Here is a 57,172-nt window from a genome sequence, read left to right as displayed (position 1 = left end):
GCGGACGCCACCTACATCGAACCCGTCGAATGGCAAACGGTCGCACGCATCATCGCCATGGAGCGCCCAGACGCCATCCTTCCCACCATGGGTGGTCAGACTGCGCTGAACTGTGCCCTGGACCTGCATCGGGAAGGAATACTGGAGCAGTATGGCGTCAAACTGATCGGTGCGTCGGTGGAAGCCATCCGTGAAGCCGAAGATCGCGGTTTGTTCAAAAAGGCCATGGAAGAGATCGGCCTGGAAGTAGCTCGTTCTGCCTTCGGTCATGACATGGAAGGCGCACGCCAGATCGCGGAAGACATCGGCTTTCCGGTTATCATCCGGCCCTCCTTCACGCTGGGTGGGACCGGCGGCGGCATTGCCTATAATCGCGAGGAATTTGAGGACATCGCCACACGCGGCCTGGAGGCCAGCCCCACCCACGAGATCCTCATCGAAGAATCCATCATCGGCTGGAAAGAGTTTGAGATGGAAGTAGTCCGCGACCGGGCGGATAACTGCATTATTGTCTGTTCTATCGAGAATCTTGATCCCATGGGTATTCACACCGGGGACTCCATCACTGTGGCCCCAGCCCAGACCCTTACCGACCGCGAATACCAGCGCATGCGTGATGCCTCCATTGCGGTGTTGCGCCGCATCGGGGTAGATACTGGTGGTTCCAATGTGCAGTTTGCTGTCAACCCTGAAGATGGGCGGTTAATCGTCATCGAGATGAACCCGCGGGTATCGCGCTCCTCGGCGCTGGCCTCCAAGGCCACTGGGTTTCCCATTGCCAAAATTGCCGCCAAACTGGCGCTGGGCTACACCCTGGACGAACTGCGCAATGACATCACCCAGGCGACACCGGCGAGTTTCGAGCCGACCATCGATTACGTGGTCACCAAAATCCCCCGCTTCGCCTTCGAGAAATTTCCAGAAGCCGATGCCCATCTGACCACTCAGATGAAGTCGGTTGGTGAGGTGATGGCCATTGGCCGCAGCTTCCAAGAGTCGCTGCAAAAGGCACTGCGCGGTCTGGAAACGGGCGTGGATGGTCTTGATGAGAAACTCATCGGCAACGATCCGGACACCCTGCAAAAGCTGGAGCAGGAGTTACGGGTTCCCGGTGCCGATCGCCTCTGGTATCTGGCGGACGCCATACGGCGCGGCTGGGATCAGGGCAGCCTGCAGCGTACTACCCACATTGACCCCTGGTTCCTGGAGCAGATTTTCGAGATTGTCCAAACAGAGGAGAGCTTGCGCGGGCTCGCTCTGGCGAGTCTCGATGGCACCAGGCTCCGCACGCTTAAAGGCATGGGTTTTTCGGATCGGCGTCTGGCCCGCCTGTTAGGTTGCCGCGAGCAACTATTGCGTGAGCACCGCCAGAAGCTGGGTATTCGACCGGTCTATAAGCGGGTGGATACCTGCGCTGCCGAGTTCCGCTCACCAACGCCGTATCTTTACTCCACCTATGAGATGGAATGCGAGGCGGAGCCCAGTGATAAGCCCAAGATCATGATTCTCGGCGGCGGTCCCAATCGGATCGGGCAGGGCATTGAGTTTGACTATTGCTGCGTGCATGCGGCCATGGCCCTGCACGAAGATGATTTTGAGACCATCATGGTCAACTGTAACCCGGAGACGGTGTCCACCGACTACGACACCTCCGATCGCCTGTATTTCGAGCCGCTCACGCTGGAAGATGTCCTCGAAATCGTCGCGGTCGAAAAGCCTCAGGGCGTGATTGTCCAGTTCGGTGGTCAAACGCCGCTGAAGCTCGCCAACGATCTGGAAGCCGCCGGTGTACCCATCGTCGGCACCACTCCGGATTCCATTGATCTGGCTGAAGACCGCGAGCGCTTCCAGCAACTTTTGCAGCGCCTCAACTTGCGCCAGCCGGAAAATGCCATTGCGCGGAGTGCCCCGGAAGCCTTGAGCAAAGCGCGCGCATTGGGCTATCCGCTGGTAGTCCGCCCATCTTATGTACTGGGCGGCCGCGCGATGCGTATCGTCTACGGCGAAGATGACCTCGAACGTTATATGGTGGAGGCTGTGCGTATCTCCAATGACCAGCCGATTCTCCTAGATCGTTTTCTGAATGACGCCCTGGAGGTGGACGTTGATGCCGTCGCCGATAACGAGCAACAGGTGATCGTCGCGGGGATCATGGAGCATATTGAGCAGGCGGGCGTTCACAGTGGCGACTCCGCCTGTTGCCTGCCGCCCTATTCCCTGTCCCCAGCCATTCAGGACGAAATCCGGCGACAAACCGTGGAATTGGCCCTGGCGCTCGGTGTGGTGGGTCTGATGAACTGTCAGTTCGCCGTCCAGGAAGAGCGTATCTATGTGCTGGAGGTGAACCCGCGCGCCTCCCGGACGGTGCCTTTCGTCTCCAAGGCCATCGGCTGGCCCCTGGCCAAAATTGCCTCTCGCTGCATGACCGGAAAATCTCTAGCGGCACAGGGTATTCCGCAGATTCCCAATCCTCCCCATTTCAGCGTTAAGGAAGCGGTCTTCCCCTTCATCAAATTCCCCGGCGTGGATGTACTGCTGGGGCCGGAAATGAAGTCTACCGGCGAGGTGATGGGCATCGGTGCCAGTTTCGGCGAGGCTTTTCTCAAAGCGCAGATCGGCGCCGGTGAACATTTCCCGCGCTCCGGCACCGTTTTTCTCAGCGTCCGCGATGCAGATAAAAAAGGCCTCATTTCGGTGGCGCGGACGCTGTCCGAACTCGGCTTTAAGTTGATCGCCACCAAGGGCACTGCTGCTTTTTTGCATGGGGAAGGTCTGGAAATCACCGCAGTCAACAAGGTGACTGAAGGCCGTCCCCACATCGTCGATGCGATCAAAAACGGCAAGGTGCAGATCATCATCAACACCGTGGATGAACGGCAATCGGTGCGCGACTCTTTTAGCATCCGTCGTGCAGCGCTGCAAATGGGATTGACCTACTACACCACCCTGGCGGGCGCTATCGCAGGCGCTGCTGCCATTCACGCCCTGATGACGGAGGAACGCAGCATCCTCCGGCTGCAGGATCTGAACCAGACAAACACCAGCACGAGGTAGATATGAGCGACAAAATTCCCATGACTGTTATTGGTGCCCAGCGCCTGCGCGATGAGTTACACCGCCTCAAAACCGTGGACCGGCCCACCGTCATTGAAGCGATCGCCGAGGCTCGAGCCAAGGGTGATCTCTCGGAAAATGCCGAATACGACGCGGCGAAAGAGCAGCAGGCCTTTATTGAGGGACGCATTCGCGAGGTGGAAGATCATCTGTCCCGTGCCCAGGTCATTGATCCCAAGACCTTGAATACGGGTGGTAGAATTGTTTTTGCGGCTACTGTGGAGCTGGAAGATGCAGAAGGTAATGAGGTGACTTACCAGATCGTCGGTGATGCCGAGGCGGATATCAAGGAAAACAAGATATCCATCAGTTCCCCCATTGCGCGTGCGCTTATCGGCAAGCACGAAGGCGATCTGGTAGAAGTACGCGCTCCTGGTGGAACGCGGGAGTACACCATTCTCGCCGTGCGCTACCTATAGAAGGAAAGAGCTTGGCACATCCTATCTACCTACTATTTCTGGCCGCGCTGCAAGGCATTACGGAATTATTTCCCATCTCCAGTCTTGGGCACGTCATCCTGGTACCCGCGCTTCTGCATTGGCCCATCAACCGCGACGCGGGGTGGTTTTTACCCTTTGTGGTCGTGCTCCACCTCGCCACAGCGGCGGCATTGCTTTTGTTCTTCTGGCGCGACTGGGCGGCACTGCTCGGTGGCTTCATTCGTGCGCGTGGACATCCCAGCAATCCCCAGTCACGGCTGCTGTGGATCCTTTTCATCGCATCCATTCCTGCCGGTTTACTGGGCCTTGCCCTCGCCCATAGAATCAAAGACCTGTTCGGCGGTTTCACCTTTGCTGCGGTGGCACTGATGATTAACGGCATCATGCTCGTCTGGGGAGATCACTTGCGTGCGCGGCAACCCAGCCATTCATTGGACAACCTGAGCTGGCCACGTGCTATTGGTATTGGATTCGCCCAATCCCTCGCATTGATTCCCGGGTTTTCGCGTTCGGGTGCTACGTTAGTCGCTGGTATTGGTGTAGGGTTGGACTATGAAAATTCCGCAAAATTTTCCTTTCTGCTCGCCACCCCGATTATTGCGGCAGCCGGCATGCTGGAAATTCCCAAGCTCTTCCACGCACGTATGCCGTCCGAATTACTCGGCACCATCTTTTTTGCAGGTCTTCTATCGGGAATCTGTGCCTGGACTTCCGTCTGGTTTCTGATGCACTATTTTCATAAACATGAGATCAAAGCGCTGCGACCCTTTGGTATCTATTGCATTACCTTTGGCGTGCTAGCGCTTATTATTGGCGGCTAAGAGATATAGCGCATTCTTCACTAACTCCGGGCATCCGGCCCCAGCAACAACGCCATTCGTTTGCCATTCCAGCTTTGCAGGGCGAGGAGCAGGCCGACGGCGGCGAGGATGTAAAAGACCCCTTTCTCGCCGGCGATGCCCAAACCCCAGCCACCAACCACACCACCTACGAATATCCCCAGAAACTGCATCAGCGAATAGACGCCACTGGCCGCCCCCCGCTGTTCCGGCGTGGTACTGCGGCTCATCATGGAGGGTAGGATGGCGGAAGCAATGTTGTAGCCCGCAAAGAAAATGACTGCGCCAACGGCCACCGGCCAGAACTGGCCAGCCAACAGTCCCATGATCAGGGCGCCCACCGCAATGCAGATGCCACTGAAGGCCAGCATCTGGCCGTGCTGTTTGTTCTTTTCGGCATAAATCACCGGGTAGACCATAGCCGCTACCGAGAGCAACATCACCGGCAGGTAGACTTCCCAGACGGCGGTATCGGGGATATGCATGGCTTTGACCAGTTCCGGGGAGAGCACCACAAAGCTGGCTCCCAGCACCATCTGCAGGATGAAAATGCCGACACTGGCGGTCAACACCGGAAGGTGTTTGAACATCCTCAGTGCGTCCCGCCAGGTGCCCATGCGCTGCTGATGGTTGTGGGGGATGGGGGGAACGATCTTCCACAGGGGAAAGAGCGCGAGGACGCCGAATGCGGCTGCGACCAGAAAAACGCCGGTCAGCCCCCACACACCATAAAACACCGGGCCCAAGGCCATACCCAGCACGTAAGCTATGGCGATACTACCGCCGATGGCGGCCATGGCCTTGGTGCGATGCTGGTCGCCGGTCAGGTCACCGGCGGTGGCCAGCAGTACCGAGGACACGGCTCCGGCACCTTGCAGCAGACGGGCGAGGATAATGCCCCAGATGTTGTGGGTAACCGCCCCCAAAAGGGAGCCCAGTACGAAAATCAGGATCCCGAAGACCAGCACCCGTTTACGCCCGAAACGGTCGGAGGCGACCCCGAAGGGAAACTGAAGGGCGGCCTGGGCCAGTCCGTAGATGCCGATGGCGAGGCCCAGCAGCAGTGGGGTGCTGTGGCGGAGCTGGTCATTATCCAGCGCCAGTACCGGCATGAGCATGAAAAGACCAAGCATGCGCGCGATGTAAATGAAGCTCAGACCGCTCACTGCCCGCTTTTCGAGCGGGCTCATGGGCGAGCCTTTGCCGCGGGGGGGCGTCTCAGAAGAAGCCATGACGCATCACCAGTTTGCCTAAGATCAGGGCGGTATAGAGCAGAAAGAGGTAGGAGATGGAGTAGGCGAACATCCGTCGGGCATATTGATCCATTTCTTTGCCTTCCGGCAGGGCTTTGAGGTGCAGGGCCATGCCCACGAACCAGGCTCCGGAGAGACCGGCAATGGCGCCATACACCCAGTCACCGGTGAGAAAGACGGGGACCATGCTGACGATCCAGGTGAGGATGGCGTAGTTCAGCACTTCCTTGCGGGTGCGATCCACGCCGTGGGTCACCGGCAGCATGGGAATACAGGCTTTGGCATAGTCTTCCCGACAGCAAATAGCCAGTGGCCAAAAGTGCGCCGGGGTCCACACAAAGACCAACAGGACCAGAACCAGGGGCAGCGCGGCGAAACTGCCGGTAATGGCGGTCCAGCCGATCAGCGGTGGCAAGGCACCGGCGAGGCCACCCCAGACGATGTTCCAGGGCGTGCTGGGTTTGAGGTAGAGGGTATAGACAATACCGTAGCCGACGGTGCCCACCAGAGTCAGCACCAGGGTCAGAGGGTTAGTGCCCCAGGCGAGGATGGCGATAGCTGCACACATCAAGGTGGCGGCATAAACGATGGCGCCGCTACGGCTGATGCGCCCTTCGGCCAGCGGGCGGTGGAGGGTGCGGCGCATGTGCTGGTCGAGGGCAGGTTCGACGATCTGGTTAAGCACCCCCCCTGCCCCACCGGCCAGCGCGATGCCGACCAGACCAGCGATGGCCGATTCCCAGTGCAGCAGAGCGTTGGGGGCGAGAATCTCACCCACCGCAGCGGTGAAGACCAGCAGAGAAACCACCCGGGCTTTGGCCAGTACCCATAGGTCGCGAAGAAAAGCCAGGAGGTGGTGGCGTCGTTCAGGGAGACGGGCAACACCCTGTCCGTTTACATCGAGTTTAAGCATGATAGAACGTCCTTGTCTTAGCGCCATTGCAGGACAATGGCGAGACACATGAGCAAGACCATGGACTGGTGAAAGGCGACCAGCACACCGGGGGCCTTAGGTTTGAGATTCACCGCATGGGAAAGCAAAAACCCGACCGCGACCTGGGTCACCGCCAGATAAAAGGCGACGGGGTAAGCGGGCATCATCCAGCCGAGGGTGGCAACCAGTAACAGGGCTGCACTGATATGAGCGGCAATGGTCCACTGGGAAGCCTTCTGCGGTTTGACGAAGGGACCAATGGGGGTGCCAAAGCCGCGCTGGCCGGTGGTCATACCACCGAGGAAGATGGCGAGCAATAAAGCATGTAAGGCGCTCGTGACCCCGAGGTAGGTCAAGAAGCTGACGCCCGGATAGACGATATCCGTCAGGTAGATGAGGAAAACACCGTAAGCCAGTAAACCGTGGGTGCCGTGAACAAAGGCTGGGGCCCGACCGGCGAGAACGTACAGGGTGCCCATGCCGAACAGGGCGGTGACTACGACCAGAGACAGGCCGCTGATGGTGGTGACGCTGGGGGACAGAATTACCAGAGCCAAGGCAACCAGACCCACTAGGGTGGCTACCATGCGATGCGCGGCTTCGGGGTCACCACGCACCATCAACACCGCGATGTTACGGGTATAGGGCCAGCGGGTACCCAGGGATAGGCCGTAGCCGAAGCCTTCAACAAGGCTGCCCAGGAGGATCAGGATAGTGGCAAAGCCCACCTCGCTGGCCGTGAGGCCGTTGATAACATCCGTGAGCAGACCTTGCTGGCTGGTGAGGCCGCGCCACAAACCCGCCAACACCGCTGCCAGCAGCATCACCGTGATTAACCCGCCAACCACCCGTACCAGCGCAGTCATCTCCCCTTCTACCGCATGGGGAAGCTCGGTTACCGCAGCGTCTGACGTCTTGCGTCCCATAGCCGTGGGCATGGTATCTACTCCGTTAATGCATCATGCCGGGCATGCCCGGCATGAACATCGTGTGCAGGTACAATTGCGAGAACATCCACCAAGTCAGACCAATGGTAATCAAAAAGAGCGGCATGAACAGCACCAAAGCCACGGTATTCCAGATATTGTGTTCGGAAATATCGATATGCAGCAGAAAGTAAATCTGCGCGATAATCGCTATACCTGCGCAGGTCGAGATGACCATCAACAGCCCAAATGGCGGCACAGAATGCGATGTCACCAAAAAAGTAGCGATGAGCATCAGAATGCTGGAAATCGCGAACCCTATAAAATATCCACGAGAAGTGGACATCTGCACTTCTGGATGCAACGTCGGATCATCGTGACCGTGACTCATGACATATATCCCCACAAATAAACGAACACATACACGAACACCCAAATAATAGCCTGCAAATGCCAAAACATACGCAGCGTCAACAACCGGCCCACCACCTCAGTGGTAAAGCCCTTGGCCAGTACCTGAGCCATCATGACCAAAATCCAGATCAACCCAAAGAAAATATGGGTCGCATGTACCTGGGTCAGGATAATAAACGCAGACATCCCGCCACTAGTTGCAACCGTGATACCCAATGACGCCAGATGCGTCATGTCATGGATGTCCAGTGCCAGAAATAATACACCCAACACGAAAGCCGCGAGCAACCCATTGATCACCCCGCTTTTGTTTTTGTACTTGAGCGCATTCATGCCAAAACCGTAGGCCAGCACACTGAAAAACAGCGCCATGGTCTGGGCAAAGGTGTACCACGGCTTCACGATGTCGGCCGGGGTAGGCCCACCAAAGTAACTGTGCTGGTAACTCAGTACGCCATAAGCGGCAAAAAGTGTCGCGAACAGCATGCCGTCGCTCAGCAGATACATGAAATAGCCAAAGGTGCGGGTGGAGATCACATCATGCTGATAGTGACTTTTATCCCATAATTCCGCTGTTTTCGGATCCACATTAGTGGCATGAGAACTCATAAAAAACTCCTCAATCTACCGTTCATTAACTGGTGGCCGATGCCTCGGCCACCACCTGTCAGAGTCATCCACTGCGAGATGATCCAGCCCCACTGATGAACTCGGCTGCGAAGCCAGCGGTGGCAGATCAGAACGCTCTTAGGCTATATTCTCGCCCAATACGCCGCTACCGGCCTGATGCCCCTGTATGCCAACCTGTGCTTCACGGCGCATAGCTTCTTTTTCCATCTTTTCCAATTCCGCCGCCGTAATGATGTAACCCGGATCGCCCTTGAAGGAGCGATAGATCACAAGCGCAACGATTGCCAGTAAAGAGAGCGCACAAAGCCACCAGATACGCCATACCAGAGCAAAACCCAGCACAAACGTCAGGCCACCGAGGATAATGGCCACACCGGTATTATTCGGCATATGGATATCTTCATAGTGATCGGGCTGGACATGATCAATGTCATTATCACGACGCCAGGCCACTTCATCACGCGCATTGATATGCGGCAATACCGCAAAGTTATAAAATGGCACAGGAGAATGGGTAAGCCATTCCAGCGAGCGGGAGGTACCCCAGGCATCAGCACCAACCTGGTTCTTCGCGTGATCACGGACACTGACATAAAGCAGCGCAAAAAATGCGAGAACGGAAAGCATATAAACCGCAATGCCGAGTTCCATCACCAGGAGATAAGGGTGCCAGACCGTGTTGAACACGTAATCCAAACGCCGTGTCATACCCATAAAACCGAGCATATACATAGGCACGAACACCAGCACCGTACCAGCGGAGAAGAGCCAGAACATGGTCTTTGCCCAGAATTCATCCAGCTTGAAGCCGAAGACTTTCGGGAACCAGTAGACCACCGAAGCAAAAATGGCATACACAATCACCAGCAGCATGGAGTGGAAGTGCGCGACCACGAAAACGCTGTTGTGGACCATGTAATTGATGGCCGGAACCGCCAGCATCATGCCGGTCAGGCCGCCGATCAGCAACAGGAAAAGTGCGCCAATAGCCCACAACATGGCAGCGTTAAAGGTCAAACGACCACGATACATGGTAAATGCCCAGTTAAACACTTTCACACCGGTAGGAATACCGACCAGCATGGTGGCCACACTGAATGCGCTATTGACGTAAGGACCCGCACCCATGGTAAAGAAGTGGTGCAACCAGACCAGCCAGGAAACGCCGGCAATAGCCATACTGGCCAGCACCATGGTGATATAGCCAAACAGTGGCTTCTCCGAGAAGGTCGGGAAAATTTCCGACATCATGCCGAAAGCCGGAAGAATCACGAAATAGACTTCCGGATGGCCCCAAATCCAGAACAGATTGGTGTAGAGCATCAGATTACCGCCCAGACCCGCGGTGAAGAAATGGGCACCTAAATACCGATCTGCGGCGACCAATGCCAGTGCTACCTGCAATGCCGGGAAAGAAGTCAGCGCAATCACGTTCGCAGAGAGTGTGGCCCAAACGAAGATCGGCAACCGGCCCCAGGTCATGCCCGGTGCGCGCATCTTGATGATAGTCGCCAGAATATTGATGCCGCCCAGAGTAGTACCCAGCGCCACCAGTTCCATGGTCCATATCCAGTAATCCACACCTACGCCCGGGCTATATTGCAACTCAAAAATCGGTGCATAACCAAACCAGCCGTTGTGCGCGAAATCGCCAACGAACAGAGAAATCATGATCAGTGCCGCAGCCGCGGCGGTAATCCACAGCCCCAACGCATTCAGATAGGGATAGGCCATATCGCGGGCACCGATCTGAATGGGCACTATGATGTTCATGAAGCCAACCAGCAATGGTGTAGCTGCCAGCAGAATCATGATCACCCCATGGGCACTGTAGACCTGCCCAAAGTGGAAAGGCGTCAGATAGCCATGTAGTGCACCAAAAACACCCGAAGAGTGAGAACCCACCCCCCAGGCCTGCTGCGTCCGGATCATCAGGCCATCAATGAAACCACGGAACAGCATCACTAAACCGATGAGGATGTACATCACGCCCAGTTTTTTATGATCTACCGTGGTCAACCATTCTTTCCACAGGTAGGTCCATTTTCCGTAGTACGTGATCAGGCCCAGTACCAGAATAGCCCCGATGACCACCGCGACAAACAAGGGTGCCAGGATGGGGTTGTCATAAGGGATCTGAGACCAGGCAAGGCGCCCCAGCATGGGGTTCCAGCCCCCGGCTAAATCTACGAGCATCTATCAATCCTCCTGTTGTTAGTCGCGATGTTCGGCGTTTTGCTTCTGCATATACGCCACCATGTTTTCCGTCATCATTGGCGGGATGGGCCAGGTTTTTCCATTCATGACCTCGTCGATGACATGGTCAAACAAGCCATCCTGCACCGACGAAAAATACGCTACCTTGTGATGTACATTGATATAAGGGTCAGCGTAATTATTGAAGCTGGTATAAGTCATGGATATCGGGGACTGTTGCACCTTTTGCACCCATTGGCCAAAGTCGGATGAACTCAGCATTTTGGTCTTGAAAGTCATCCATGAAGTACCCGCGCCAGCATAATCCGAAGCGATTCCCTGATATACCCCGGTGTTATTGCTTTCCAGGGCGTTCTTCGTACGCATCCCGGGCATCACGTCAATCATGCCCACCAGTTGCGGGATAAAGAACGTCGTGGTCACTGCGGTTGAAGTCAAACGGAAAAATACCGGGGTGTGCGCAGGCAGCACCAGCTCATTGGCTACGGCCATATGATACTGTGGATATACAAAGAGCCACTGCCAGTCGGTAGCAATGACGTCCACCTCGACCGGATCACTTGTCGGCTTCAGATTATTAGTGATAACCGTAGGATTATAAGGGTTTATTTCGAAAGTACCGGTTACGGCAAAATACGACAAAAAGCCGACGGCGATGATGGGAATACCCCAGACAACCACTTCAATAGCATTGGAATGGGACCAGGCAGGATCATATTTCCCCCGGTTTTTACCCTTCTGATAGCGCCACATGAACCAGACCACCAACAGGGTAGTCAGCCCGACGATGGTGCCCATGATCCCGACATCCACCAACAGGTAAAACAGATTGGTGTCGGCCATTAACCCTTTGGGATCGAATATCCAATAGGGGTTACCAGCGCAGCCGTTGAGCAGCAGAATCGGCGCGAGGGCGGCATAGCGCCACCCGTTTTTTAGGTTATTCCTCCACTTCACTTGCATCGACATTTCTCCCTGGCGGACTACAGATCATCCGCGATATGACAGGATAGCGGTCACTATCCGATAACTTTCCCGATACCATGTGCAGCTCGGGATTTTTGTTCACTCTTTGGCGAAATCGCCACAGAATCATGGTGTTTTCGCTCCGGCAACCCAACGACAGATGGCACCGAAGCCAATAATCTCAGCACCGCTTCTGTGTTACGCACACCGCGAATCACCCCTATGCCCTCCACAACCCCGACCAACGCCACCCAGGCAAAAATGGGGCACCGCTGCGCATCAAGAAGAACGGCTCTGTGCCAGGAGAATGACCGCGGTACTCGCCGCGATACCGATCACACTACCAGATACCGATGCTAACGGTTTCATAGTCACATTCCTCGCGTTGCGCACATATGTACTACGTACTACGCCAGTGCAAATAGTATAAACTTATACTTTTAATGCTTATTGGTTGCTCGGTTGTAAAACTATTCCAGCAGGAAGCGCAAAGCAATAGAGAATTGCCACAAATATTTTTGGGGTTAAGCAAGTGCTAATTATTGAATACACGCAGAAAATATAATTTATTACTAATATTAGGCTATTCTTATTAATTGTAAATATTAAATTACAGTAGAAACAGCAACATATAAGACAAGAACTCACACAACACAAATACAGAGTAAAAAGATGTTTATATTTATAACTATTTTTATGTTGATCTGGCGCTATAAACGCATCGTGCTGTGCGATTACCATCAAAAAGACAGCTGGCGCCCATACCGATGCTGCCCTTTCCTTGCCTGCTGGCCATGCTAAACTCGGGGCATGACTACTCAGCCTTTCGTCCTGATCCTGCTCAGCGCGGCACCGTATCTTCGCCTCAATGATGGTACCGAAGTCGCCACCGGCTTCTGGGCAGAAGAACTGGTGATACCCTGGCAGATGCTGCGCGAGACAGAATGGCGACTCCAGATAGCCACGCCCGGCGGTGTACCGCCGCTAGTCGATGCCGAAAGTCTGGACCCGGCCACGCTTGGTGGAGACTACAACAAGGCCGCCTATTTATGCGCTGCCGTCAGACAGATGACGGACTTACGCGCTCCCCTTGATTTAGATGCGCTAACCGGCAACGATCTGGACACCTTAATCGGTGTTTTCATTCCCGGAGGCAACGGGCCGCTCATGGACCTCTGTCAGGCACCCGGCGTGGACAGGTTACTGCGCCATTGCGTGTCGGCGGCAAAACCCATCGCCACCCTCTGCCACGGCACGGCGGCACTCCTGGCCACCGGTGGCGGAGCAGACCGGTCACCGTTCTGCGGGCAACGGGTGACCTGCTTCAGTGCTGCGGAGGAATCGGCAACATCACTGACCGGGCGCTGGCCTTACACGCTGGAAGACCGCCTGCGGCAGGAAGGCTTCCGGGTAAGCACCGGCGCTCCATGGCAAAGCCATATCGCCACTGACCGCCTTATTCTCAGCGGCCAGAATCCAGCCTCTGCGGCGGCACTCACCCACGCTTTTATACAACGTCTTCCCAACACACCAACACACAAAGGAAAATAATTATGAATGCTGATGCACTCAAAAAAATGGCGGCCGAGGCGGCCCTGCGCTATATCCAGCCCGGGATGGTTGTTGGGGTGGGTACCGGCTCCACCACCAACTTCTTCATCGACGCGCTGGGCGCTGCCAATATCCATGTGGACGGCTATGTGGCTTCCAGCGTCGCCACCGAAAACCGCCTCAAGGCGCAAGGCCTCAACGTGCTCGACCTCAATAGTACCGGCGACATCCCGGTCTACGTCGATGGTGCTGATGAGGCCGACCCGCACTTCCGCCTCATCAAAGGTGGCGGCGGCGCGCTCACCCGTGAAAAGATTGTCGCCAGTGCCGCCCGCCTCTTCGTCTGCATCGCGGATGCCAGCAAGGACAAGCCTATGCTCGGCAAATTCCCCCTGCCCGTGGAAGTGATTCCGTTCGCCCGCAGTTTTGTTGCCCGGCAACTGGTGAAACTCGGTGGCAGCCCCACACTGCGCAGTGGCGTCACGACGGATAATGGCAATGTCATCCTCGACGTCACCGGACTCGATCTCTCTGACCCGTTGCGGATGGAAGAAAGCATCAATGCGATTCCGGGCGTGCTGGATAATGGCATATTTGCCCATCGGCGTGCGGATGTGATGCTGTTTGGCAGTGCTGAGGGGATCATCGAACGCAAGGCGTAAATGGTAACAAGCGACCGGGGGCAATATGGAAGGCGAAATAGACCACCGCGGTACCCGCCGTGACTTCATTCACAGTGAGTTGCATCGCCGGGACCTGAATCCTGATCCCTTCCGCGAGTTCGCTGACTGGCTGGCGGCAGCAACAGAGGCAGGCAACTTTGATGCAACGGCCATGGCGTTAGCGACAGCGGACGCGGAGGGGTACCCTGACGTACGCTTCGTCCTTCTCAAACATTTTGACGAACGTGGTTTGTGCTGGTACACCGACCAGCGCAGTCAGAAGGGGCAGGAACTGGCGGCAAACCCGCAAGCGGCCGCAGTATTTTACTGGCCGGAGAATGATCGACAGGTGCGCGTAAACGGGCCGGTCGAGAGGCTCAGCGATGCCGAGGCAGAGGCCTATTTTCAGCAACGCCCCAGCGGCAGCCGTTTTGCCGCTGCCGCCTCCGAGCAGAGCCAACCTATCGCCAATCGCAAGGCATTGGAACAGCGAGTAACCGATTTACAGGCCCGTTACCCGACTGGCGATGTGCCCCGCAATCCCGCCTGGGGGGGCTATCGCTTGTTACCAGAACGCTTTGAGTTCTGGCAGGGTCGACGCAGCCGACTGCATGATCGCTTTCTTTACCACCGCTCGGAAGATACCGGTGGAGTCTGGGTGATTCAGCGGCTGATGCCCTGAGCGGCGCAGCGCTAAAACTCCTCCAGTCGCGCCTCGTAATCCACCACGATCATCCGGTAGATGTTTCCCCCCAGTTGCACATGGGCAGACTGTGGGGCACCGATGCGGATCGTGTTACCCCCTGCTGTACTCAATCCCGAAGGTCCGAAGTGCTCCTGCTCAATGAGATCATTGAGCAGGGCCTTCAATTCCTCGCGGGGCGCCGAAACAGTGTTGTCAATCAACCTGCACGGCTTACCCCGCTTGGTCATCCCCGCGAGGAAGACCGCATCTGAACGCAGGGGTGGCAGTCCGCTCTCTTCTTCCTGCTGTTCCTGAATCATATCTGCCCGCTCCTGGGAGATGCATCGCGAAACAGCCACGGGGCATTTTGCCGCCGCCGTGTTTCGTACGCACGGATGGCATCCTCCTGCTGCAAGGTCAGTTGGATGTCATCCAGACCATGCATCAGTTTATGCTTGTGGCCCGCATCCATGGGAAAGGTATATCGACTGTCACCCATGGTCTGCACTTCCTGTGCGGCCAGATCGATGCGCAAACGGTAGCCGGGGTTCGCCGCCACTTCATGGAAGAGATGATCCACCACATCCATGGGCAGGCGCACCAGCAGGATGCCATTCTGCACACAATTATTGGCGAAAATGTCGGCGAAACTCGGGGCAATCACTGCCCGAAAGCCATAATCTGCCAAGGCCCAGGGGGCATGCTCACGGCTGGAACCACAGCCGAAGTTTTCCCGTGCCAACAAGATCTGTGCTCCCGCATAAGCGGGCTGATTGAGCACGAACTCCGGGATATTTACCTGCTTTCCATCCCGCTCCAGATAACGCCAGGCGTCAAAGAGATGCTTACCCAGCCCCTTGCGCTCAATGGTCTTGAGGAACTGCTTAGGGATAATTGCATCGGTGTCCACGTTGGGACGATCCAGTGGCGCAACCACCGCTTCTACTACGGTAAAGGCTTCCATTATTTCTCCATCCAACGTTGTACGACATACTCCGCGGCGCCACCTTCTGCTGACCAGCCGCGGATTGCCGCAAAAATACCGACCTCCACCATACCCAGGCTGCACAAGCCCAAGGCGACACGCAGTAACCAAGACCGCGCGCGCTTTTTAGTGCACGGCCCAGTCACGTACATCCACAAAATGACCGGCAATGGCAGCCGCTGCGGCCATGGCAGGACTCACCAGATGGGTCCGTCCTCCGGCACCCTGACGCCCTTCAAAATTGCGATTACTCGTGCTCGCGCAACGCTCCCCAGGCTCCAAGCGGTCGGCATTCATAGCGAGACACATGGAACAGCCCGGCTCCCGCCATTCAAAACCCGCTGCCTCAAAGATGCGATCCAGACCCTCGGCTTCTGCCTGGGCTTTCACCAGACCAGAGCCTGGCACCACCAGCACCACCTTCACCGAATCTGCCTTGTGGTGCCCCTTGGCAACCACCGCCGCCGCCCGCAAGTCTTCAATACGGGCATTGGTGCAGGAGCCGATAAATACCTTATCCAGGGGTATGGAAGTGATGGGTGTTGCGGCTGCCAGATCCATGTAAGCCAGCGCTTCACTCCAACCCTTGCGCCGCACCGGGTCTTTTTCCAGTGCGGGATCGGGGACGTGCGCGGAAATATCCACTACCATCTCCGGGCTGGTGCCCCAAGTGACCTGGGGTGCCACATCCGTAGCCTCCAGACGAATCTCCGCGTCGAACTGCGCGCCAAGGTCGCTGTGTAGCTCGCCCCAGGCCGCAACCGCCTGATCCCAGACCTTGCCGACCGGGGCATAGGGACGGCCACGCAGATAATTGATGGTGACGGCATCTACACCCACCATACCCGAGCGCGCACCCGCCTCAATGGCCATATTGCACAAGGTCATGCGGCCTTCAACCGACAGTGCCTGCACCGCAGGTCCGGCAAACTCGATGGCGTAGCCGGTGCCACCCGCCGTACCGATTCGTCCGATGATGGCCAGCACCAAATCTTTCGCGGTCACCCCATTGCCCAGCTCACCCTCCACCCAGATGCGCATGGATTTGGATTTGCGCGCCCACAGGCACTGGGTCGCCAACACATGCTCCACCTCGGTGGTGCCGATTCCGAAGGCCAGCGCCCCCAACGCCCCATGGGTCGCCGTGTGGGAGTCTCCACAGACCACCGTCATGCCCGGCAGGGTTAGGCCCTGTTCCGGTGCAATGACGTGAACAATGCCCTGACGCTTATCGTGCATACCAAATTCTTCAATGCCAAACTCCGCACAGTTCTGGTCGAGGGTATCCACCTGCAAGCGCGAGGTGACGTCGGCAATCCCTGTGGCACGATCCATGGTCGGCACGTTGTGGTCGGCCGTCGCGATATTGGCATCAATGCGCCACGCCTTGCGGCCCGCCGCCCGCAGCCCGGAAAAAGCCTGCGGGCTGGTCACTTCGTGCAACAATTGACGGTCGATATAGAGCAATACCCCGCCGTCCTGCTCCGTATGGACCACATGGCTTTCCCATAATTTATCGTAGAGTGTTTTTGCAGACATTACTTGTCTCCTCAGAAAGTTGTCGTTCCCGGTCCACCGACGGACCGCGTCAGGCGGGCGGCGGTACGGCCTCTATCCAGGCCGCATCTATGGCACAATCGTTGTTCGGCTGAATGGCGAAATAGTCCCGCACCTCGGTGGCGGCATCCGCGCAAAGACTGCGGATCGCGGCGACCCGCAACGCCGGGGTCCGCATGCGCGCTATCCAACTCTCAAAGCACAAAGGCAGTTTCCATCCCTCCCGATCGCTGACAACGAAACCCGCCCGGACCAGCATGACTTCCCACTCAGAACACCGATAATTGCGCACATGGGAGGCATCCCGCAAGACTTCGATGCTTTGCAGCAGGGTATCCAGCAGCGGTGTTTCCGGTGCGACAACATCAATCACCACCAGCCTGCCCTCCGGTTGGAGTACCCGCCGCACTTCCCTCAGGGCACGCGGCACATCCGCCCAGTGGTGCGCCGAGAAGCGGGTCACCACCAGATCGAAGCGGGCATCGGCGAAAGGCAAAGTTTCCGCCACGCCTTGCTGCGTCTGCACATTCGCCAGCTTGCGCCGCTGCGCCTCGGCCGCCACCACCACCAGCATCTCTGTCGAGAGATCATAAGCCATTACCTCCATGACCTCACCCGCCAGCGCAAAGCTCGCGTGTCCGGCACCACAGCCGAGGTCCAGTACCCGCCAATCCCGCTGACCATCGGCCAACGCGCGTAGCCGCTCCAGATCAGCCCCCTGCGCATGCGTAGGGCTCTGCAGGTAATCCATCGCGGCGACACCAAACTGTGCATCTACCAATTTTTGCTGGTCCATGATCAATCCTTACGCTGTCCTTTTTAACGATGTGCATGCATCGTATACGCCTTATTAAACTGGTACAATATGACAATGTATACTAGTATAAATTTTACCATGAGGACTTGTATTGCATCCCGGAGAAAAAACATGGAAACCAGACCGCCTCCCGCCATTACCCTCAAAACCAACCTGCATGCGGGTCAGGAGGTGACGCTGCGGGTCGAGGCGGGCCGGGCCATCGTCGCGCCGGTTCCCGCAGACCACCTGACGCGCAGCGAACACCTGGATCGCTTTGATCCGCTGAAGCACGGCGGAGAAGTCATGATCGATGATCGAATAAGCGCTGGGCATTTGCTGACTGTCTACCCATGACCGGCAACGCATCCCTTCTCGGCGATTTCATCCGCCGTCACCGCGAAAAAGTCACGCCGCAGCAGGCGGGCCTCAGCATACAAGGACGACGACGCACCCAGGGTCTGCGTCGTGAGGAGTTGGCCCTCCTCTGTGGAATCAGCAGCACCTGGATTACCTGGATAGAGCAGGGCCGCCCCGTACAGCCCTCCACTGCCGTACTGGACCGTCTGAGTCAAACACTGCAACTCTCCGAAGCTGAACGCGCCTACCTGTTCGATCTGGCCGGCCGTGCTGATCCCACTGCCGACAAAGCCCATACCCAGCCCCCGCATGCGGTACTGCGGATTGTGCACGCCCTGGACACACCCGCCTATGTACTGGATCGCTATTGGAATGCCATCGCCTGGAACACGGCCGCGGCGGCGCATTTTGTCGGCTGGATGGACCAACCCCCGACACCGGGCAGCCCGCCCCCTAATCTGCTCGAATTCCTCCTGCTGAATCCCTCGGCGCGCAGTTTTGTCGCCGACTGGGAAGGCCGTACCCGGCGGGTCATCGCGGAATTTCGTGCGGATGTGGGCAAGCACCTGGACGATCCGCAAATGGCCCGCCAAATCGAGCATCTTCAGGAAAAGAGTGCAATCTTTTCTCAGCTCTGGGCTGCACAGGATGTCGTCGAACGGGAGGGCGGCAGACGGGTTTTTCAGCATCCACAGCACGGGCAGGTGATCTATGAGCAGAGCACGCTGTTGCCAGCGACCAGCACCGATCTCAAGCTAGTCATCCTGCTGCCACTCGAGATAGCGTCCCCTCAAAATTCAGGATGAGCCACTAGAGATGCACAGACGGATTCATACACCGTTCCTTGCGTATTTATACCGTCACGAAATTGCGCTGCCGCTGATTCCAGTGCCGGTAAGAACGCGCCACCGTAAACAAGCCCGCGCCCATGGTCCCGACAAAAAAACCGATGGGCCAGTTGGTCCAGTAAGAGAGCGCGATGGCACTCCAGATGCAGCCCTCTGCAAAAATCACGGATAGCGCCAGCACGCGCATGGGATTGCCACTCAACGCCTGGGCGGCAGCCGGCGGGCCGACCAGCAGGGTGAACACCAGGAAGGCCCCCACTACCGGCAAGGCCGTGGCCGTCACCAGGGCCAGCAGGGTCAGGAACACCAGATCCATGCGTGATGCGCGGATCCCCTGCAAGGCAGCCAGATCGGGGAAAGTCGAATCCAGCAAGAGGGGCCGAAAATACAGGGCGATGCCCACGACCACCAGCGCGCAGATGCCCAGTATGGGCCACAAATCGGCGTCGCTGACCCCTAGCACCTCGCCGAAAAGTAAAGAAAACACCGCAGGCGCATACTCACTGGTCATGCTGAGCAACAACGCCCCCACCCCCAGAAACAGCACCAGCAGCAGACCCGTGCCCACATCGCGACGCCCCACGCGCACCAGTTGGCGCAGGAGTAAAACCCCTATTCCAACAAAAACCAGCAGCCCGATCAGCGGATTGATCCCTAGCAGGCTGGCCGCCGCCGCCCCCGGAAAGGCACCCAGTGGTAAGGCATGGGCGGCAAAGGCCGAACGTCTGGCCACCACAAAAAATCCGACGAAAGCCGCGACAAAAGCAACGGCGCTGGCGGCAATCCAAGTATTGCTCATGAAGCTGGAGAACATGCCTTATACCTCGCAGTGCGGCCAGATGACCGGCTTTGGACGCGCCGACAAGCCCGTCATCTTAGCCACCAGCACCACCGCCAGATAAAACACGAACACCAGCGTCACGACAAAAAAGCTCACTGGCCAGGCATTACCGGAAAACCAGTAGTAACTCTCATAGGCCATCCAGATACCACCCCAGACCGCCGTCAAACCAATAGCAATGGCCCCGCAGATCGCCTGCGCCGGACGTCGGCTCAGACGAATCGCCGCCCCCGCCGGACCAATGAGCAATGCGGTCGCCAGCACCGCGCCGATGGCCAGAGCGCAGACCGCCACCGCCAGCCCCAGGGCTAGCAGTTGCAGCAAACCGATCCAACGCAGGGAGATACCTCGTGCGGCCGCCAGATCAGGGTCCACCGCCGTCAGCAGCATCGGCCGGTAGAGCAGACCCGTCAGCAAATACACCCCAGCGGAGGCCGCCAACGCAGGGCCGATAAGGCTCTGCGGAATCGCAAACATGGAACCAAACATCACCGATACCGCTGCGCCCGTAGTGCTGGTAGTCGTCACATCCAGATAAAGAAAGAGCGCCGACAGACCCAATCCCGCCCCCAGAACGATGCCCGTGGCAAGATCGCGCTCCCGCACCTTGCGTACACCAAGAAACGCCATGCCGAAGGCCGCAATCCAGGCCATGCCCAGAAAGCCCAGCAAGGGATTGATGCCCAGCAGGAAGGAGGCCGCCCCACCGGCGCTGCTCACGTCGGCCAGGGCATGTCCGGCAAAGGCGTTGCCGCGCAATATGGTAAACACACCGATCACCGCGCTGACCAGCGCTGCGCAAGTCCCCACAATCAGCGCGGTTTGCACCGGCTCACTACTGAAGAAACTGGAATTTCCCAAAAGCATCCAAAGATTCCACATGGCGTTAATCGGCCTTTTCTGGATGCGGTATATGCGCTGCCGTGCCCGCCTCGGCATCTTCAGCGGTGACATCGGGTAGCACGAGTATCCGCCGCCCATGCCGCAATACCGTTACCGGGTAACCATAGAGCTTACTCAACACCTCAGGCTGCACCACCTCCTCCACACTGCCGGTGGCGGCCTGGCCGCCCACCAGATAGACCAGACGGTCCATGACCGGTAAGAGTGGGTTCATATCATGGGCAGTCACCAATACGGCAATCTGCTGGGTGCGAGTCAACGTACCAAGCAACGCCACCAGCGCATTGGCGCTGCCGAAATCCAGATTAGCCAAGGGCTCATCAAGAATGAGCAGACGCGGCTGACGCACCAGGGCATGGGCGATAACCGCCCGCTGTTGCTGGCCACCGGAGAGTTCCCCAACCCGCTGATCCGCAAAGGCCTCTGCCCCGACCGCATGCAACGCTTGATCTACCACGGCTTTTTTGCGGCCGGAAAACAGCGGCAGACCCAGGCGATGGCCATCCAGCCCCAACTGCACCAGATCGCGGGTCCGCAGGGGAATATCCGCATCAAAAGCGATTTTCTGGGGGACATAGCCGATCAGGGCACGACGCTGACCAGCGGGCGCGCCATCAATCAAGGCCTGCCCCGCGCGGACTGGCGTCAGACCCAACAGACTGCGCAGCAGGGTCGTCTTGCCCGCACCATTCTCACCGATCAGGGCACAAAGCTGGCCGGGATAGAGCTCAAAACTGACATCCCGCAAAATGCGGCGACCGCCCAAATCCACAGAGAGTCGCGCAACCGAAAGTATTGGATCAGGCATTCCCAATGTCGTATTACTTCAGCACAGTCGTTGAAGTGCCATGCTTCACCGCATTACGCAGCGCATTCACCTCCGCCAGCATCCAGGACTGATAGCTATAGCCTGCTGGCATGCTTTCATAGACACCGATCACAGGGATATTCGCTGCTTTCGCCTTACTTAGAAATGACGCTGTCAGCGCATTGGTCACCTGCTGGTTATAAAGGAACACCTTGACCTGATGCTGCTTAATGAGTTGATCCTGGATACTCACATCCTGCGGCGCCGGGTCGGTACCATTCATGATAGCCGCCTGTAGTTTCCACGGCGTTTTGATGTCGCATCCCGCAGCCTGCAACAGGTAATCAGCGACGGGCTCCGTCACTGCCACCGGCGTTCCACCGAATTGGGCCTTGAAGCTGGCAATTGCCCGATACCAGGGCTTCAAGGAGGCATCAAACTGACGCACGTTGGCCATAAAATAGGCGGCATGGGCGGGGTCCAGTTCCGTCAGACTCTGGGCAACGGCCTTGGCCACGGCAGGCATCGTTTCCGGCAGGTACCAGAGATGTGGATTTTTGGTGCTTTTCGGCAGATGGAGTAGATCCTGAACGACGATCACCTTGCGCTGGGCGCCGGGGTCCGCCATGAGGATCTTCTCGGCCCAACCGTCATAGCCGACGCCATTACGCACCACGATCTGCGCGGCAGTGATCTCTCGGGCCACGGCAGGGCTCGCTTCAAAGGTATGCGGGTCCGTATTGGGATTGCTTTCGATGGCAGTAACAGTGACATATTCTCCACCAATCTGGCCGACCACATTGGCATATTGACTCTCTATACCTACAGCATGAATGGTCGCCGCAGCGGCTACCCGCGCCATGCCCAGCCCGGCACACAAGACGAGCAAAGACAACGGAATGGTGCGCAGGGCGGGACTCCAGCCGTGCGGGCGGCGGCCGGTCATTGAAAACGTAGAGGCGTTCTTCTTGAATTTAAGCATTTTCAAAACCCCAGAAGCAGCAGTAAAGGGCTATGCGAGATGATCATTATTTTCATAATGCAACTTTGTTGCAATTTAGCGAAAGACCTATTCCATGTCAAGCGTACATTCAAGAAGAGAGGAATAGACTACTCCTCATCCATACAACAAATAATGCGCATCCTTCATCTGGCGCCGCAACAGCCCGGCGTTGGCTTCCCGCCGTAGCGCAGACCGAATTCATGCGCCAAGCTTCCCCTGCCCTGAAGCTTGGGGGTAAGATGAAACGATTGTTCCATCACCTGCGGGAAAACACCTCATGAGCCAAGCCCCCCACTCCACCCTCGATACCAGCACCCTGACCCAGATCGTTGGCGACATGCTCAGCCTTGCCCGCGAGCAGGGCGCCAGTGCGGCAGAGGCTTCCGCCAGCACCGGCAGAGGCTTGTCGGTAACAGTGCGCCTGGGGGAAGTAGAATCCATCGAATACCATCAGGACAAGGGGTTGGGGGTCACCGTCTATCTGGGCCAGTCCAAAGGCAGCGCCTCCACCTCGGACTTTTCCCGCAAGGCCTTGTCAGAGACGGTTTCAGCGGCGCTCACCATTGCCCGGCATACGGCAGCAGACCCTTTTGCCGGGCTCGCCGATCCCGAACTGCTCGCCAAAGAGTTTCCCGATCTGGACCTCTATCATCCCTGGTCCATAGATGCTGACGCCGCCGCTGATCTGGCACGCCGCTGTGAAGCGGCCGCTCGCGACAGTGATCCGCGCATTCACAACTCTGAAGGCGGCAGCCTCGGCACTGGCGAGGGCACGTCGGTCTATGGCAATAGCCTGGGTTTCATGGGCAACAGCCGTTCCTCACGACACAGCCTATCCTGCTCGGTGATTGCCGAAGACAGCAAAGGCGGCATGCAACGAGACTACTGGTACGATGTGGCCCGTGCCGCCGACGCCCTGGCAACGCCGGAGGCCATCGGTAAGATAGCCGCGCAACGCGCCCTGCGCCGTCTGGATGCCCGCAAGGTGGCCACCTCCAAGGCCCCGGTGATCTTTGAAAACCAAGTTGCGTCCAGCCTTATCGGCCACCTCGCCAGCGCCATCAGCGGCGGCAGCCTGTATCGCAAAAGCTCTTTTCTACTGGACAGCCTTGGCAAACAGCTCTTCCCGGAACACATCCGCATTTATGAAGAACCACTACGGCGGCGAGGATTAGGTAGCAGCAGTTTCGATGGCGAGGGGGTCGCCACCCACAATCGCGACATCATCGCTGATGGCGTGCTGGAGGGTTACATCCTCGATAGTTACAGCGCCCGCAAGTTGAACATGCAGAGCACCGGTAATGCTGGCGGGGCCCACAATCTCACCCTGCAACCTGGAGACGCCTCTCTGGAGGATCTGCTCCGCGAGATGGGACGCGGCCTGTTGGTCACCGAACTCATCGGCTTCGGCATCAACATGGTAACCGGTGATTATTCACGGGGCGCCGCCGGTTTCTGGGTAGAGCATGGGGAGATTCAGTATCCCGTCGAAGAGATCACCATTGCCGGAGCCTTACAGGATATGTTCCAGGGCATGAGCGCCGTGGGCAACGACTTGCTCATTCACGGCAACACCGGCTGCCCCTCCATCCTCATTGACGAGATGATGATTGCCGGTGAGTGAGGACGACGGCCAGCAGCAGAAGAATCAGGCTCAACAACAGATAGGGGAGACCGCCCCAGCGTCCGAAGGGTGTTTTTCCGGCCATCGGCTGTATGGCCCCATTCAGGGTGCCCACCACAAACTGGGGTAATTGCGAAATCACGCGTCCATGCGGCGAGATCAGCGCGGTAATGCCCGTGTTGGTCGCACGAACATCGGGTTTTTGCTCCTGCAGGGACTGCATGGCCGCCATTTGCAGGCTCTGTGCGGCGGCGATGCTATGGCCGTACCAGGCATAATCACTGATATTCAAAAGAAAGGTGGCCCCGTCCTTCACGCCCTTGCGCACATCGCGGGAGAAGGACTCTTCATAGCAGATGGTTGTACCGGCTTTTTGTCCATCTACAGGCAAGGCATAAGGCCCATGCCCGGCAGAGAAACTACCGAGCCCCGGTAAAAAATGATGCACCAGCGGCCCGAACAGGCTGGGCATAGGGATGTACTCCCCAAAGGGCACCAGATGCTCTTTCTGATACCAGCGCACGGGTGCCTTCCCGTCGATTTCCATGGCCGCATTGTAATATTTGCGGCCGGTCTCCTCGGGAATGCCGATGAGCAGGATTTTATGGTGCATCGCTGACCATTGCTGCAATTGCTCAATCAGACCAGGCAGTTCCGTCTGGAAAATGGGGAAAGCGGTCTCCGGCAGGACGATCAACTGGGTATCGGGCGGTGTCTGTAAAATCAGGTTTACATAGTGATGCAGGATGGCGTTGACTTTGCCGGCATTCCACTTCTCAGTGATGGGAATATTACCCTGCAGCAAAGTCACCCGCAGCAGTTTGCCTGCGGGATGGGTGAAGGACACCGAAGCCGCCGCCATGGCCACGCCGAAAATCACAAGGAGCGAGGCGACGCCCCCCATCAGTACATGACGGGACTGCCGTCGTTGCAGCATATAGACCAGGATGGCCGCCACTCCGGCGGTCGCCAATCCCACTCCATACTGCCCCAGCCAGGGCGCGAAACCGCCGAGGAAGGCATGGGTCTGGGTATATCCCGTCGCCAGCCAGGGGAAGCCCGTAAAGAGATGGGCCCGCGCCCATTCCCCCAAAATCCACAACACCGGCAGGGCCAACAGCCGGGCATTTCCGACAAAAAAACGGCCAGCCAGCCATAAGGCCAGCGCCGCATAGATGGAACAGCAAGCAGCCAGCACAGCGACGGCGGCGCCCGCCAATACCCAGTCCATATTGGCAAAATTATGCAGGGTAATGGCGATCCAACTTGTTCCCGCCGCAAAGGCCGCAAAACCGAAAACAGTGCCCAGGGCGGCCACACGACGCGGGCGCTCCTCTGTAGTCGCCAGCCAAAACAGGCCAAACAGCAGAGTGATGGCCAGCGGCCACAAAGCAAACGGCGCAAAGGCCAAAGGCCAGGCCGCACCCAAAATGAATGCGGCCAGAAGCCGCACAGGAAAGGATGATGTTCTCAGCACATCACCCTTCATAGACCATCCTGGGTCGCCGTCTCCGGCAGGGATGCACTGCGCGGCGGCGTCACCCGCAGAATCTGCACCCGTTTACGATCCGCCCGCAATACCTCCAGCCGCAAATCCTCCTCCTCTACGACTTCCCCCATACGCGGCACATGACCCAAGCGCGTCGCCACCCAGCCACCCAGCGTGTCGGCATGGCCATCCGCCAGGTGCGCCACAAAATGCGCGTTGAATTCTTCCAGTGGAATCAGGGCATTCACCAGAAAATCGCCATCCTCGCGCGGCGCGATCATCATATCCTCGTCAATATCGTATTCGTCCTCGATTGCCCCGACGATGATTTCCAGCACGTCCTCGATGGTGATCAGGCCGGCGACACCACCGTACTCGTCTACTACCACGGCCATGTGATGTCGACCCGTGCGGAACTCGTAGAGCAAGTGATCCAGGTGTTTGCTCTCGGGAATGAAGGTCGCAGGGCGGAGCAACTCCGTCAACCGCGGCGTTGGAATGTCGCCCCGACAGCCTCGCAACAGATCTTTGGCCAGGAGAATGCCGCGCACATCATCGCGGTCATCCCCCACCACCGGAAAACGCGAGTGCCCCACCTCAGACACCCGGGCAATAATCTCCGATAAAGGCATATCCAGTTCAATCACTTCCATCTGTGGCCGAGGAATCATCACGTCCCGCACCGTAAGCTCGCCCATGCGGAAGATTCCATCCACCATCCGCGCTGCTTCGGCGTCGATGATCTGCCGTTCACCTGCTTCACGGACCAGTTCCAGCAGGGTATCCTGATCTTCCACATTGCCACGCAAGGACTGGGTAAATCGTTCCCACCAGCTCCGAGGTCGTTCCTGGCCACTTCGATCTTCACTCATGCATTTGGTTCAGGTAAGGGTCGGCCACACCCATTTCAGCCAGTAATCGGATTTCCAGCGCCTCCATCTCCTGTGCCTCGGCAACCACTTCATGGTCGTATCCGAGGAGGTGGAGGGTACTGTGAATGAGCAAATGACGATAATGGTCACGCAGGCGCTTGCCCTGCTCGGCGGCTTCGCGCATGACTACCGCCGGGGCGATAACGATATCGCCCAGCAGATCACGGCGGAACATCGCTGGTAGCCTATCCTGCGGAAAGGACAGGCAGTTGGTCGGCTTAGCCTTACCCCGATACCCCGCATTCAGTGCCGCTATTTCCGCATCGGCCACAAACGTCAGGGACAGTTCGCATATCCGGTCATCGGCGGATGCCCGCGCCGAAGGGGCGGAGAGCGCTCGCAGAATCACCCGGCGCGCCTCCGCACGAGACGGCAGTGGCAAGGTCACGGCGGCATCGTCCACGGCCATGCGCAGATAAAGACGACTCATGCCTTTTCTCCGAAGCGGTCATAGGCTTCCACAATCCGTGCCACCAGCGGATGACGCACCACATCGGCACTTTCAAAAAACACCATATCGATACCCGGCATGTTCCCCAGCACATCCATGGCCTGCACCAGCCCGGAAAGCTGTCCGCGAGGCAAATCCACCTGAGTCACATCACCGGTTACCACGACTTTGGCACCGAAACCCATCCGGGTCAGGAACATTTTCATCTGCTCCGGGGTGGTATTCTGCGCCTCATCGAGGATGATGAAGGCGTCGTTGAGGGTACGTCCGCGCATGTAGGCGAGGGGCGCCACTTCAATCACCTGCCGTTCCATCAGCTTGGCTACTTTCTCATAACCCAGCATTTCATGGAGCGCATCGTAAAGTGGGCGAAGGTATGGATCGACCTTTTCACTCAGGGATCCCGGCAGAAAACCCAGGCGCTCGCCCGCTTCTACGGCAGGACGAACCAGCACCAAGCGTCGCACTTGATTACTATCCATCTGCTCCACCGCCGCTGCAACGGCCAGATAGGTCTTACCGGTACCAGCTGGGCCGATACCGAAGGTGAGATCATTATGGCGGATAGACTCCAGATAATGGCGCTGCCGTTGCCCACGACCACGAATCAGCCCTTTGAGGGTCTGTATGCCGGAAGATTCCACCGCCGTAGCACCCGCCTCCGCCTCCAGTTGCACATTCTGGATGCTGTGATGTACCCAATGACTGGACAAGGACCGACCCTGGCGTACTTGAGCATATAACTTGGAGAGTACTTCCTGCGCTGCCTGCACAGAAGCGGCTGTCCCGGTGATATGAAAGCGTGTGCCACGGGGCAGGATAACCACTCCCAAGCGCGACTCGATCTGTTTGATATGACTATCCAACTCACCGGACAGCTCGGAGAGCATCGCCGCACTGGCGTGTTCAGCAATGAAATCACTGTGGCTGACACTCAGCGTCTTACCGGGAGGCTCCATGGGACTATATGGCAAGGCGCTGGCTCGCGGGTGCCGTATGCACCACACGCCCGCGCAGACTATTGGGCAGCGCTGCCGTAATTTCGACATCCAGCATCTGTCCGACCCAATCCATGGGCCCCGCCATATTGACCGAGCGATTGCAAGCGGTCTTGCCCGTCAGTTGCTGCGGATCACGGCGCGACGGTCCAGTCATCAGTACCGCCTGCCGCGTGCCCACCAGGGCTTGCGCATAGCCCTGCGCCAGCCCGTTGATGCGCCCCTGCAATACCGCCAGACGCTCATCCTTGAGGGTCTCGGGCACGCTGTCTTTCAGCTTCAGCGCCGGTGTATTAGGGCGTTGGCTATATTTGAAGGAAAAAGACTGATCGAAGCGCACCGCATCGATCAATTCCATGGTCGCGGCAAAATCCGCATCGGTTTCACCCGGAAATCCCACGATGAAATCCGAAGAAATCTGGATGCCTGGACGGGCGGCACGCAGGCGATCAATCTTATCCAGATATTGCTCGACCGTGTGTTTACGGTGCATACGCCGCAAAATGCGGTCAGAGCCACTTTGCACCGGCAGATGCAAATGCGGTGCGAGAATATCGATACTGCCGTGCGCCGCAATCAATTCATCGTCAAGGTTACTGGGATGGGAAGTGGTATAACGCAGGCGCAGTATACCGGGAATTCGCGCCAGACGTTCCAGTAGATCGGCCAGGCTGCCCTCACCCACCAGCCCCGTCGCACCCCGGTAGGCGTTGACGTTCTGCCCCAGCAGGGTGATCTCACGCACGCCCTGCTCTGCCAACGCACGCACCTCACGCAGGATATCGGGCATGGTGCGGCTATATTCCCGTCCCCGGGTATGGGGTACCACACAGAAGGTACAGAATTTATCGCAGCCTTCCTGAATGGTGACAAAAGCAGTCGCTCCGTCGCGGCCCGGCCGCTGCGGCAAATGATCAAACTTTTCCAACATCGGGAAGGCGACATCCACCTGCGGGCGGCGCTCGGCCAAACAGGCATCCAGTAAATCCGGCAGACGGTGCAGCGTCTGCGGTCCGAACACCAGATCCACGTAAGAAGCGCGCCGCCTCAATCGCTCTCCTTCCTGGCTGGCTACACAGCCCCCTACACCGATCACCACCTCCGGGCGCCGTTCCTTGAAAGGGCGCCAAAAGCCGAGCTGAGTAAAGACCTTGTCTTCGGCCTTTTCACGGATGGAGCAGGTGTTGAGCAGGAGCACATCGGCAAGCGCCGGATCGTCCACCAGATGCAACCCATGACTGACCGCAAGCAAATCAGCCATGCGCTCAGAGTCATACTCATTCATCTGACAGCCGTAAGTCTTGATATACAGGTTCTGCAATGCATTCCCAAAAAAGTGAGGACTTTATGGATGATGATAGGGCCACCCCGAAGGATTGACAAGGGGCGGTCGCCGATTACGGAATCACCCCAAACCCAGCGCTGATTTCAGCAGGTAGTGAAAGCGCTGATCGTCCTGAACACTACCCAGCAGACCAAAACGGGTGGCCACCGCAGTGACCTGCGGCCCCTTCGGCGTGATCGTTACATCCACCAGCATGTGCCCGCTACGCGCATGAATAACACTGCCTTGGGAGGAAGTGCCCGCACTTTCGGTACTGAGAATGACACAATGCATTTGCCCCAGCACCTGCGTGGCTGCCGCACGGGTAGGCTGAAATGCCGTCGGGTAGTAGTGCGTGTCCTGGCCGGTATAGACGGCCGCCAGCGGCCCACCCCCATCCTCCGTGCTACAGGCGCTGAGCAAGGTTGGGGATAGTATCGTCATGATGATCAGAAACAATCGCTTGTTCTTATTCATATTCATCCTCATTAAACCCGGAAGATCAGTTTCCCATGGCGCCAGTATAACCCAAAAGTAGTCCGGCATGACGCCATCCGCAGCATCGTGCTACCATACGCGCCATTCATTCGGCGACGCGATGACCAGCGTTTTGCCTCCACCGGTGGAGAAAGCCCATGTCCCGATCTTCCGGGCCGATGTCCCAGCCTTGGCACTTTACCCGCGAGTTTTTACGCGACCCTCATGCCATTGGAGCGGTGCTACCCAGTTCGCCCTTCCTCGCCCGCCGTATGGCCGCCATGGTGCCCCACAGCCCCGGCCTGGTGGTGGAGTTGGGGCCGGGCATGGGACCGGTCACCAAGGCCTTGCTGGAAAGCGGCATTCCACCGCGGGATCTGGTTCTTGTCGAGCAGGCGCCAGCCATGGTCCGCCACCTGCGCCAGCATTATCCCGAGGTGGAGGTCATTGAAGGAGACGCAGCGCACCTTCAACACCTGGTGGCGCATCGCGGTCCGGTCCGCGCCGTGGTGTCCAGTCTGCCGCTGCGCAGCATTCCCAAAGCAGTCGTCGAGCGCATCTTTCAGCAACTTCCGGGGATCAGTCATCACGGCACGGTCTTCATCCAGTTTACCTACCACTTCCGCAGTTCCTGCCGGGGCTTGCCACCGGAGTTCCGCCGCCGACGCGTCGCCGTGGTCTGGCGCAATGTGCCACCGGCTCGGGTAGACGCCTTCATTTATCACGCCCCCCAGCAGTGCTGATTTGGTCGCGTTGACAAAAAAAGGGGCGAGAATGATGAGGCATGACCGAAAGACACAGAGTGCCGCGTCAGACAATGGGTCCCTGCCCTGTTCCAAAATGATCACCAAAAATCCGCCCCCCCTGCGCCATGCCCCTCGTGCGCTATGGCCTTGGCTAACCTTGCCAGCCTCTCTCACTGCAGCGCTACAACGGGCTTACGGAAAGCCGCATGTGGTGCAGGCGCTGCTGCTGGGTAGCGGGCGCGCGAATCCTGCACCGGTCGAGCGCCGCATATTGCGCCTACATCGCGGAGAGCAGATTTTTTGGCGCGAGGTCCTCTTGCACGGTGGCGACCCAATGCGTCCGGCGCTCTGGGCGCGCACGACCATTCCTTTGTGCGGACTGCGTCACGGTCTGTTACCGCTGACCCGCCATGGCACGCGCCCCATCGGTAATACCCTATTCCGTCACCGCCGTTTGCGGCGCTCCCCGATTCAAGCCGAGAGCCAACCACGATTCGGCCAGCGCCGCTGGCAGAGGCGGTCCGTATTGCGTCGCGGTGCTACCGGGGTCCTGGTCGAAGAGCATTTCCTGCCGGACCTGCCAAGCTGGGCGGGTCGAGGACGACGCTGATGCAAGCGACTCCGGCGCCACTCCGCCAACGCCTACGCGCCTATGTGGCCCTGATGCGCATGGATCGTCCCATTGGCACCCTGCTCCTGCTCTGGCCCACCTACTGGGGACTCTGGCTGGCCGCTAGGGGTACTCCGTCACTCGATCACTTCCTGATTTTCACCGTTGGCACCTGGTTGATGCGCTCAGCGGGCTGTGTGATCAATGATTACTTTGACCGCGATTTCGACCGTCAGGTCGCCCGTACCTGCCAGCGCCCCCTGGCGACAGGCCTGATCACCTCGCGGGCAGCACTGCGCCTGTTCGTTATTCTCTGCCTGCTAGCCGCAGCGCTCTTGCCCTTTCTCAACTGGCTGACCATATGGTTAGCGGCGGGCGCCGTGCTCATTACTGTTACCTACCCGCTATTCAAGCGCTTCACGCACCTCCCGCAAGCTTATCTGGGTATCGCCTTTTCCTTCGGTATACCCATGGCGTTTGCCGCGACCCTCGGGCAAGTTCCGGCACTCGCCTGGTGGCTGATGCTGGCCAATGCCTGCTGGGTCGTCGCCTATGACACGGCCTACGCTATGGCCGACCGTCCAGACGACCTCAAGGCCGGAATCAAGTCGACGGCCATTCTTTTTGGACGTTTTGACCGTCACGCCGTTGCTGGCCTGCAAGCCGTCATGCTCATGACTTTTTTCGGGATCGGCGTTGAGCAGGGCATGCATTGGCCTTATTGGATCGCCTTGGCAGGTGCCACCGTTCTCGCGGCCTACGAGCAGTCGCTGCTCGGCGGCGACCGGGATCAGGCATTCCGCGCTTTTTTGCATAATAACTGGATCGGTTTGCTGCTCTTCTGGGGGATTGTTGCCGGGCTGGCTCCGTGCGGGGTACCCATTCTACCGACGGCACTATAGAAGATTGACCATTTTTTGGCCATCCGTGCATACCCAGAGCACTTTGAAAGCAACCGTTGACAAACTTATACACAATTTACTCATACACGGGGACAAGCTGGGGTGGTCCCACTATGTTTTTGGTGTAAATTATTAACATATTGTTTTTTATTATCTTTTATTTTGCACCTTTTTTAGGCGTCTACTCTAACGCGTTGAAGAACAGGGAGTCTGGGACTTTTCAAGATGTTCATACACAGACTTATCCACAGAAGTTGTGGGCAACTCCATGAGCGCTGAAACCAGATGCATTCAGGTCGCCGTCATGGTACCGCTCCGCCGCATATTTTCTTACGCCCCGCCGTCGGAGGGCCATCTGCAGCCGGGTATGCGGGTGCGGGTACCTTTCGGCAAAAACAGTCGGGTAGGCATCATTCTCGGTTACGCCAGTTGCCCGCCCGATGTAACGCTAAAGACCATCGAGCGGGTTCTGGATGCGCATCCCATTTTACCCATTGCCTTGCAGCAATTGATAGAGTTCGGGGCGGCATACTACCATCACCCGCTCGGCGATGCCTGGGCCACCGCCTTGCCGACCCTGCTGCGTCAAGGACGGCCGCTACCAAAACCGGCTCCCTGGGGTTACCGCCTCAGTGCTATCGAGGCCCAGACGGCACCACGCCAACCCGGAAAATTGCAACAAACGCTCCGGGAATTGCTCGGCACCACGAGTGTTGTGCCTGATGCAGAAATTCCCAAAGAATTACGCCACATTTTACGGCAGGCCATCCGGCGTGGTTGGATAGAAGCGGTGACGGAAGTTATCTCACCAGAACAGGCGGCGCCCTCTCCATATGACCTAAACGCGGAGCAAGAAAGCGCCGTATTGCAATTACGCATGGCCGGAAGCTTCCACGCGTGGTTACTAGAGGGAGTAACCGGCAGCGGTAAAACAGAAGTGTATCTGGAAGCAATCCGACCGCATCTGGCATCTGGGGCACAGGTCCTCATTCTGGTCCCGGAGATCGGCCTCGCCCCCCAACTCGTAGAACGCTGCCAAACGCGTTTTGGCGAGCATCGCGTAGCCGCCTTGCACTCTGCACAAGGCGACGCCGAACGTTTGCGCATCTGGGCAGCGGCGGCAGCGGGACAGATTCAGGTCATCGTTGGCACCCGCTCGGCACTTTTCGTACCCCTGCCCCGTCTTGCCATGATTGTTGTCGATGAAGAACATGATCCCTCTTTCAAGCAGCAGAACGGCTGGCATTATTCGGCGCGGGATCTTGCGATTCAGCGCGCGCGCCTGGAAAACATTCCCATTGTGCTCGGCTCTGCCACCCCTTCTCTGGAAAGTCTCTACAACGCGCAAAAGGGCCGTTATCGACACTTGGAGCTGCGCCAGCGCGCCACTTCAGCGGAATTGCCGAAGATGACCATCGTACCAGTGCGCCGCGAGAACCTGCAGGGTGGCATTTCCTCTACGCTGTTAACGGCGTGTAAGGAAACCCTGGAAGCAGGCAACCAGGTATTACTGTTCCTGAATCGTCGCGGCTATGCCCCAGCAGTGCTCTGCCACGATTGTGGTCATGTGGTGCACTGCCCTCGTTGCAGCGCGCCCATGACCTGGCATCGTCAACAGGAACGCCTCCGCTGTCATCATTGCAATCACGTATCACGCTGGCCGCAAGTCTGCCCCGCCTGCCGCAGTGCGGCGCTAATCACCGCAGGCCAAGGCACGGAGCAACTGGAGGAGGTACTTCGCCAGCGCTTTCCTCAGACCCCCATTTGGCGTATCGACCGCGACGCACTACAGGGTCGCGATGCCCTCACTACGGTGGTCGCCGACATTCGCCAGAATCGTGCTGCCATCCTCGTGGGTACCCAAATGCTGGCTAAGGGACACCACTTCCCGGCCGTCACCCTAGTCGGTATTATCAATACTGACCAGGGTCTGTTCAGCGCTGATTTTCGGGCTCCTGAACGACTGCTGCAGACCGTTCTACAAGTCGCAGGTCGCGCAGGTCGTGAAGAGCGACCCGGCCAGGTACTACTGCAGACCCATCTACCCGAACATCCTTTACTGCAAAGCCTCGCTCAGGGCGACTACCGCCCTCCGGCCCAGGCTCTCCTGGATGAACGCCGGGCGGCGGGGCTACCGCCCGTTGGAGCCCTTACCCTGCTGCGTGCCGAGGCGCACCAACGGTGCCGGGTAGACGAATTCCTGAGGGCCGCCTGCCAATGCGCACCGCCCACTCTGGTGGAGATCAGCGGTCCGACGCCGTCGCTCATGGAGCGTCGTGCTGGATTCGAGCGTGCAGAGCTCTGGATACAAGCACCAAGTCGGGCCCAAATGCAAAAAGCGCTTAAACTCTGGCTGCCACAATTTGCCGAGCTTCACTCCGCCAGAAAGGTGCGCTGGATGCTTGATGTGGACCCCTTACTGATTACCTGAATACTAAAGACCTGGTCAGGCATATAAACTTGCACCGGACTGTAGATATGTTATCCTTGGCAACGGCCAGTTGGGCCATCTTTGATTAATTTGGGGTGTAAAATGGCGGTTGGTACAGTGAAGTGGTTCAATGACAGCAAGGGGTTTGGGTTCATTACGCCGGAAGATGGCAAGGAAGATGTCTTTGTGCATCACTCCGCTATTGAAGGTACGGGGTTCAAGACCCTGGCCGAAGGCGAGCGCGTCAATTTTGAAGTGACTCGTGGCCCGAAGGGTTTGCAGGCCGAGAAGGTCCGCCGGGCTTAATTTAAGTCCAACGGGTGGCAGCATTCTCAGCCATCCGTCCCCCCCTGCGGGGAAAAGTAACTTTACCGGTCTGGCTTTCGCGATTCCGGTTTTCTTTCGTTCGGCTAGCGCGCGGGCTTCTTTCGCTTTGCTGCACCAGCGCTACGATCCTTCGATTTATACTCACTTTTTGCCGGTTTAGCCGAAAGTATCTTGCGCGGTACCCGCTGCTCTTCACGCGCGGCTGGACGCGGCTTGGCAGGCGCACGCCCCACAGGCACACCAGCATCGGTCGGGGCGATCTGCAAAGGCCGTCCAGCGACCCACACCTTTTGCAGATGCTGTAAAACCGACGGCTGTATATCTGCGGGAAGCTCAACAGTGGTATGCTCCGCGTTAATCTGTACCTTGCGAATATTGCGGCTGGGTATCCCTGCCTCATTGGCGATCGCACCCACAATATTTTTGACTTGCGCACCATGGCTTTCACCCACGTCCAGACGGAAGCGACGCATAGGCACATCCTCCCCTCCCAATGTGGCACCACCGCGCGGCGGCCGTGCGCCCCGATCGTCTTCAGAGCGACGACGTGATGAGGGCGGCCGACCCGAACTGACGGAGTCGCTGCGCATCGGCTTGGATACTGCGGCCTCAATGGGAATCAAGGGCCGCTCTTTCTGCACCATGTAAGCCAGCGCCGCAGCGATTTCTCCCAAACCCACATCGTTTTCCTGCTGATAATCCGCAATGAGGGATTCAAAAACCGCCAGATCCTGACTATTCAATACGTCCGACAACTGATCCTTGAACTGGCTCATCCGCCGATCTGCGACATCTTCCATGCTGGGCAGATGCATGGCCGTGATTGTCTGACCCGTCGCCCGCTCGATGGCACGCAGCAAGTGACGTTCGCGCGGCGCAACAAAGAGAATAGCGTCCCCGGCACGTCCGGCACGTCCCGTGCGTCCAATGCGGTGAACATAGGCTTCGGTGTCGTTCGGAATATCGTAGTTGATCACATGGGTGATCCGTTCGACATCCAAGCCACGGGCCGCTACATCGGTCGCAACGACAATATCCAACGTCCCCGCCTTCAGGCGCTCAATGGTCTGTTCGCGCAAGGCTTGACTGAGATCGCCATTGAGGGCGCCACAGGCATAACCGCGCGCTTCCAGGCGCTCCGCCAACTCTACCGTCGCCGTTTTGGTGCGCACAAAAACCAGCCAGGCGTTGCTCTCCTCTACTTCCAAAATACGAGTAAGAGCATCCAACTTGTGGGTACCGCTGACCTGCCAATAGCGCTGACGAATGGCGGCCACCGTAGTCGTCGCCGATTTAACACGGATTTCCAGGGGATCGTGCAAATAGGTTTTAGCAATGCGGCGGATGGCATCCGGCATAGTCGCGGAGAAGAGTGCCACCTGCCGACCATCGGGCGTGTGTTTGAGAATATCCTCCACCGCGTCAATGAAACCCATGCGCAGCATTTCGTCGGCCTCATCCAGCACCACGGCCTGCAACTGGTCCAGACGCAGGGTTTTGCGGCGCAGGTGATCCTGAATGCGCCCGGGCGTACCCACTACAACCTGCACACCTCGCTGCAACTGCTTGAGCTGCAAGGTCATGGACTGTCCGCCATAGATGGGCAGCACATGGAACCCGGGGAGGAACTTAGCATAACTTTGCATGGCCTCAGCTACTTGTATGGCGAGTTCCCGGGTCGGTGCCAGCACCAGCAACTGCGGCACGCGCAGACCAAGATCGACACGGCTTAACAGCGGCAAAGCAAATGCCGCCGTCTTGCCGGTACCGGTCTGCGCCAGACCGATAACGTCGCGCCCCTCCAGCAGCGGCGGGATACTCTGCGCTTGAATGGGCGATGGCTGTTCGTAGCCGATCTCTGTCACCGCTTTTTGGATCGGTTCAGCGAGGGCAAAATCAATAAAGCGGAGATCGGATTCTTGAGACATGAGCACACCTGGACAACGAAGGGAATTCAGCGTCCGCACTATACGCCAATTATAGATAACTTGCAGCGATTTTTGGCTACGTCGACAAATGACTGAACTCAGTCAGTATCCAGCACCGTCTGCAACTGCGTTTGGATGGCCGCGTCGGCATCTGGCCCGATAGGGGTCCGGTCCGGCGTAAAAGTATCGGTGAAGGCATAGGCATAGCGAACATCCTGCAAGCCCAGACTACCGAAGAGACGCATCTCCCAGGAGACATCGTCAGCATGTGGCACCAGAGTCGGCCACTGCTCCGCCGTTTTGCTTTCCAGGATCGGCCCAAAAAAGATGGCACCCGGCTTGTTACGCAAGCGCATGGCGCAACTCCCAGCCGTACGTCCAGACATAGGCAGAAAATCGATGGTGCGGGTCAGGCGCAGCTTGCTATCCAGTGGCACATCAATAGGAACGCCCAGCACCTTACCTTCCGCCGGCTGGGCCACCAGCTTGCAGCCCGCCGCCTGCCATTGCGCGACATCCTGCGCCCCAAAGCGACTGGGCAGGAAAAGCACCCGCAAGGGGGCGATGGCGCTCAGTTCGGCTTGCAGATCAGGGCGAAAGCGCGGCGCGTTAATGAGAATACCGCCCGCATCTTTATCCGCCATGAAATAGACGGCGGGGCTTCCCTGTCCGCCTTCCACATGGTAAATGTCCCGATCAAAAAAGCTGCACAGCTTCTGCATCGTCCTTCTCCTAATGCCCGGCTGGGTGTATCCCGCGAGTATAACCGCAATCTGCACTGGAACTCATCCCACAGTGCATTGCGGGGTGCAGAGTCTGTGGCATAATGCCCCCATGAACATCCTCCTGCTGGTCGCAGCCCTCATCATCATCCTCGCCGGTGCCGAGGCGTTCACCAACGCGCTGGAGCACCTGGGCGACCGTCTGGGTATTTCCGAGGGCGTTACCGGTTCCATTTTTGCGGCGGTGGGCACGGCGCTTCCCGAGGCTATGGTGCCTATTGTTGCAGTTTTCGCTGCGACCAGCGGGCAACCGGCGCACCTGGGGGAAGAGGTGGGGGTGGGCGCCATTCTGGGCGCCCCCATGATGCTGTCCACGCTGACGTTGTTTATGATGGCGCTGTTTGTATCGCCACAACGCGGCTGGCGCGGAGCGTTAAATCCAGAACCTACGGGCTTGCGTCGCGATCTTGGCTGGTTTCTGTGCGCCTTTGGTCTGTCCGCCGTTGCCCTCTTTGTGCCCCACCACATCACTCTGGCGCGTATTAGCATCGGCCTGGGACTGGTCACGCTGTACTTTCTGTATGTGATGGTGACCTTGCGCGCCTCTGCGGCGCTGGTCGCCGAGGGGCACGGCACCGAAGCAGGGCATGCCTTGTACTTGAGCAAGACTGGCCTGCCCACGAAGATGCCGGTCATCTTGATCCAGCTTGCCATAGGGCTAGGCATGATTGTCTTCGGTGCCAACCTCTTTGTCGATGGGATTGAGGGGCTCTCGCACTGGCTCAGTATTTCTGCACTGATCCTGTCTTTGCTGGTGGTGCCCATCGCCACGGAGTTGCCGGAAAAGATCAACAGCATCCTCTGGATTCGCCGCGGCAAGGATACACTGGCTTTTGGTAACATCACCGGGGCGCTGGTCTTTCAGGGAAGTCTGCTACCCGCTATTGGGGTACTGTTAACCCCTTGGTCGCCCTCCCCCCCCGTTCTGCTGGGCGCAGGGCTGACGCTGCTGGCCGGGGGATACACTTATTTTCTGGTGCGCCGCGGCGTCACCCTGCGGCCCTATCATTTTCTTTTCAATGGAGCCTGTTACGGGGCTTACTTTTTCGCCCTTACCTGACCACCCGAAAGGTACTCGCCGCACGCTGGTGCCTTTTGCTAGAATATGAGCCGTAGCCCCGGTAGCTCAGTGGATAGAGCAACCGCCTCCTAAGCGGTAGGTCGCGCGTTCGATTCGCGCTCGGGGCACCAAATATTCCCCTGCCAAAAGCAGCAATCCCGCGGCGGCTGCCGCCACCACGGGATCATCTGTCACAGGCTTAGCCTGCGCACCCTCAGATCGTGTGATGCATATCCTCCAGCATCCGTTCAATACGCGGGCCGAGAATGATTTCCATCGCAAAGCCCATCTTGGTCCCCGGGATCACCAGGGTATTGGAGCGAGACATAAAACTACCCGGCAACATCTGCAGGAGAGCGGGGAAATTCTCTTCCTTATGGTCCCGGAAACGGATGACCACCATGCTCTCGTCCGGTGTCGGAATATCGCGGGCAATGAAGGGATTGGACGTATCCACCAGCGGCACCCGCTGAAAATTGATGTGGGCACGTGAGAACTGCGGGGTAATGTGGTGGATGTAATCCGGCATACGACGTAGGATGGTATCCACGATCGCCTCGGCAGAGTAGCCGCGCTGGGCATTGTCACGGTGAATCTTCTGAATCCATTCCAGATTGACCACTGGCACCACACCAACTAACAAGTCAACGTAATTGGTCACATCCACATCGTCTGTCTTCACACCACCATGCAGCCCTTCATAAAACAGCAGATCAGTACCAGAGGGGATGTCCTGCCAGGGGGTGAAAGTACCGGGTGCGCTGCCACGCAACTCTGCCTCGGGCTCGTCGTGGACGTAGTAACGCATCTGTCCATGACCGCTCTCACCATACTCGCGGAACAGACGCTCCAACGCTTCAAAATCGTTGCCCTCCGGGCCGAAATGGCTGATAGTTTTACCCTCAGCCGCAGCCTTGGCAATGGCTTCGCGCATCTCCGTCCGGTTGTAACGATGGAAGCTGTCACCTTCAATGACGACCGGATCAATTTTCAAGCGCCGAAAAATATCGTGGAAGGCATGCTTGACGGTGGTAGTACCCGCCCCTGAGGAACCGGTCACGGCAACGACGGGATGTTTCTTAGACATGGAAATATAACCTCTTTGGTGAATAAAACCTGCAGGGCGTCCGCTCTGCGAACTGGCATGCTTTTGGCCAGTTTAGCAAAGGGCGTCCGCTGGTCAATATAAAAGCCGCCACAGACCCTGCGCGCTGGCCAGACGATAACATCAATGATGACTATAGACCGAGATTGTACCAGATCGCTGTCGTCGCCTCAGCCTGATTCAAGGTATAAAAATGCAGGCTCGGCGCACCTTCCCGCAGCAGCAACTGACACTGTCGGCTCAACAAGTCGATTCCAAGTTGATACTGAGATTGTGGATCATCTGCATAGGCATCCATCCGTCGTCGCACATACTGCGGAATATCTGCTCCGCACATGGCAGAAAAACGGGATATTTGCTCAAAGTGAGTGATGGGCATGACACCGACCACCACCGGCACTTCAACTCCCTGTTGTTGCAACTCATCGCGCAACTGCAGGTAAGCATCGGGATTGAAAAAATATTGGGTGATAATCGCATCCGCTCCGGCCCGTACCTTGGCCACGAGATGCGCCACATCATCACGAGCCGAAGTCGCTCTGGGATGAATCTCCGGATAACCCGCCACATACACGTCAAAACCACCAAAATGACGGATAAATGCAACCAAATCTGCGGCATGCTGAAAATGGCCAGGATTCTCCATACCTTCCGGCAAATCACCACGCAGGGCCACGATACGCCGTATGCCCTGCTTCTGGTAATCTTCGAGAATCTCCCGAATCCCGGCTTCCGTAGACCCGATGCACGAAAGATGCGGCACCGCCTCCAGATCATAATCCTGACGGATCATGGTCACGGTAGCAAAGGTCCGCTCGCGGGTGGACCCACCCGCCCCGAAGGTCACCGAGGCATACTCGGGACCCAAGGGGAGAAGCGCGGTGATCGCCTCCCGCAGACGTTCCTCACCCGCGGCATTTTTGGGGGGAAAGAACTCGACGGAATGTGCCATCAGTAGCGGTACGCATCCGCTTTGAAGGGGCCATCAACGGACACGCCAAGGTACTTGGACTGCGCGTCAGTCAGACGGGTCAATACTCCCGCGAAGCCCTCCACCATATAGCGGGCCACTTCTTCATCCAGAGCCTTCGGCAGGACGGTAACAGAGATGTGAGCGGCCTTTTCCGAGGCAGGCAGATCGGCAAAACGCTCACCGTACAGATGCATCTGCGCCAGCACCTGGTTGGCGAAAGAACCATCCATGATTCGGCTGGGGTGACCCGTCGCATTGCCCAAGTTCACCAAACGCCCTTCGGAGAGCAGGATCAGGTAGTCGTCACTATCGGGATCAAAGGCCTTACCGGTAACCGTATCGCGGTAGACCTTGTGGACCTGCGCCTTCACTTCGTCCCAGGCCCAGGTTTTGCGCATGAAAGCAGTATCAATTTCGTTATCAAAATGACCGATGTTACAAACCACGGCCCCCTTCTTGATGGCCTTGAGCATACCGGCGTCACAGACGTTGAAGTTACCGGTCGCAGTCACCAGCAAATCCATCTGGCCCAGAAGATCACGATCAATGCTGGCATCTGTACCGTCGTTGATGCCGTTTTTATAGGGTGACACGACTTCATAACCGTCCATGCAGGCCTGCATGGCGCAAATGGGATCCACCTCAGTAACGCGCACAATCATCCCCTCCTGACGCAGGGAAGCCGCCGAGCCCTTGCCCACATCGCCATAGCCCAGCACCAGTGCGCGCTTGCCGGAAAGCAGATGGTCGGTAGCCCGTTTGATCGCATCACTGAGCGAGTGACGGCAACCATACTTGTTGTCGTTCTTGCTCTTAGTCACGGAGTCGTTGACGTTGATGGCAGGAATTTTCAGGCTGCCTTCGCGGGCCATTTCCCAGAGGCGATGCACACCGGTAGTGGTTTCCTCGGAGACGCCATGGATACCGGCCAGCAGCTCCGGATATTTCTCGTGCAACAGGCCGGTAAGGTCTCCACCGTCATCCAGCAGCATGTTCGGGCGCCAGCCATCCGGGCCGGTGATGGTCTGCTCGACACACCACCAATACTCGTCTTCCGTCTCACCTTTCCAGGCAAAAACCGGAATACCCGCCGCCGCGATGGCCGCCGCCGCCTGATCCTGGGTGGAGAAAATGTTACAGGACGACCAACGCACTTCCGCACCGAGCGCTACCAGCGTTTCGATGAGTACCGCGGTCTGGATGGTCATGTGGATACAGCCGGCAATACGCGCACCTTTGAGGGGCTGCTGCGTCTGGTATTTGCGGCGAATGGTCATCAAAGCCGGCATTTCTGTTTCAGCAATGCGGGTTTCTTTACGCCCCCAATCGGCGAGGGAAATATCGGCGACTTTATAATCAGCAGAACTTTTGAGCACAGCATTCATGTAAGTCATTCCTTGAGCATGAAAGCGAGCGCAGTTTTACAGATGGGAAGCATAGGTCGAGCCTGATCGTAACCCCACCACCATTCCAGCCAGAGAAGCATCCAGCCGGATCGGCAAAGTGAGGCATGACGACTGCAGCGCCCCTCGACCTGATCTTCCAGCAGGGGGAACCCCCACTAAGGCATTTTTACCGCAGTCCGGCAGCGTCACGCAAGACAGCCGCCTTGTCAGTACGCTCCCAGGTGAACTCAGGCTCTTCGCGACCAAAGTGACCATAGGCAGCCGTTTTGGCATAGATCGGCCGCAACAGGTCGAGCATCTGGATGATGCCCTTGGGGCGCAGGTCAAAGTGCTCACGCACCAGAGCGGCGATGCGATCGTCGTCGATCACTCCGGTACCAAAAGTGTCCACCATCAGACTTACCGGCTGGGAAACACCGATGGCATAGGCCACCTGCACTTCGCAACGCCTGGCCAAGCCAGCGGCCACGATGTTTTTGGCCACATAGCGTCCGGCGTAGGAAGAGGAACGATCGACCTTGGAAGGATCCTTACCGGAGAATGCACCGCCGCCATGACTACCCTGACCACCGTAGGTGTCCACAATGATTTTGCGCCCGGTCAAACCACAGTCGCCCACAGGTCCGCCGATCACAAAACGGCCGGTGGGGTTGATCAGGTATTTCGTATCCCTATGAATCATCTCAGGCGGCAGGACAGGCTTGATGATTTCCTCGCGCACGGCTTCGACGAGATCTGCATGGCTGATCTCCGGGCTATGCTGGGTGGAAAGCACAACCGTATCGATGGCGACTGGGCGACCATCCTCATAGCGTACCGTCACCTGACTTTTGGCATCAGGTCGCAGCCAGGGCAGGCGACCATCTTTGCGCACCATCGCCTGCCGCTCGGTCAGACGGTGGGCAAAATAGATGGGGGTCGGCATCAGCACATCTGTCTCGTCACAGGCAAAGCCGAACATCAGGCCCTGGTCACCAGCGCCCTGATCGAGGTCAATGCCGGCCCCCTCGTCCACACCCTGAGCGATATCAGGGGATTGCTTATCCAGGGTCTGCACCACCGCACAGGAGGCCCAGTCGAAACCCATGTCCGAGGAATTATAACCGATCCGGCGCACGGTCTGGCGCGCTACATCCGCATAATCCACCACTGCTGAGGTGGTAATTTCCCCCGCAAGCACGATCAGGCCGGTAGTGATCAGCGTCTCTGCCGCCACACGACCACGGGAATCCTGAGCCAGAATCGCGTCAAGAATGGCATCGGAAATCTGATCTGCCACCTTATCGGGGTGACCTTCGGAAACAGATTCAGAGGTGAAAAGATGACTTTTGGACATGTGCGCTAGGCTCCTCGCTGGCTAGGCCGACTGTCACAGTCGACAGGGACAGCGCGCACTATATCAAAGGAACACAGCACAAGCGAAGTGAAACACGCTCACCGCAAAGGCAAAAATTGCTCAAGCAGGGCGGGTATACGGCTTAAGGATGCGCCGGACCGACCACCGGAAAAGAGGATTTTTTGCCACCGCCCCAGAAATAAGAAATACCACCTGTCACCTGTACATCATTGAGGTTAGCGCCGCTGGGCGTAGGAGCACTAAAGAGCAACTGGTCCTGCACACCCAGACGCAAACCAATCTGATCGTTCAGTAGATACTGATATCCCACCCCGAAGACACCCATCAACGAGGTGCTCCGCCCAAGCTGGTTATTAAACAGGTTGCTGGATGCCCCCAAACCCAAAGAAAGATAAGGAGTATCAGAACTATCAAAAACGTAAAGATTACCGAGGACCGCACCACTGTATTGATTGGCGGCGTTAGCATGCGCGGGACTTTGTAACTGAGCAAAGGCTGCCGCCACTTGCGCTTCAACCCCCACATGGGCGTCCACACGATGCCCTAGACGCAAACCAACCACGCCAGCATTACCTCCGCCACCCAGTCCGCTGGATGCATCAAAGAAGGTGCTGCCACCAAAGAGATTGATGTAAGTCTCATCATGCGCAGCTTGGCCCTCTCCCCAAGCCGGCATGGCGAGGAGAAGCCCGGAGAACACCAGCAAAGCGCGCACCCCCCACTTCATGGCCTAATGCACCTCGTATATGGCAGCACTACAAACTGAAACCTGTTACAATCATAGCCTGATTTAGATGAATATACCACACCATTTAGTCCACTTTGACAAAAAACCAACAAGGAGTTTTCATGTCCACTCTCGTCTGCGGCTCTCTGGCCTTTGATACCATCATGGTTTTTCAGGACCGCTTCAAGGCACACATTCTGCCCGATCAGGTACACATGCTGAACGTCTCCTTCACCGTCCCGGAAATGCGGCGCGACTTTGGCGGCTGTGCCGGCAACATCGCCTACAATCTAAAATTGTTAGGTGGCAATCCACTGATTGTCGGCACCGCTGGCCAGGACTTCACCCCCTACCTCGATCACCTAGAGGCACAAGAGTTAGACACCAGACTACTGCGGATTCTCCCGGACCATTACACCGCACAGGCCTTCATTACCACTGATCTGGACGACAATCAAATCACTGCCTTTCACCCCGGCGCCATGTTTCAGGCCCAGGAAAATCATCTGGCCGGCCGTATTCCCGAAGATGTGCATTGGGCCATTGTTTCACCCGATGGCCTCGGCGCCATGGTGCAGCATTTGGAAGACCTTACGAATGCTGGCATCCCCACGCTGTTTGATCCCGGTCAGGGCTTGCCCCTCTTTGATGCGGCAACCTTGACGCATCTTATTGATCGTGCGGACTACCTCACCGTCAATGATTATGAGTGCCAGATGGTACAGGCACGCACGGGTCTCCGCGTCGACGAGCTCTGCCAGCGTCTGAAAGCCCTGATCGTCACCCGCGGCGAGCATGGCTCGGTGATTTACCATGATGGCGAGGAGACGATCATTCCAGCCGCCAAACCCAAAGCCGTTTTGGATCCTACCGGATGCGGTGATGCCTATCGGGCCGGGCTGCTATATGGACTGGAGCGCGACCTTGGCTGGGAAACGACCGGCAAGGTCGCCTCGTTGATGGGCGCCTATAAGATTGAAAGTGCAGGCACCCAGAACCACCGTTTTACCTGGCCGGAATTTCAGGCGCGCTACCATGAAAACTTTGGCGAGAATATCGGCTAGGTTTCGAGCCACTTAAGAAACGATGGGCTTATCCTCGGCATCCCAGACATTGATGCCGCCGCCGAGGTTATAAACTTCGGCAAAGCCCATCTCCTGCAAAGTCACCGCTGCCAGTGCGGAGCGCGTTCCGCTGTCACAGTAAAGGACAACGACCCGATCGCGCGCCAAGGCCAACTCTGGATGACAATGGGCATACTCCGGATCGGCCATAGCCTCCAGATAGCCGCGGGGCACATGGATAGCATTGGGCAAATGCCCCTCCATGAAGGCGCCGGACTCCCGGACATCCACCACCAGCACACCATCGCGGCTGCGCAGCCAGTCCTCCAGCGTGTCGCAGTCTATTTCGCGAATTTGACCGCGCGCATTCCGTATAAAATCTGCCAGTGATTTGCTCACTCTTCCTCCCTCCTGCAACAAAACCTACAAGCCCTCAAGGACACATGACCTGGGCGAGATGCTTACTGAGCTCCTCCACACCGACATAAGTATAATCCTTGTTCAAGGTGCCTGAAATCACTGCGCTGGTAGGTGCGTCCAGTCTTTCGCGCAGCAAACCCAGAATATGCGGAGAAGCGACAAGCACCAGGTGTTGGAAAGCATTCTGCTTTCGTGCCTCACTTAAATAGGTCGCCAATTCACTGGCGAAGTGCAACATTTCCGTCTCTTTAGGACTGGTTTGCCACTCGATGCCAGGTCGTGCCCCGGCGGCGAAGCTCTGCTGAACGCGCCCTCCCGCATCCGTCACCAGATCGTCCTGATGTTTGCGGCTGTCGGGGTGGGTCCAATCCTGCAAGAGATGCAGGCCTGTGTCGCAACCTTCATTTTTAAAGAGGCGCGCTTCCGCGGCATTACTCACCAACACCCAAGTTACAGTAGCCATCCGGTATTCTCCTTTATTGCTTGATCCCTCCTATAGATGGATGCGGCAATGACAAAAAACAAGCAATAAACTCTCCTTTCCTGGGCCGTAACATCATTCTATGATGAGATTGTCCATCACCCGCCTTTTGAGGAGTCTTACCATGCCTGCCCCGAGCCTGAGCAAAACCGCGTGCCCCCTGCCCCCTTTGGGCATGGATGCCTCCAGTCTGTGCATGGATACTCGTCATTATCTGCTGCGCACTCTGGGTGCCGAAGAAACGGCAAACTCGGGGAGCAGCGTTTATACAGCCCTGGCCATGAGCCTGCGTGACCGCTTGGTCGAACGCTGGAAAAACACCCAAAAAAAAATGGCCGCCGAGAATAACAAGCGCACCTTTTATCTATCCCTGGAGTTCCTGCTCGGGCGGACTATGGGCAATACCCTGCTGAATCTGGGTTTGGAAGACGCTGCACGCGATGTACTGACCCAGGAGCATCGTGAACTGACGGACGTCATCGAAGTGGAGCCTGACGCTGGCCTGGGTAATGGTGGCCTGGGCCGTCTTGCGGCATGCTTTCTGGATAGCTGCGCCTCTTTGGGTTTGCCGGTCACGGGTTATGGTATCCGCTACGATTACGGCATGTTCCGTCAGGAAATTCGTGGTGGCGAGCAGGTGGAGGAACCTGATCACTGGTTGAAGAACGGCTATCCCTGGGAACTGAAACGGCCAGCGCGCGTGCGCCGGGTCCATTTTTTTGGGCATAGCGACACCTATCATGATGCTCAAGGAAAAATGCATTGGCGTTGGGTCGACACCCACGATGTGCTCGCCGTACCTTACGATGTCCCCATTCCGGGCTATCGCAATGAAGTGGTCAATACCCTGCGCCTCTGGCGAGCGGCGTCCACCGACATTTTTGATCTCGGCGAATTCAACGCGGGCGCTTACCCCGAGGCGGTCGCGGCAAAAAATAACGCAGAGCACATCAGCATGGTGCTTTATCCCAACGATAGTAGCGAAAACGGCAAAGAATTGCGCTTGCGCCAGCAGTACTTTCTGGCCTCCGCCAGTCTTCAGGATGTGGTCGCGGACTGGGTCGCCGTGCATGGCGAAAATTTTCGCGATTTTGCCAAATATCACTGCTTCCAACTCAACGATACCCATCCCAGTTGCGCCGTGCCAGAACTGATGCGCCTGCTGATGGATGAGCATGGCCTGAACTGGCAAGACGCATGGGACATCACCAGCCACACCATGGCTTATACCAATCACACGTTATTGCCCGAAGCATTAGAGCGGTGGTCGGTGCGTTTATTCCGGCAGCTCCTGCCACGCCTGCTGGAAATCATCCTGGAAATCAATGGACGTTTCCTGCAAGAGGTAGCCCGGTGCGCACCGGGCGACACCGGCTTACTGCGGCGGCTGTCTATTATCGAAGAAGGCGGCGAGCAGATGGTGCGCATGGCACACCTCGCCGTGGTGGGCAGCTTTTCGGTCAATGGGGTTGCGGCACTGCACACCCAACTCCTCTGTGATGAGCTTTTCGCCGATTTTCACCGTCTCTGGCCAAAGAAATTTAACAATAAAACCAATGGGGTGACACCGCGGCGCTGGCTGCAATGGGCCAACCCAGGGCTGCGTGACCTCCTCACCGAGCGCATCGGCGCCGACTGGAAGTACGACCTGGAACATTTGCGGGACCTGGCACCGGCAGCGGATGATGCAGCGTTCCGCGAGCGCTGGGCAGAGGTACGTCGCGTTAACAAGAAACGGTTGGCAGCACTCGTACATCAGCATACCGGCGTCACCTTCATCTCCGATGCCTTGGTGGACGTGCAGGTAAAGCGCATTCACGAATACAAGCGGCAACTGCTCAACGCCCTGCACGTCGTTCACCTCTACGATCGTATCAAGCGCGGCGAAGCTGCCGAGGTGACTCCCCGCAATGTTCTGTTCGCCGGCAAGGCGGCGCCCGGCTACTTTATGGCCAAGCGCACCATCAAATTCATCAACAACATTGCCAATATCATCAATCATGATCCAGATACGGAAGGCTTGCTGCGCGTGAGTTTCCTACCCGACTACCGGGTCTCCCTCATGGAGCATATCTGCGCAGCGACTGACCTCTCCGAGCAGATATCCACCGCGGGTAAGGAGGCCTCCGGTACCGGCAACATGAAATTCATGATGAATGGTGCCCTGACCATCGGCACTCTGGATGGGGCCAATATCGAAATTCGCGAAGCGGTCGGTGCGGAGCACTTTTTCCTCTTCGGGCTCAATGCTCAAGAGGTCAGACAACTGCGCGGACACTACAATCCAGAGATATATATTCAGACGGACCGCGATTTGGCGCGGGTCATGGACCTGCTGCAAAGCGGCTATTTCAACGCTTTCGAACCAGGTATTTTCGATCCCATCATCCACTCCATCACCCACCCCCATGACCCGTGGATGGTGCTCGCCGACTTCACCAGCTACAAGCTCAAGCAACGGGAAGCGGCGGAACTCTGGCATGATCAGACCGAATGGCAGCGTCTCAGCATCCTCAACACCGCGGCCAGCGGGGTTTTTTCCAGTGATCGGACCATCGCTCAGTACAACACGGACATCTGGCACCTAAAACCTCTGGTCATGGCCCCATGACAGAATTCGCCTGATCTGTTTTAATGCCCCCACTAACGGGGTGCGTTCGCCACACAGAGGAAACTGATGACCCATAAACCACGTCCGATGTTACTCCTGATCCTTGACGGCTGGGGTTATCGTGAAGAACCAGAGGATAATGCCATTGCCCAGGCACGCACGCCGAACTGGGATAGTTGGTGGCAGAGTTATCCCCATGGCCTCATCAATGCGTCCGGGGCCTCTGTAGGACTTCCAAGCGGGCAGATGGGCAACAGTGAAGTTGGGCACATCAATATTGGTGCCGGTCGTGTGGTATATCAGGAGTACGAACGTATCAATCGTGCCATCGCCGATGGCAGCTTTTATTCTAACAACGCCCTCTGTGCGGCGGTGGATGCCGCCAAGGCACAGGGCGGAGCTGTACATATTCTTGGTCTGCTTTCGGCAGGCGGGGTGCATTCCCACGAAGAACACATTTTCGCGGCATTGCGCCTGGCGCGAGATCGGGGCGCCGAGCGGGTTTACGTGCACGCTTTTCTGGATGGCCGTGATACCTTGCCACGCTGTGCGGAGGCCTCTCTAGAAAGGCTGGACGCAGAGATAAAGACCCACGGAGGTACTCTGGCTTCAGTAATTGGCCGTTTTTATGCCATGGATCGTGATCATCGCTGGGACCGGGTACAGCAGACCTATGATCTACTTACCCTCGGCAAGGGTGAGCACTATGCTACGGGTGTCGAGGCGCTCGCTGCCGCCTATACACGTGGCGAAAGCGACGAATTTGTCACGGCCTCCCGGATTGGTGCCACCCCGGCGTGCATCAGTAATCACGATGCCGTGTTATTCATGAACTTTCGCTCCGATCGCGCCCGGCAGATCACCCGCCCCTTTATCGAAGCGGATTTCGACGGCTTTACGCGGCAAGTGATACCCCATCTCGCAGACTTCGTTACCCTCACAGAATACAGCGAGCGCTTTGACGTGCATGTCGCCTACCCCCCCACCCGTCTAAAAAACACCTTTGGCGAATGGGTATCGCAATTCGGCTTGCATCAGTTACGCATCGCCGAAACCGAAAAATACGCCCACGTCACTTTCTTTTTAAATGGCGGCAACGAAAAGGTCTTCCCCGGTGAAGATCGGGTGTTGATTCCCTCCCCCAAGGTCACCACATACGATCTGCAGCCGGAAATGAGCGTGAACGAACTGACCGATACGCTGGTCACCCGTATTGAAAGTCGCCAGTACGATGCCATCATCTGTAATATCGCCAATCCTGACATGGTCGGCCACAGTGGCAAACTGGCTGCCGCCATTGCTGCAGTGGAAGCGGTAGACCGTAGCCTGGGCCGTATCGTCAGCGCCGTGCGCGCCGCAGGCGGCGAAGTGCTCATCACTGCCGATCATGGCAACGTTGAACAAATGCTGGACGTCGAGAGCGGCCAGGCACACACCTCCCATACCCACAATCCCGTGCCCCTGCTATATATAGGGCGTTCTGCTGACATTCTGTCCGGGGGTGCGCTGGAAGATCTGGCCCCCACTCTGCTTCAGCTCATGGATCTACCGGTGCCTCCTGAGATGGGCGGGAAAAACTTGGTTCAGACCTACTAAGACTATGTCGCTTTTGTCCCATCCCCGCATCAGCGCACTGCTTGCTTTGACCCTTCTCCTCCCAGTGGGAGGAGAAGCAGCAACGTTGCAGGAAAAAATACAACACAGCCGGCAAAAGCTGGAGCATATCCACGAGAATTTGGGGCAAATGCAGGCGCACCTTTTAGCGGGGCAGAAAACCCAGGCACAGCTGCGCGGAGAAATAATCACCATTAATCAGCGGATTGTTTCGACGCAGAGAAAACTGGCCGGGATTCAGCAGCGGCAGCACCAGGCACAAACGCAGATCGCTGAGCTGCGGGCAAAAATCAATGCACTTCAGGCTGAACTGGCTCAGCAAAAAGGCATTCTCGCCCAACAGTTACGTGCCGCCTATACGTTGGGTGGTGTCACGCCGCTCGCCGTCTGGCTGCAAACAGAACGTCCGGGAGAACTGGGGCGTATGAACGTCTTTTATGAGTCCCTGGCCGGGACGCGCAGTACACTCATTATCAAAACGCAAGGCACCGCTCAACAAATACTGAAGACTAAGCACGAAGTGCAAACCCACGAAATGCACCTCGCCCAATTGGCGCGGCAGGTCGGTGCTCAAGAGCAAACTCTCCAGCAACAGCGCCGGCATCAAGCCGCGCTGGAAAATCAACTGGCAAGCCGCATTGCCGCCGACAAATCGAAGATTTCCGAACTGCAGGCAAACGCCAATATTCTCGATGGACTAGTGGGCCGTCTGCTCGTACAGTTCCGCCACCAGGAAGAGGTCGCCCGCGCCAAGGCGGCTGCGGCTGCCGCCGAAGCGCAACGCAAGGTCGAAGCCGAAGCGGCGGCCCGTCGTGCAGCGGCAATCGCCGCACGACGGCAGGCCGATGAGCAACATCGTCTGGCCCAGGAGAAACAGGCAGAACGGCGCGTGCGGCGAGCGCAGGAAACAGCGCGGGCACAACAGGTTCAACGTGCGGCAAATGCGCCAAAGCAGCTGCCCAGCACCGTCGTGCATCCGCCAGTGATAGCGGCGGCGCCCCCACCCGCATTGCCTGCCACACCCATCGTCGGTCACGGTAACTACCCCGCGCCAGTAAGCGGGCCTGTCAGCGCCCGTTTTGGGGCGCCGCGGGTGACTGGCGGACTCAACTGGCAGGGCATTACCTTCCAGGCCGCAGTAGGGACACCAGTTCGCGCCATTGCACCAGGCATGGTACTTTACGCGGGACCTTTACGGGGCTATGGACAGATTGTCATCGTGCAAATCGCACATAGCTTATTGGCCATATATGGGCACTTGGGCGTTACTAATGTCCACGTCGGACAACAGATCTCTGCAGGTCGCCCGGTAGGCAGTGTCGGCAGCGGTGGGGAATTGGGGAACGATGGCCTCTATTTTGAGATGCGTAACGCCGGACATCCTGTTAACCCATTGGACTACATTCACAATTGAGGAATGACTTGACCTTTATGAGATGCACCATGTTGCCGGTCGCCTTCCTTTTACCGCAAATATTCACGGGGTGCCGTTGCACCATCGGAGACTTCATCCATGTCCGCTTTCTGCTTCCCTAAACCATGCCGCAGTACTTTGCTGGGCGTCGGCATCGGGCTCGTTCTGGGCGTCAGCGTCAGTTTTGCGGTCACCGTTTATGCGGCTAAGGATCAGGATAACATCCCTCTGGAACAAATCCAGACCCTCAGTCAGGTCTTCGAGATCGTCAAATCCAATTACGTCGATCCCACTTCCGACAAGAAACTGATGGATGGCGCCATCAATGGCATGGTCAGCGCCCTGGACCCCCACTCTGCCTATCTGACGCCAAAAGAATTCAAAGAGATGCAAGTGCTCACCAATGGTAAGTTTGGAGGGCTGGGTATCGAGGTAACGGGTGATCATGGGGTACTTAAAGTGGTTGCCCCCATCGACGGTACCCCGGCAGCAAAGGCGGGCATCGAATCAGGCGACCTCATCGTCAAAATTGACGGCAAGGCCCTGCAGGGCATCGGCCTGCAAAAGACCGTGGATATGATGCGAGGCAAACCAGGCACGCAGGTAACCCTGACCATTTTACGACCCCATCAGGCCCAGCCCCTGCACTTCACCCTGACCCGCGCCATCATCAAGGTGCAGAGTGTGCGCGCCGCGATGCTCGCACCCGGTATTGGCTACATCCGTATCAGTCAGTTCCAGGACAACACGGGCAGTGCGACCCGCAAGGCCGTAGAGCATCTGGAGCAGGAGGCTAACGGGCACCTCAAAGGCTTGATCCTCGACCTGCGCAATAATCCGGGTGGAGTGCTCGGGGCGGGGGTCGAGACGGCGGACATCTTCCTGAACAAAGGACTGATCGTCTACACCAAAGGCCGTACCACCAACAGCGACATGCGTTTCTCCGCCCATGGACCAGACTATCTCCACGGCGCGCCCATGATTGTGCTCATCAATGGCGGCTCCGCCTCGGCGGCCGAAATTGTCACCGGCGCCCTCAAGGATGACCGCCGTGCTCTGGTCATGGGCCAGCGCAGCTTTGGCAAAGGATCGGTGCAAACGGTGATGCCGCTGAGCAATGGCGGTGCCCTCAAACTGACTACGGCACTCTATTACACCCCGGCGGGCTGCTCCATCCAAAGCCAGGGTATTATCCCCAACATCCAGGTGCAGCCAGCCAATGCACAGCTGCGTGCCCTGGATGCCGACCTCCTGAAAGAGTCGGAATTACACGGTGTACTGAAAGCGCCGGACGAATGCAGCAAGGTCACCCCCCAGTACACCATCGCCCTGCCAGCCACCGCAGCCACCCGGTCCACGAAGGAAGAGGAGCCCATGGCCGCCAGCAGTGTCCTGAGGCCAGACCTGGCTAAGGATTACCCGCTGCGCGAAGCACTCGCCATTCTGGAAGGCAAGGTCGTCCCGGTACGGAAGAAGGGGCATACCGTCGACACCGTAATTCCCCTTCCGAAAGCCGTGGGACAATGATCCGGCCAGAAATATTTTGCTTTGTCATGCGCTGATCATGGATAAATTTCGCACGCGCGCGGTCGAACCAAAGGTGGCTGTTCGGGCTGCCCGAATGGTAAATATCTTACATTTATTCTAAGAGGAACAGGGCCATGGTGACCTCGGCAATACAGGTACTTATCCCCGTGGCGGACGGCTTCGAGGATATGGAGGTGGTGAACTCCTGCGACATTCTTCGGCGGGCGGGTTTAAAGGTTATCCTCGCTGGGCTCGATGCAGGATTGGTCACCGGCGGGCGCGGGTTGCGTCTGCAACCCGACGCACTGTTAGCCGATGTGCTCAGCGTTGATATTGATGTGATCCTGCTCCCTGGCGGCAATGAGGGCGTGCAGCGCTTGGCAGCGCACCCACCGCTTATTCAGCTTCTGCAGGAAAGGCACCGGCGAGGGCAGATTATTGCCGCCATTTGTGCGGCACCCGGCATGCTGGTCACCCATCATCTGCTCGACGGGCGCCAAGTCACCGCCTATCCAGGCACCCTCGACCCGCAGAGCTCGGACTACACCTATCAAGAGAGTGCCGTAGTGGTTGATGGCCCCCTGGTTACTTCACGGGGACCTGGTACTGCTATGGATTTTGCTCTTACCTTGGTGGAACTCCTCCTCGGCCCCGAAAAACGTCGGGAAACAGAGGCGCCACTGCAACGTAGTACCTCCTGATACTTCCCCTTTGTCCGCCACTATGGATAATAGGGCCAGCGTCACTTAACCTGAAGGAAAATTTATGAAACTTCGCGCGGTCATTCTTGCTGCCACAGTCAGCGCTTTTGCAGTACCTGCTTTTGCTGCCCCTGTCGCCACCGTCAATGGTACCGCCATCGACAACAGCCAGGTGCAGGCCATCATGTCCATGAGCCCGGCGCTTGCCAAAGAGCCCAATGCCCGCGAGCAGGTGGTGCAGAATCTGGTAAACATGGAAGTACTTTCGCAGTATGCCATCAATCACAAGCTGGGACAGTCCTCTGATGTCAAGCAACGCTTGGCCATAGCCAAGCGTCAGATCCTGGCCGATGCGGCGGTGGACCAGTATGTAAAAGATCATCCGGTTCCTGAAACCGACATCCAGAATGCCTACAACCGGTTCGTCCAGGCCATGGGTAAGAAGGAATTTGAAGTGCGTCACATCCTGGTGAAGACCAAGGCCGAAGCCGACAAGGTTGTGGCTGAGCTCAAGGCTGGCAAAAAGTTCTCTACCCTGGCGGAGAAAGACTCCATTGACAAGGCCAGTGCCGCCCACGGTGGCGAACTGGGCTGGATTGTCCCCGGCATGGTCGTTCCACCCTTCGCTCAGGCCATCGAGACAGCCCCTATCGACAAGCCCGTTGGCCCGGTGCAGACCCAGTTCGGTTATCACGTGATTGAGGTACAGGCGACTCGTGCCCTGACCCCTCCGCCACTGAGTGCCATGAAGGATCGTATCAAGATGCAGTTGCAGCAGCAGGAGGCCGCCAAGTTCGTCGCCGATTTGCGCAGCCAGGCGAAAATCGATATCACCAAGTAATTTCGGTATCGTTTGAGCAGAAGCGCCGGGGGAAGCCTCCGGCGCTTTTTTTTTGCCACCAGCAACCCCATCTTCGAAAGGCGAAGGGTATGCGGATTTTGCTGGTGGACCACCTTGCCAGAGTGGCGGGCAGGCGCCACAATGACAGCGGATGTTAAATACTATGGAGTGTAGGTCATGGGTAGAACACCGCACCGTCGCAGCACCATCCTGGAGCGCGAGCCGCAGGTACAGGAACCCCGCATGTACCGGGTGCTGCTGGTAAATGATGATTTCACTCCCATGGACTATGTCGTGCATATTCTTGAAGCGTATTTTCACAAGCCCCATGAGGAGGCAGTCGCGGTGATGATGGCGGTACATCAGCAGGGTAAGGGATTATGCGGGATTTTTCCCTATGATCTGGCGGAAACCAAGGTCGCTCTGGTCACCGTTGATGCCCGGCAACACCAGCACCCACTGCGCTGTATCATGGAAAAGGAGTGACCCATGATCGATAAATCTCTGGAACAGTCCATCAATCAGGCCTTCCAGATGGCCCGTCAGTACGGACATGAATATGCATCCGTGGAACATCTCCTGCTTGCCCTTCTGGATAACCCTGACGGCATGGATGTGCTCAGCGCTTGCGGTGCCGATCGCACCCATCTGTCTGCGGAACTGCAGAGGTTTCTGGAACGCAAGATACCTGCCATGGGTCCTGCAGGAACGGTCAACACCCAACCATCCGTAGGTTTTCAGCGGGTCATTCAGCGTGCCCTTTACCATGTGCAGTCGGCGGGTAAGGAAGCGGTCTCGGGAGCGAATGTCATTGTCGCCATCTTCGCCGAGAGAGACTCCCACGCCGTTTATTTCCTGCAAAAGGAGCACGTGACACGACTCGATGTGGTCAATTTTCTGGCGCATGGCATGCGCAAGGATGAAGTCATGGATGAGGAAGAAGAGGAAGTCGAAGGCACCACGGAAAAGAAGGGAAACAGTAAGGACCCACTGACCGCCTATGCGCGCAACCTCAATGCCTTGGCGCGGGCCGGGCGGCTGGACCCGCTGATCGGACGCCAAGAGGAGTTGATACGGGCGCTGCAGGTGCTGGCGCGGCGCCGAAAAAACAACCCCCTTTTCGTCGGTGAACCGGGGGTCGGGAAAACCGCTATCGTCGAAGGCCTTGCGCACGCCATTGTCGCCGGCAAGGTGCCGGAGATGCTGGAAGATGCGACGATTTATGCCTTGGATTTGGGGGCCTTGATCGCCGGATCCCGCTATCGGGGTGACTTTGAAGAACGCCTGAAGGGTGTGCTGAAGGCTCTGCGCAAAAAACCCAACAGCATCCTCTTCATTGACGAGATTCATACCCTGATCGGCGCCGGAGCCGCTTCGGGCGGCGCCATGGATGCCTCCAATCTGCTGAAGCCAGCCCTCGCCTCCGGCGAACTGAAGTGCATTGGGGCGACCACCTATCAGGAGTTCCGCCAGTATTTTGAGAAAGATCGCGCGCTAACCCGCCGCTTCCAGAAAATTGACGTGCCGGAGCCCTCTCAGGAAGAGTCCGTGCAGATTTTGCGCGGACTGAAGGGGCAGTTTGAGCAGCATCATGGCCTGCGTTATACCGACACCGCCCTGCGCGCGGCAGTAGAGCTTTCCGTCAAGCACATCCATGATCGCCATCTGCCCGACAAGGCCATTGACCTCATCGACGAGGTGGGCGCCGCGCAAGCACTTTTACCCGCATCCCGACGTAAAAAGAGCATCGGTGTTCACGACATTGAAGAAATGGTCGCCCGGGTGGCCCGTATTCCGGGTAAGAGTGTTTCTACCGATGATCGTCAGGCGCTGAAGAATCTGGAGCGGGATCTGGGATTCGTCATCTATGGTCAGGAAAAGGCCATCCACGAACTCTCCGCGGCTATCAAAATGGCGCGGGCAGGTCTGCGTCACCATGAAAAGCCGGTGGGAAGTTTTCTCTTCTCCGGCCCGACCGGCGTGGGCAAAACCGAACTCAGCCGGCAATTGGCCAGCCTGCTCGGCATTCCGTTACTGCGCTTCGACATGAGTGAATACATGGAACGGCACACGGTGTCACGGCTCATCGGTGCACCGCCAGGATATGTCGGGCATGAT

The 57,172-nt window shown here is 57.5% G+C and carries 54 protein-coding genes, 1 tRNA gene and 1 riboswitch (2 of these 56 running past the window's edge); of the genes, 25 read left to right on the top strand and 30 right to left on the bottom strand.

Features of this window, described 5'->3' with window-relative positions; genetic code table 11:
- The 3 genes in view from carB to M0P56_RS12315 are tightly spaced (at most 11 nt apart) and all read left to right on the top strand, a layout consistent with a single transcriptional unit that may run on beyond the window.
- Positions 1-3,054, top strand: partial view of a carbamoyl-phosphate synthase large subunit gene (gene carB, locus M0P56_RS12325; protein WP_291510321.1) — the 3' portion only. The gene continues 180 nt to the left of window position 1, outside the view; 3,054 of the gene's 3,234 nt are visible here — the last part of the coding sequence; the start codon falls outside the window, past its left edge; the stop codon is at positions 3,052-3,054.
- A 2-nt stretch (positions 3,055-3,056) separates the two neighbouring features.
- The gene (gene greA / locus M0P56_RS12320) at positions 3,057-3,533 is read left to right on the top strand and encodes a transcription elongation factor GreA (RefSeq protein ID WP_291510320.1); all 477 of its coding nucleotides are present in this window, start codon (positions 3,057-3,059) and stop codon (positions 3,531-3,533) included.
- A gap of 11 nt (positions 3,534-3,544) precedes the next feature.
- Positions 3,545-4,375: an undecaprenyl-diphosphate phosphatase gene (locus M0P56_RS12315; protein WP_291510319.1), complete on the top strand. Its 831-nt coding sequence runs from the start codon at positions 3,545-3,547 to the stop codon at positions 4,373-4,375.
- Between the two features lie 20 nt (positions 4,376-4,395).
- On the opposite strand, the gene M0P56_RS12310 is transcribed toward M0P56_RS12315, so the two are convergent.
- The 7 genes from M0P56_RS12310 to M0P56_RS12280 all read right to left on the bottom strand — a co-directional run bounded on the left by M0P56_RS12310 (position 4,396) and on the right by M0P56_RS12280 (position 11,730).
- The gene (locus M0P56_RS12310) at positions 4,396-5,583 is read right to left on the bottom strand and encodes an MFS transporter (protein ID WP_366110193.1); all 1,188 of its coding nucleotides are present in this window, start codon (positions 5,581-5,583) and stop codon (positions 4,396-4,398) included.
- Positions 5,584-5,611: 28 nt separating this feature from the next.
- Positions 5,612-6,559 (bottom strand): heme o synthase, encoded by a 948-nt coding sequence (locus M0P56_RS12305; RefSeq protein WP_291510317.1) that lies wholly within the window; start codon positions 6,557-6,559, stop codon positions 5,612-5,614.
- A 17-nt stretch (positions 6,560-6,576) separates the two neighbouring features.
- Positions 6,577-7,518, bottom strand: coding sequence for a cytochrome C oxidase assembly protein (locus M0P56_RS12300; protein ID WP_291510316.1), 942 nt, complete (start codon positions 7,516-7,518; stop codon positions 6,577-6,579).
- A gap of 13 nt (positions 7,519-7,531) precedes the next feature.
- A complete protein-coding gene (locus M0P56_RS12295; RefSeq protein WP_291510315.1) occupies positions 7,532-7,897 on the bottom strand; it encodes a cytochrome O ubiquinol oxidase in 366 nt (121 codons plus the stop codon).
- On the bottom strand, positions 7,894-8,529 hold the full coding sequence (locus M0P56_RS12290) for a cytochrome c oxidase subunit 3 (protein WP_291510314.1): 636 nt from the start codon (positions 8,527-8,529) through the stop codon (positions 7,894-7,896). Before M0P56_RS12290 ends, M0P56_RS12295 begins: the two co-directional genes overlap by 4 nt.
- 138 nt (positions 8,530-8,667) lie before the next feature.
- Entirely contained in the window at positions 8,668-10,746 is a 2,079-nt protein-coding gene (locus M0P56_RS12285; protein ID WP_291510313.1) for a cbb3-type cytochrome c oxidase subunit I, read from the bottom strand.
- Positions 10,747-10,764: 18 nt separating this feature from the next.
- Entirely contained in the window at positions 10,765-11,730 is a 966-nt protein-coding gene (locus M0P56_RS12280) for a ubiquinol oxidase subunit II (RefSeq protein ID WP_291510312.1), read from the bottom strand.
- Positions 11,731-12,543: 813 nt separating this feature from the next.
- Between M0P56_RS12280 and M0P56_RS12275 the strand changes: the two genes are divergently transcribed.
- The 3 genes from M0P56_RS12275 to pdxH are packed head-to-tail and all read left to right on the top strand — an operon-like array spanning position 12,544 to position 14,628.
- On the top strand, positions 12,544-13,284 hold the full coding sequence (locus M0P56_RS12275; protein ID WP_291510311.1) for a type 1 glutamine amidotransferase domain-containing protein: 741 nt from the start codon (positions 12,544-12,546) through the stop codon (positions 13,282-13,284).
- A gap of 2 nt (positions 13,285-13,286) precedes the next feature.
- A complete protein-coding gene (gene rpiA, locus M0P56_RS12270; RefSeq protein ID WP_291510310.1) occupies positions 13,287-13,946 on the top strand; it encodes a ribose-5-phosphate isomerase RpiA in 660 nt (219 codons plus the stop codon).
- Positions 13,947-13,971: 25 nt separating this feature from the next.
- Positions 13,972-14,628, top strand: coding sequence for a pyridoxamine 5'-phosphate oxidase (gene pdxH, locus M0P56_RS12265; protein ID WP_291510309.1), 657 nt, complete (start codon positions 13,972-13,974; stop codon positions 14,626-14,628).
- A gap of 11 nt (positions 14,629-14,639) precedes the next feature.
- On the opposite strand, the gene M0P56_RS12260 is transcribed toward pdxH, so the two are convergent.
- From M0P56_RS12260 to M0P56_RS12245, 4 genes are all read right to left on the bottom strand, one after another.
- Positions 14,640-14,951 carry a hypothetical protein gene (locus M0P56_RS12260; RefSeq protein ID WP_291510308.1) on the bottom strand — a complete coding sequence of 104 codons (312 nt, stop codon included), beginning with the start codon at positions 14,949-14,951 and terminating at the stop codon, positions 14,640-14,642.
- Positions 14,948-15,595 (bottom strand): 3-isopropylmalate dehydratase small subunit, encoded by a 648-nt coding sequence (gene leuD / locus M0P56_RS12255; RefSeq protein ID WP_291510307.1) that lies wholly within the window; start codon positions 15,593-15,595, stop codon positions 14,948-14,950. The genes M0P56_RS12260 and leuD overlap by 4 nt, the downstream gene beginning before the upstream one ends.
- 147 nt (positions 15,596-15,742) lie before the next feature.
- Complete coding sequence (gene leuC / locus M0P56_RS12250) at positions 15,743-17,155, bottom strand: 3-isopropylmalate dehydratase large subunit (protein WP_291510306.1); 1,413 nt, start codon at positions 17,153-17,155, stop codon at positions 15,743-15,745.
- A gap of 49 nt (positions 17,156-17,204) precedes the next feature.
- Positions 17,205-17,969: a class I SAM-dependent methyltransferase gene (locus tag M0P56_RS12245; protein ID WP_291510305.1), complete on the bottom strand. Its 765-nt coding sequence runs from the start codon at positions 17,967-17,969 to the stop codon at positions 17,205-17,207.
- A 132-nt stretch (positions 17,970-18,101) separates the two neighbouring features.
- Here M0P56_RS12245 and M0P56_RS12240 point away from each other — a divergent pair, with 132 nt between their 5' ends.
- The gene (locus M0P56_RS12240; protein WP_291510304.1) at positions 18,102-18,326 is read left to right on the top strand and encodes a PbsX family transcriptional regulator; all 225 of its coding nucleotides are present in this window, start codon (positions 18,102-18,104) and stop codon (positions 18,324-18,326) included.
- Positions 18,323-19,135, top strand: a complete 813-nt coding sequence (locus tag M0P56_RS12235; RefSeq protein ID WP_291510303.1) for a helix-turn-helix transcriptional regulator — start codon at positions 18,323-18,325, stop codon at positions 19,133-19,135. Before M0P56_RS12240 ends, M0P56_RS12235 begins: the two co-directional genes overlap by 4 nt.
- Before the next feature lie 46 nt (positions 19,136-19,181).
- Here the strand turns inward: M0P56_RS12235 and M0P56_RS12230 are convergent, their stop codons facing one another.
- From M0P56_RS12230 to M0P56_RS12215, 4 genes are read right to left on the bottom strand one after another with little or no spacing between them, the layout of a single operon-like run.
- Positions 19,182-19,976, bottom strand: a complete 795-nt coding sequence (locus tag M0P56_RS12230) for a metal ABC transporter permease (protein ID WP_291510302.1) — start codon at positions 19,974-19,976, stop codon at positions 19,182-19,184.
- An 18-nt stretch (positions 19,977-19,994) separates the two neighbouring features.
- The gene (locus tag M0P56_RS12225) at positions 19,995-20,885 is read right to left on the bottom strand and encodes a metal ABC transporter permease (protein ID WP_291510301.1); all 891 of its coding nucleotides are present in this window, start codon (positions 20,883-20,885) and stop codon (positions 19,995-19,997) included.
- A 19-nt stretch (positions 20,886-20,904) separates the two neighbouring features.
- Positions 20,905-21,729 carry a metal ABC transporter ATP-binding protein gene (locus M0P56_RS12220; RefSeq protein ID WP_291510300.1) on the bottom strand — a complete coding sequence of 275 codons (825 nt, stop codon included), beginning with the start codon at positions 21,727-21,729 and terminating at the stop codon, positions 20,905-20,907.
- 13 nt (positions 21,730-21,742) lie between these two features.
- Positions 21,743-22,711: a zinc ABC transporter substrate-binding protein gene (locus tag M0P56_RS12215; RefSeq protein ID WP_291510299.1), complete on the bottom strand. Its 969-nt coding sequence runs from the start codon at positions 22,709-22,711 to the stop codon at positions 21,743-21,745.
- A gap of 298 nt (positions 22,712-23,009) precedes the next feature.
- Here M0P56_RS12215 and pmbA point away from each other — a divergent pair, with 298 nt between their 5' ends.
- Positions 23,010-24,356: a metalloprotease PmbA gene (gene pmbA / locus M0P56_RS12210; RefSeq protein WP_291510298.1), complete on the top strand. Its 1,347-nt coding sequence runs from the start codon at positions 23,010-23,012 to the stop codon at positions 24,354-24,356.
- On the opposite strand, the gene lnt is transcribed toward pmbA, so the two are convergent.
- The 6 genes from lnt to M0P56_RS12180 form a co-directional block, all read right to left on the bottom strand.
- Positions 24,325-25,845 (bottom strand): apolipoprotein N-acyltransferase, encoded by a 1,521-nt coding sequence (gene lnt / locus M0P56_RS12205; protein ID WP_291510297.1) that lies wholly within the window; start codon positions 25,843-25,845, stop codon positions 24,325-24,327. The genes pmbA and lnt overlap by 32 nt on opposite strands.
- Positions 25,842-26,717, bottom strand: coding sequence for an HlyC/CorC family transporter (locus M0P56_RS12200; RefSeq protein WP_291510296.1), 876 nt, complete (start codon positions 26,715-26,717; stop codon positions 25,842-25,844). Before M0P56_RS12200 ends, lnt begins: the two co-directional genes overlap by 4 nt.
- Positions 26,710-27,207 (bottom strand): rRNA maturation RNase YbeY, encoded by a 498-nt coding sequence (gene ybeY, locus M0P56_RS12195; protein ID WP_291510295.1) that lies wholly within the window; start codon positions 27,205-27,207, stop codon positions 26,710-26,712. Before ybeY ends, M0P56_RS12200 begins: the two co-directional genes overlap by 8 nt.
- Positions 27,204-28,187, bottom strand: a complete 984-nt coding sequence (locus M0P56_RS12190; RefSeq protein WP_291510327.1) for a PhoH family protein — start codon at positions 28,185-28,187, stop codon at positions 27,204-27,206. The genes ybeY and M0P56_RS12190 overlap by 4 nt, the downstream gene beginning before the upstream one ends.
- A 4-nt stretch (positions 28,188-28,191) precedes the next feature.
- Positions 28,192-29,547, bottom strand: coding sequence for a tRNA (N6-isopentenyl adenosine(37)-C2)-methylthiotransferase MiaB (gene miaB, locus M0P56_RS12185; RefSeq protein ID WP_291510294.1), 1,356 nt, complete (start codon positions 29,545-29,547; stop codon positions 28,192-28,194).
- Positions 29,548-29,631: 84 nt separating this feature from the next.
- Complete coding sequence (locus M0P56_RS12180; protein ID WP_291510293.1) at positions 29,632-30,027, bottom strand: DUF3568 family protein; 396 nt, start codon at positions 30,025-30,027, stop codon at positions 29,632-29,634.
- A gap of 158 nt (positions 30,028-30,185) precedes the next feature.
- On the opposite strand from M0P56_RS12180, the gene M0P56_RS12175 reads away from it, so the two are divergent.
- The 5 genes from M0P56_RS12175 (at position 30,186) to M0P56_RS12155 (ending at position 35,022) form a co-directional block, all read left to right on the top strand.
- Positions 30,186-30,770: a methyltransferase domain-containing protein gene (locus tag M0P56_RS12175; protein WP_291510292.1), complete on the top strand. Its 585-nt coding sequence runs from the start codon at positions 30,186-30,188 to the stop codon at positions 30,768-30,770.
- A gap of 97 nt (positions 30,771-30,867) precedes the next feature.
- Positions 30,868-31,383, top strand: a complete 516-nt coding sequence (locus M0P56_RS12170) for a chorismate lyase (protein ID WP_291510291.1) — start codon at positions 30,868-30,870, stop codon at positions 31,381-31,383.
- Entirely contained in the window at positions 31,383-32,285 is a 903-nt protein-coding gene (ubiA, locus tag M0P56_RS12165; RefSeq protein ID WP_291510290.1) for a 4-hydroxybenzoate octaprenyltransferase, read from the top strand. Before M0P56_RS12170 ends, ubiA begins: the two co-directional genes overlap by 1 nt.
- Positions 32,286-32,553: 268 nt before the next feature.
- Positions 32,554-34,716, top strand: coding sequence for a primosomal protein N' (locus M0P56_RS12160; protein ID WP_291510289.1), 2,163 nt, complete (start codon positions 32,554-32,556; stop codon positions 34,714-34,716).
- A 102-nt stretch (positions 34,717-34,818) separates the two neighbouring features.
- Complete coding sequence (locus M0P56_RS12155; protein WP_009564993.1) at positions 34,819-35,022, top strand: cold-shock protein; 204 nt, start codon at positions 34,819-34,821, stop codon at positions 35,020-35,022.
- A gap of 104 nt (positions 35,023-35,126) precedes the next feature.
- Here the strand turns inward: M0P56_RS12155 and M0P56_RS12150 are convergent, their stop codons facing one another.
- Together M0P56_RS12150 and M0P56_RS12145 are read right to left on the bottom strand one after the other, a co-directional pair.
- Entirely contained in the window at positions 35,127-36,971 is a 1,845-nt protein-coding gene (locus M0P56_RS12150) for a DEAD/DEAH box helicase (RefSeq protein ID WP_291510288.1), read from the bottom strand.
- Between the two features lie 98 nt (positions 36,972-37,069).
- The gene (locus tag M0P56_RS12145) at positions 37,070-37,693 is read right to left on the bottom strand and encodes a hypothetical protein (RefSeq protein WP_291510287.1); all 624 of its coding nucleotides are present in this window, start codon (positions 37,691-37,693) and stop codon (positions 37,070-37,072) included.
- A gap of 112 nt (positions 37,694-37,805) precedes the next feature.
- On the opposite strand from M0P56_RS12145, the gene M0P56_RS12140 reads away from it, so the two are divergent.
- The gene (locus M0P56_RS12140; protein ID WP_291510286.1) at positions 37,806-38,813 is read left to right on the top strand and encodes a sodium:calcium antiporter; all 1,008 of its coding nucleotides are present in this window, start codon (positions 37,806-37,808) and stop codon (positions 38,811-38,813) included.
- Between the two features lie 55 nt (positions 38,814-38,868).
- Positions 38,869-38,944 (top strand) — tRNA-Arg (locus tag M0P56_RS12135).
- An 83-nt stretch (positions 38,945-39,027) separates the two neighbouring features.
- Here the strand turns inward: M0P56_RS12135 and M0P56_RS12130 are convergent.
- The 5 genes from M0P56_RS12130 to M0P56_RS12110 form a co-directional block, all read right to left on the bottom strand.
- Positions 39,028-39,900, bottom strand: coding sequence for a phosphoribulokinase (locus tag M0P56_RS12130; RefSeq protein ID WP_291510285.1), 873 nt, complete (start codon positions 39,898-39,900; stop codon positions 39,028-39,030).
- Between the two features lie 151 nt (positions 39,901-40,051).
- The gene (gene metF / locus M0P56_RS12125) at positions 40,052-40,870 is read right to left on the bottom strand and encodes a methylenetetrahydrofolate reductase [NAD(P)H] (protein WP_291510284.1); all 819 of its coding nucleotides are present in this window, start codon (positions 40,868-40,870) and stop codon (positions 40,052-40,054) included.
- The gene (gene ahcY, locus M0P56_RS12120; RefSeq protein ID WP_291510283.1) at positions 40,870-42,276 is read right to left on the bottom strand and encodes an adenosylhomocysteinase; all 1,407 of its coding nucleotides are present in this window, start codon (positions 42,274-42,276) and stop codon (positions 40,870-40,872) included. The genes metF and ahcY overlap by 1 nt, the downstream gene beginning before the upstream one ends.
- Positions 42,277-42,295: 19 nt before the next feature.
- A riboswitch (S-adenosyl-L-homocysteine riboswitch) is annotated at positions 42,296-42,428 on the bottom strand.
- 35 nt (positions 42,429-42,463) lie between these two features.
- Positions 42,464-43,633: a methionine adenosyltransferase gene (gene metK, locus M0P56_RS12115; RefSeq protein ID WP_291510282.1), complete on the bottom strand. Its 1,170-nt coding sequence runs from the start codon at positions 43,631-43,633 to the stop codon at positions 42,464-42,466.
- Positions 43,634-43,775: 142 nt separating this feature from the next.
- The gene (locus M0P56_RS12110) at positions 43,776-44,381 is read right to left on the bottom strand and encodes a flagellar motor protein MotB (RefSeq protein WP_291510281.1); all 606 of its coding nucleotides are present in this window, start codon (positions 44,379-44,381) and stop codon (positions 43,776-43,778) included.
- 122 nt (positions 44,382-44,503) lie between these two features.
- On the opposite strand from M0P56_RS12110, the gene M0P56_RS12105 reads away from it, so the two are divergent.
- Positions 44,504-45,445, top strand: coding sequence for a carbohydrate kinase family protein (locus M0P56_RS12105; RefSeq protein WP_291510280.1), 942 nt, complete (start codon positions 44,504-44,506; stop codon positions 45,443-45,445).
- 12 nt (positions 45,446-45,457) lie between these two features.
- On the opposite strand, the gene M0P56_RS12100 is transcribed toward M0P56_RS12105, so the two are convergent.
- Together M0P56_RS12100 and M0P56_RS12095 are read right to left on the bottom strand one after the other, a co-directional pair.
- Positions 45,458-45,844, bottom strand: coding sequence for a rhodanese-like domain-containing protein (locus M0P56_RS12100; protein ID WP_291510279.1), 387 nt, complete (start codon positions 45,842-45,844; stop codon positions 45,458-45,460).
- A gap of 34 nt (positions 45,845-45,878) precedes the next feature.
- Positions 45,879-46,328, bottom strand: a complete 450-nt coding sequence (locus M0P56_RS12095; RefSeq protein ID WP_291510278.1) for a host attachment protein — start codon at positions 46,326-46,328, stop codon at positions 45,879-45,881.
- A 142-nt stretch (positions 46,329-46,470) separates the two neighbouring features.
- Here M0P56_RS12095 and M0P56_RS12090 point away from each other — a divergent pair, with 142 nt between their 5' ends.
- From M0P56_RS12090 to clpA, 8 genes are all read left to right on the top strand, one after another.
- Positions 46,471-48,957 (top strand): glycogen/starch/alpha-glucan phosphorylase, encoded by a 2,487-nt coding sequence (locus M0P56_RS12090; protein ID WP_291510277.1) that lies wholly within the window; start codon positions 46,471-46,473, stop codon positions 48,955-48,957.
- Between the two features lie 66 nt (positions 48,958-49,023).
- On the top strand, positions 49,024-50,553 hold the full coding sequence (gpmI, locus tag M0P56_RS12085; RefSeq protein WP_291510276.1) for a 2,3-bisphosphoglycerate-independent phosphoglycerate mutase: 1,530 nt from the start codon (positions 49,024-49,026) through the stop codon (positions 50,551-50,553).
- A gap of 85 nt (positions 50,554-50,638) precedes the next feature.
- On the top strand, positions 50,639-51,985 hold the full coding sequence (locus M0P56_RS12080; protein WP_291510275.1) for a peptidoglycan DD-metalloendopeptidase family protein: 1,347 nt from the start codon (positions 50,639-50,641) through the stop codon (positions 51,983-51,985).
- Positions 51,986-52,084: 99 nt separating this feature from the next.
- A complete protein-coding gene (locus M0P56_RS12075; RefSeq protein ID WP_291510274.1) occupies positions 52,085-53,512 on the top strand; it encodes a S41 family peptidase in 1,428 nt (475 codons plus the stop codon).
- A 134-nt stretch (positions 53,513-53,646) separates the two neighbouring features.
- Positions 53,647-54,213, top strand: a complete 567-nt coding sequence (locus M0P56_RS12070; protein WP_291510273.1) for a DJ-1 family glyoxalase III — start codon at positions 53,647-53,649, stop codon at positions 54,211-54,213.
- A gap of 64 nt (positions 54,214-54,277) precedes the next feature.
- The gene (locus tag M0P56_RS12065; protein ID WP_291510272.1) at positions 54,278-55,054 is read left to right on the top strand and encodes a peptidylprolyl isomerase; all 777 of its coding nucleotides are present in this window, start codon (positions 54,278-54,280) and stop codon (positions 55,052-55,054) included.
- A 177-nt stretch (positions 55,055-55,231) separates the two neighbouring features.
- A complete protein-coding gene (gene clpS / locus M0P56_RS12060) occupies positions 55,232-55,540 on the top strand; it encodes an ATP-dependent Clp protease adapter ClpS (protein ID WP_291510271.1) in 309 nt (102 codons plus the stop codon).
- Between the two features lie 3 nt (positions 55,541-55,543).
- Positions 55,544-57,172, top strand: the 5' portion of a protein-coding gene (clpA, locus tag M0P56_RS12055) for an ATP-dependent Clp protease ATP-binding subunit ClpA (protein ID WP_291510270.1). The gene runs 630 nt beyond the window's last position; the window shows 1,629 of its 2,259 coding nt (coding positions 1-1,629); its start codon is at positions 55,544-55,546; its stop codon lies beyond the right edge, outside the window.

The sequence above is a fragment of the Acidithiobacillus sp. genome, from assembly GCF_023229925.1.
In the GTDB taxonomy this organism is placed as follows: domain Bacteria; phylum Pseudomonadota; class Gammaproteobacteria; order Acidithiobacillales; family Acidithiobacillaceae; genus Acidithiobacillus.
Note: the sequence above shows the minus strand (reverse complement) of the source record. Positions and strands in the feature narration are given on the sequence as shown.

Excerpts from the sequence above, each read along its gene's own strand:
- greA (WP_291510320.1), top strand. The coding sequence starts at position 3,057 with ATGAGCGACAAAATTCCCATGACTGTTATTGGTGCCCAGCGCCTGCGC.
- M0P56_RS12310 (WP_366110193.1), bottom strand. The coding sequence starts at position 5,583 with ATGAGCCCGCTCGAAAAGCGGGCAGTGAGCGGTCTGAGCTTCATTTAC.
- M0P56_RS12305 (WP_291510317.1), bottom strand. The coding sequence starts at position 6,559 with ATGCTTAAACTCGATGTAAACGGACAGGGTGTTGCCCGTCTCCCTGAA.
- M0P56_RS12300 (WP_291510316.1), bottom strand. The coding sequence starts at position 7,518 with ATGCCCACGGCTATGGGACGCAAGACGTCAGACGCTGCGGTAACCGAG.
- M0P56_RS12295 (WP_291510315.1), bottom strand. The coding sequence starts at position 7,897 with ATGAGTCACGGTCACGATGATCCGACGTTGCATCCAGAAGTGCAGATG.
- M0P56_RS12290 (WP_291510314.1), bottom strand. The coding sequence starts at position 8,529 with ATGAGTTCTCATGCCACTAATGTGGATCCGAAAACAGCGGAATTATGG.
- M0P56_RS12285 (WP_291510313.1), bottom strand. The coding sequence starts at position 10,746 with ATGCTCGTAGATTTAGCCGGGGGCTGGAACCCCATGCTGGGGCGCCTT.
- M0P56_RS12280 (WP_291510312.1), bottom strand. The coding sequence starts at position 11,730 with ATGCAAGTGAAGTGGAGGAATAACCTAAAAAACGGGTGGCGCTATGCC.
- M0P56_RS12275 (WP_291510311.1), top strand. The coding sequence starts at position 12,544 with ATGACTACTCAGCCTTTCGTCCTGATCCTGCTCAGCGCGGCACCGTAT.
- rpiA (WP_291510310.1), top strand. The coding sequence starts at position 13,287 with ATGAATGCTGATGCACTCAAAAAAATGGCGGCCGAGGCGGCCCTGCGC.
- pdxH (WP_291510309.1), top strand. The coding sequence starts at position 13,972 with ATGGAAGGCGAAATAGACCACCGCGGTACCCGCCGTGACTTCATTCAC.
- M0P56_RS12260 (WP_291510308.1), bottom strand. The coding sequence starts at position 14,951 with ATGATTCAGGAACAGCAGGAAGAAGAGAGCGGACTGCCACCCCTGCGT.
- leuD (WP_291510307.1), bottom strand. The coding sequence starts at position 15,595 with ATGGAAGCCTTTACCGTAGTAGAAGCGGTGGTTGCGCCACTGGATCGT.
- leuC (WP_291510306.1), bottom strand. The coding sequence starts at position 17,155 with ATGTCTGCAAAAACACTCTACGATAAATTATGGGAAAGCCATGTGGTC.
- M0P56_RS12245 (WP_291510305.1), bottom strand. The coding sequence starts at position 17,969 with ATGGACCAGCAAAAATTGGTAGATGCACAGTTTGGTGTCGCCGCGATG.
- M0P56_RS12240 (WP_291510304.1), top strand. The coding sequence starts at position 18,102 with ATGGAAACCAGACCGCCTCCCGCCATTACCCTCAAAACCAACCTGCAT.
- M0P56_RS12235 (WP_291510303.1), top strand. The coding sequence starts at position 18,323 with ATGACCGGCAACGCATCCCTTCTCGGCGATTTCATCCGCCGTCACCGC.
- M0P56_RS12230 (WP_291510302.1), bottom strand. The coding sequence starts at position 19,976 with ATGAGCAATACTTGGATTGCCGCCAGCGCCGTTGCTTTTGTCGCGGCT.
- M0P56_RS12225 (WP_291510301.1), bottom strand. The coding sequence starts at position 20,885 with ATGCTTTTGGGAAATTCCAGTTTCTTCAGTAGTGAGCCGGTGCAAACC.
- M0P56_RS12220 (WP_291510300.1), bottom strand. The coding sequence starts at position 21,729 with ATGCCTGATCCAATACTTTCGGTTGCGCGACTCTCTGTGGATTTGGGC.
- M0P56_RS12215 (WP_291510299.1), bottom strand. The coding sequence starts at position 22,711 with ATGCTTAAATTCAAGAAGAACGCCTCTACGTTTTCAATGACCGGCCGC.
- pmbA (WP_291510298.1), top strand. The coding sequence starts at position 23,010 with ATGAGCCAAGCCCCCCACTCCACCCTCGATACCAGCACCCTGACCCAG.
- lnt (WP_291510297.1), bottom strand. The coding sequence starts at position 25,845 with ATGAAGGGTGATGTGCTGAGAACATCATCCTTTCCTGTGCGGCTTCTG.
- M0P56_RS12200 (WP_291510296.1), bottom strand. The coding sequence starts at position 26,717 with ATGAGTGAAGATCGAAGTGGCCAGGAACGACCTCGGAGCTGGTGGGAA.
- ybeY (WP_291510295.1), bottom strand. The coding sequence starts at position 27,207 with ATGAGTCGTCTTTATCTGCGCATGGCCGTGGACGATGCCGCCGTGACC.
- M0P56_RS12190 (WP_291510327.1), bottom strand. The coding sequence starts at position 28,187 with ATGGAGCCTCCCGGTAAGACGCTGAGTGTCAGCCACAGTGATTTCATT.
- M0P56_RS12180 (WP_291510293.1), bottom strand. The coding sequence starts at position 30,027 with ATGAATAAGAACAAGCGATTGTTTCTGATCATCATGACGATACTATCC.
- M0P56_RS12175 (WP_291510292.1), top strand. The coding sequence starts at position 30,186 with ATGTCCCGATCTTCCGGGCCGATGTCCCAGCCTTGGCACTTTACCCGC.
- M0P56_RS12170 (WP_291510291.1), top strand. The coding sequence starts at position 30,868 with ATGATCACCAAAAATCCGCCCCCCCTGCGCCATGCCCCTCGTGCGCTA.
- ubiA (WP_291510290.1), top strand. The coding sequence starts at position 31,383 with ATGCAAGCGACTCCGGCGCCACTCCGCCAACGCCTACGCGCCTATGTG.
- M0P56_RS12160 (WP_291510289.1), top strand. The coding sequence starts at position 32,554 with ATGAGCGCTGAAACCAGATGCATTCAGGTCGCCGTCATGGTACCGCTC.
- M0P56_RS12155 (WP_009564993.1), top strand. The coding sequence starts at position 34,819 with ATGGCGGTTGGTACAGTGAAGTGGTTCAATGACAGCAAGGGGTTTGGG.
- M0P56_RS12150 (WP_291510288.1), bottom strand. The coding sequence starts at position 36,971 with ATGTCTCAAGAATCCGATCTCCGCTTTATTGATTTTGCCCTCGCTGAA.
- M0P56_RS12145 (WP_291510287.1), bottom strand. The coding sequence starts at position 37,693 with ATGCAGAAGCTGTGCAGCTTTTTTGATCGGGACATTTACCATGTGGAA.
- M0P56_RS12140 (WP_291510286.1), top strand. The coding sequence starts at position 37,806 with ATGAACATCCTCCTGCTGGTCGCAGCCCTCATCATCATCCTCGCCGGT.
- M0P56_RS12130 (WP_291510285.1), bottom strand. The coding sequence starts at position 39,900 with ATGTCTAAGAAACATCCCGTCGTTGCCGTGACCGGTTCCTCAGGGGCG.
- metF (WP_291510284.1), bottom strand. The coding sequence starts at position 40,870 with ATGGCACATTCCGTCGAGTTCTTTCCCCCCAAAAATGCCGCGGGTGAG.
- ahcY (WP_291510283.1), bottom strand. The coding sequence starts at position 42,276 with ATGAATGCTGTGCTCAAAAGTTCTGCTGATTATAAAGTCGCCGATATT.
- metK (WP_291510282.1), bottom strand. The coding sequence starts at position 43,633 with ATGTCCAAAAGTCATCTTTTCACCTCTGAATCTGTTTCCGAAGGTCAC.
- M0P56_RS12110 (WP_291510281.1), bottom strand. The coding sequence starts at position 44,381 with ATGAAGTGGGGGGTGCGCGCTTTGCTGGTGTTCTCCGGGCTTCTCCTC.
- M0P56_RS12105 (WP_291510280.1), top strand. The coding sequence starts at position 44,504 with ATGTCCACTCTCGTCTGCGGCTCTCTGGCCTTTGATACCATCATGGTT.
- M0P56_RS12095 (WP_291510278.1), bottom strand. The coding sequence starts at position 46,328 with ATGGCTACTGTAACTTGGGTGTTGGTGAGTAATGCCGCGGAAGCGCGC.
- M0P56_RS12090 (WP_291510277.1), top strand. The coding sequence starts at position 46,471 with ATGCCTGCCCCGAGCCTGAGCAAAACCGCGTGCCCCCTGCCCCCTTTG.
- gpmI (WP_291510276.1), top strand. The coding sequence starts at position 49,024 with ATGACCCATAAACCACGTCCGATGTTACTCCTGATCCTTGACGGCTGG.
- M0P56_RS12075 (WP_291510274.1), top strand. The coding sequence starts at position 52,085 with ATGTCCGCTTTCTGCTTCCCTAAACCATGCCGCAGTACTTTGCTGGGC.
- M0P56_RS12070 (WP_291510273.1), top strand. The coding sequence starts at position 53,647 with ATGGTGACCTCGGCAATACAGGTACTTATCCCCGTGGCGGACGGCTTC.
- M0P56_RS12065 (WP_291510272.1), top strand. The coding sequence starts at position 54,278 with ATGAAACTTCGCGCGGTCATTCTTGCTGCCACAGTCAGCGCTTTTGCA.
- clpS (WP_291510271.1), top strand. The coding sequence starts at position 55,232 with ATGGGTAGAACACCGCACCGTCGCAGCACCATCCTGGAGCGCGAGCCG.